54 protein-coding genes (2 of these 54 only partly in view) are annotated in these 56,455 nt (G+C 60.3%); 29 read left to right on the forward strand and 25 right to left on the reverse strand.

From position 1 onward, the window contains the following. On the forward strand, positions 1 to 54 hold the 3' portion of the coding sequence (locus tag GKA01_RS00760; RefSeq protein WP_146858244.1) for a YXWGXW repeat-containing protein. It extends 219 nt beyond the left edge of the window; 54 of the gene's 273 nt are visible here — the last part of the coding sequence; the start codon falls outside the window, past its left edge; it ends in the stop codon at positions 52 to 54. A gap of 36 nt (positions 55 to 90) precedes the next feature. Here the strand turns inward: GKA01_RS00760 and xth are convergent, their stop codons facing one another. Both xth and GKA01_RS00770 read right to left on the reverse strand, forming a co-directional pair. Further along, positions 91 to 867, reverse strand: a complete 777-nt coding sequence (gene xth, locus GKA01_RS00765; RefSeq protein ID WP_146858246.1) for an exodeoxyribonuclease III — start codon at positions 865 to 867, stop codon at positions 91 to 93. A gap of 4 nt (positions 868 to 871) precedes the next feature. Further along, positions 872 to 1,216, reverse strand: coding sequence for a HesB/IscA family protein (locus GKA01_RS00770; RefSeq protein WP_146858248.1), 345 nt, complete (start codon positions 1,214 to 1,216; stop codon positions 872 to 874). 189 nt (positions 1,217 to 1,405) lie between these two features. Between GKA01_RS00770 and GKA01_RS00775 the strand changes: the two genes are divergently transcribed. The 10 genes from GKA01_RS00775 to GKA01_RS00820 all read left to right on the forward strand — a co-directional run bounded on the left by GKA01_RS00775 (position 1,406) and on the right by GKA01_RS00820 (position 11,247). Further along, positions 1,406 to 2,581 (forward strand): deoxyguanosinetriphosphate triphosphohydrolase, encoded by a 1,176-nt coding sequence (locus tag GKA01_RS00775; protein WP_146858250.1) that lies wholly within the window; start codon positions 1,406 to 1,408, stop codon positions 2,579 to 2,581. A gap of 43 nt (positions 2,582 to 2,624) precedes the next feature. After that, a complete protein-coding gene (gene argS, locus GKA01_RS00780) occupies positions 2,625 to 4,433 on the forward strand; it encodes an arginine--tRNA ligase (RefSeq protein WP_146858252.1) in 1,809 nt (602 codons plus the stop codon). Next, entirely contained in the window at positions 4,430 to 5,587 is a 1,158-nt protein-coding gene (locus GKA01_RS00785) for an SPOR domain-containing protein (protein WP_146858254.1), read from the forward strand. Before argS ends, GKA01_RS00785 begins: the two co-directional genes overlap by 4 nt. 10 nt (positions 5,588 to 5,597) lie before the next feature. Next, entirely contained in the window at positions 5,598 to 6,359 is a 762-nt protein-coding gene (locus GKA01_RS00790; RefSeq protein ID WP_146858256.1) for a segregation and condensation protein A, read from the forward strand. Then, positions 6,338 to 6,946 carry an SMC-Scp complex subunit ScpB gene (gene scpB, locus GKA01_RS00795; protein ID WP_146858258.1) on the forward strand — a complete coding sequence of 203 codons (609 nt, stop codon included), beginning with the start codon at positions 6,338 to 6,340 and terminating at the stop codon, positions 6,944 to 6,946. The genes GKA01_RS00790 and scpB overlap by 22 nt, the downstream gene beginning before the upstream one ends. Before the next feature lie 9 nt (positions 6,947 to 6,955). Then, a complete protein-coding gene (gene tatB / locus GKA01_RS00800) occupies positions 6,956 to 7,561 on the forward strand; it encodes a Sec-independent protein translocase protein TatB (protein ID WP_146858260.1) in 606 nt (201 codons plus the stop codon). Beyond that, a complete protein-coding gene (tatC, locus tag GKA01_RS00805; RefSeq protein ID WP_062033683.1) occupies positions 7,558 to 8,343 on the forward strand; it encodes a twin-arginine translocase subunit TatC in 786 nt (261 codons plus the stop codon). The genes tatB and tatC overlap by 4 nt, the downstream gene beginning before the upstream one ends. A gap of 26 nt (positions 8,344 to 8,369) precedes the next feature. Then, entirely contained in the window at positions 8,370 to 9,632 is a 1,263-nt protein-coding gene (serS, locus tag GKA01_RS00810; RefSeq protein ID WP_146858262.1) for a serine--tRNA ligase, read from the forward strand. 12 nt (positions 9,633 to 9,644) lie between these two features. Further along, on the forward strand, positions 9,645 to 10,385 hold the full coding sequence (locus tag GKA01_RS00815) for an META domain-containing protein (RefSeq protein WP_146858264.1): 741 nt from the start codon (positions 9,645 to 9,647) through the stop codon (positions 10,383 to 10,385). A gap of 265 nt (positions 10,386 to 10,650) precedes the next feature. After that, a complete protein-coding gene (locus tag GKA01_RS00820; RefSeq protein WP_146858266.1) occupies positions 10,651 to 11,247 on the forward strand; it encodes a helix-turn-helix domain-containing protein in 597 nt (198 codons plus the stop codon). Positions 11,248 to 11,304: 57 nt separating this feature from the next. Here GKA01_RS00820 and GKA01_RS00825 read toward each other — a convergent pair whose 3' ends face one another. Further along, the gene (locus GKA01_RS00825) at positions 11,305 to 13,791 is read right to left on the reverse strand and encodes a helicase-related protein (protein WP_194265775.1); all 2,487 of its coding nucleotides are present in this window, start codon (positions 13,789 to 13,791) and stop codon (positions 11,305 to 11,307) included. A gap of 135 nt (positions 13,792 to 13,926) precedes the next feature. Here GKA01_RS00825 and GKA01_RS00830 point away from each other — a divergent pair, with 135 nt between their 5' ends. From GKA01_RS00830 to GKA01_RS00840, 3 genes are all read left to right on the forward strand, one after another. Next, on the forward strand, positions 13,927 to 14,814 hold the full coding sequence (locus GKA01_RS00830) for a ferredoxin--NADP reductase (RefSeq protein ID WP_146858268.1): 888 nt from the start codon (positions 13,927 to 13,929) through the stop codon (positions 14,812 to 14,814). A 28-nt stretch (positions 14,815 to 14,842) separates the two neighbouring features. After that, positions 14,843 to 16,237 (forward strand): glutathione-disulfide reductase, encoded by a 1,395-nt coding sequence (gorA, locus tag GKA01_RS00835; protein WP_194265774.1) that lies wholly within the window; start codon positions 14,843 to 14,845, stop codon positions 16,235 to 16,237. Between the two features lie 80 nt (positions 16,238 to 16,317). Then, positions 16,318 to 18,357 carry an FUSC family protein gene (locus GKA01_RS00840; protein WP_146858270.1) on the forward strand — a complete coding sequence of 680 codons (2,040 nt, stop codon included), beginning with the start codon at positions 16,318 to 16,320 and terminating at the stop codon, positions 18,355 to 18,357. Positions 18,358 to 18,364: 7 nt separating this feature from the next. Here GKA01_RS00840 and GKA01_RS00845 read toward each other — a convergent pair whose 3' ends face one another. Together GKA01_RS00845 and GKA01_RS00850 are read right to left on the reverse strand one after the other, a co-directional pair. Beyond that, on the reverse strand, positions 18,365 to 19,189 hold the full coding sequence (locus tag GKA01_RS00845; RefSeq protein ID WP_146858272.1) for an alpha/beta fold hydrolase: 825 nt from the start codon (positions 19,187 to 19,189) through the stop codon (positions 18,365 to 18,367). Positions 19,190 to 19,255: 66 nt separating this feature from the next. Continuing rightward, positions 19,256 to 19,675 carry a hypothetical protein gene (locus GKA01_RS00850; protein ID WP_194265773.1) on the reverse strand — a complete coding sequence of 140 codons (420 nt, stop codon included), beginning with the start codon at positions 19,673 to 19,675 and terminating at the stop codon, positions 19,256 to 19,258. Positions 19,676 to 19,892: 217 nt separating this feature from the next. Here GKA01_RS00850 and alkB point away from each other — a divergent pair, with 217 nt between their 5' ends. The 5 genes from alkB (at position 19,893) to gltX (ending at position 25,080) form a co-directional block, all read left to right on the forward strand. Then, positions 19,893 to 20,546, forward strand: a complete 654-nt coding sequence (gene alkB / locus GKA01_RS00855) for a DNA oxidative demethylase AlkB (protein WP_146858601.1) — start codon at positions 19,893 to 19,895, stop codon at positions 20,544 to 20,546. Between the two features lie 47 nt (positions 20,547 to 20,593). Beyond that, positions 20,594 to 21,982 (forward strand): class II 3-deoxy-7-phosphoheptulonate synthase, encoded by a 1,389-nt coding sequence (locus tag GKA01_RS00860; protein WP_146858603.1) that lies wholly within the window; start codon positions 20,594 to 20,596, stop codon positions 21,980 to 21,982. Beyond that, positions 21,982 to 23,184 carry a nicotinate phosphoribosyltransferase gene (locus tag GKA01_RS00865; RefSeq protein WP_146858277.1) on the forward strand — a complete coding sequence of 401 codons (1,203 nt, stop codon included), beginning with the start codon at positions 21,982 to 21,984 and terminating at the stop codon, positions 23,182 to 23,184. Before GKA01_RS00860 ends, GKA01_RS00865 begins: the two co-directional genes overlap by 1 nt. Then, positions 23,181 to 23,645 (forward strand): hypothetical protein, encoded by a 465-nt coding sequence (locus GKA01_RS00870; RefSeq protein ID WP_146858279.1) that lies wholly within the window; start codon positions 23,181 to 23,183, stop codon positions 23,643 to 23,645. Before GKA01_RS00865 ends, GKA01_RS00870 begins: the two co-directional genes overlap by 4 nt. A 100-nt stretch (positions 23,646 to 23,745) precedes the next feature. Next, complete coding sequence (gene gltX, locus GKA01_RS00875; RefSeq protein ID WP_146858281.1) at positions 23,746 to 25,080, forward strand: glutamate--tRNA ligase; 1,335 nt, start codon at positions 23,746 to 23,748, stop codon at positions 25,078 to 25,080. A gap of 49 nt (positions 25,081 to 25,129) precedes the next feature. On the opposite strand, the gene GKA01_RS00880 is transcribed toward gltX, so the two are convergent. From GKA01_RS00880 to cysS, 4 genes are read right to left on the reverse strand one after another with little or no spacing between them, the layout of a single operon-like run. Beyond that, positions 25,130 to 26,014 carry an aldose 1-epimerase family protein gene (locus GKA01_RS00880; RefSeq protein WP_146858283.1) on the reverse strand — a complete coding sequence of 295 codons (885 nt, stop codon included), beginning with the start codon at positions 26,012 to 26,014 and terminating at the stop codon, positions 25,130 to 25,132. Continuing rightward, a complete protein-coding gene (locus GKA01_RS00885; RefSeq protein WP_146858285.1) occupies positions 25,983 to 27,008 on the reverse strand; it encodes an ion channel in 1,026 nt (341 codons plus the stop codon). The genes GKA01_RS00880 and GKA01_RS00885 overlap by 32 nt, the downstream gene beginning before the upstream one ends. A gap of 4 nt (positions 27,009 to 27,012) precedes the next feature. Continuing rightward, positions 27,013 to 27,789: an RNA methyltransferase gene (locus tag GKA01_RS00890; protein WP_099285569.1), complete on the reverse strand. Its 777-nt coding sequence runs from the start codon at positions 27,787 to 27,789 to the stop codon at positions 27,013 to 27,015. Positions 27,790 to 27,791: 2 nt separating this feature from the next. Next, positions 27,792 to 29,150, reverse strand: a complete 1,359-nt coding sequence (gene cysS / locus GKA01_RS00895) for a cysteine--tRNA ligase (protein ID WP_146858287.1) — start codon at positions 29,148 to 29,150, stop codon at positions 27,792 to 27,794. 85 nt (positions 29,151 to 29,235) lie between these two features. On the opposite strand from cysS, the gene GKA01_RS00900 reads away from it, so the two are divergent. Beyond that, positions 29,236 to 30,630: an MATE family efflux transporter gene (locus GKA01_RS00900; RefSeq protein WP_146858289.1), complete on the forward strand. Its 1,395-nt coding sequence runs from the start codon at positions 29,236 to 29,238 to the stop codon at positions 30,628 to 30,630. A 39-nt stretch (positions 30,631 to 30,669) separates the two neighbouring features. Here the strand turns inward: GKA01_RS00900 and GKA01_RS00905 are convergent, their stop codons facing one another. Then, entirely contained in the window at positions 30,670 to 31,140 is a 471-nt protein-coding gene (locus GKA01_RS00905; protein WP_146858291.1) for a BON domain-containing protein, read from the reverse strand. A gap of 411 nt (positions 31,141 to 31,551) precedes the next feature. Here GKA01_RS00905 and rpsD point away from each other — a divergent pair, with 411 nt between their 5' ends. Next, positions 31,552 to 32,169 (forward strand): 30S ribosomal protein S4, encoded by a 618-nt coding sequence (gene rpsD / locus GKA01_RS00910; RefSeq protein WP_141349825.1) that lies wholly within the window; start codon positions 31,552 to 31,554, stop codon positions 32,167 to 32,169. 131 nt (positions 32,170 to 32,300) lie between these two features. Next, entirely contained in the window at positions 32,301 to 32,669 is a 369-nt protein-coding gene (locus tag GKA01_RS00915) for a hypothetical protein (RefSeq protein ID WP_228119725.1), read from the forward strand. A gap of 178 nt (positions 32,670 to 32,847) precedes the next feature. On the opposite strand, the gene GKA01_RS13555 is transcribed toward GKA01_RS00915, so the two are convergent. Beyond that, positions 32,848 to 33,045, reverse strand: a complete 198-nt coding sequence (locus GKA01_RS13555; RefSeq protein ID WP_167506292.1) for a hypothetical protein — start codon at positions 33,043 to 33,045, stop codon at positions 32,848 to 32,850. A gap of 156 nt (positions 33,046 to 33,201) precedes the next feature. Here GKA01_RS13555 and GKA01_RS00925 point away from each other — a divergent pair, with 156 nt between their 5' ends. Next, positions 33,202 to 34,749, forward strand: a complete 1,548-nt coding sequence (locus GKA01_RS00925) for a peptide chain release factor 3 (protein ID WP_146858294.1) — start codon at positions 33,202 to 33,204, stop codon at positions 34,747 to 34,749. Positions 34,750 to 34,785: 36 nt separating this feature from the next. On the opposite strand, the gene mtnK is transcribed toward GKA01_RS00925, so the two are convergent. From mtnK to aroB, 8 genes are all read right to left on the reverse strand, one after another. After that, the gene (gene mtnK, locus GKA01_RS00930; RefSeq protein ID WP_146858296.1) at positions 34,786 to 35,973 is read right to left on the reverse strand and encodes an S-methyl-5-thioribose kinase; all 1,188 of its coding nucleotides are present in this window, start codon (positions 35,971 to 35,973) and stop codon (positions 34,786 to 34,788) included. Continuing rightward, positions 35,970 to 36,677: an NUDIX hydrolase gene (locus GKA01_RS00935; RefSeq protein WP_146858298.1), complete on the reverse strand. Its 708-nt coding sequence runs from the start codon at positions 36,675 to 36,677 to the stop codon at positions 35,970 to 35,972. The genes mtnK and GKA01_RS00935 overlap by 4 nt, the downstream gene beginning before the upstream one ends. Before the next feature lie 73 nt (positions 36,678 to 36,750). Further along, positions 36,751 to 37,593, reverse strand: coding sequence for an exonuclease/endonuclease/phosphatase family protein (locus GKA01_RS00940; RefSeq protein WP_146858300.1), 843 nt, complete (start codon positions 37,591 to 37,593; stop codon positions 36,751 to 36,753). Positions 37,594 to 37,610: 17 nt separating this feature from the next. Further along, positions 37,611 to 38,294, reverse strand: a complete 684-nt coding sequence (locus tag GKA01_RS00945; protein WP_146858605.1) for a carbonic anhydrase — start codon at positions 38,292 to 38,294, stop codon at positions 37,611 to 37,613. 116 nt (positions 38,295 to 38,410) lie between these two features. Further along, complete coding sequence (gene alaS / locus GKA01_RS00950; protein ID WP_146858302.1) at positions 38,411 to 41,050, reverse strand: alanine--tRNA ligase; 2,640 nt, start codon at positions 41,048 to 41,050, stop codon at positions 38,411 to 38,413. Positions 41,051 to 41,131: 81 nt separating this feature from the next. Beyond that, on the reverse strand, positions 41,132 to 41,686 hold the full coding sequence (locus GKA01_RS00955; protein ID WP_146858304.1) for a GtrA family protein: 555 nt from the start codon (positions 41,684 to 41,686) through the stop codon (positions 41,132 to 41,134). A 169-nt stretch (positions 41,687 to 41,855) separates the two neighbouring features. Then, positions 41,856 to 42,986 (reverse strand): OmpA family protein, encoded by a 1,131-nt coding sequence (locus tag GKA01_RS00960; protein WP_146858306.1) that lies wholly within the window; start codon positions 42,984 to 42,986, stop codon positions 41,856 to 41,858. A 316-nt stretch (positions 42,987 to 43,302) separates the two neighbouring features. After that, a complete protein-coding gene (aroB, locus tag GKA01_RS00965) occupies positions 43,303 to 44,994 on the reverse strand; it encodes a 3-dehydroquinate synthase (RefSeq protein WP_146858308.1) in 1,692 nt (563 codons plus the stop codon). 61 nt (positions 44,995 to 45,055) lie between these two features. On the opposite strand from aroB, the gene GKA01_RS00970 reads away from it, so the two are divergent. From GKA01_RS00970 to GKA01_RS00980, 3 genes are read left to right on the forward strand one after another with little or no spacing between them, the layout of a single operon-like run. Continuing rightward, positions 45,056 to 45,466 (forward strand): hypothetical protein, encoded by a 411-nt coding sequence (locus tag GKA01_RS00970; RefSeq protein WP_146858310.1) that lies wholly within the window; start codon positions 45,056 to 45,058, stop codon positions 45,464 to 45,466. 10 nt (positions 45,467 to 45,476) lie between these two features. Next, a complete protein-coding gene (locus GKA01_RS00975; protein ID WP_146858312.1) occupies positions 45,477 to 46,415 on the forward strand; it encodes a tyrosine recombinase in 939 nt (312 codons plus the stop codon). A gap of 59 nt (positions 46,416 to 46,474) precedes the next feature. Then, entirely contained in the window at positions 46,475 to 47,449 is a 975-nt protein-coding gene (locus tag GKA01_RS00980) for an acetyl-CoA carboxylase carboxyltransferase subunit alpha (RefSeq protein WP_146858314.1), read from the forward strand. Positions 47,450 to 47,494: 45 nt separating this feature from the next. Here the strand turns inward: GKA01_RS00980 and GKA01_RS00985 are convergent, their stop codons facing one another. Then, positions 47,495 to 48,265: a competence/damage-inducible protein A gene (locus tag GKA01_RS00985; RefSeq protein WP_146858316.1), complete on the reverse strand. Its 771-nt coding sequence runs from the start codon at positions 48,263 to 48,265 to the stop codon at positions 47,495 to 47,497. Positions 48,266 to 48,379: 114 nt separating this feature from the next. On the opposite strand from GKA01_RS00985, the gene GKA01_RS00990 reads away from it, so the two are divergent. Further along, on the forward strand, positions 48,380 to 49,294 hold the full coding sequence (locus GKA01_RS00990; RefSeq protein ID WP_146858318.1) for an SMP-30/gluconolactonase/LRE family protein: 915 nt from the start codon (positions 48,380 to 48,382) through the stop codon (positions 49,292 to 49,294). A gap of 55 nt (positions 49,295 to 49,349) precedes the next feature. On the opposite strand, the gene GKA01_RS00995 is transcribed toward GKA01_RS00990, so the two are convergent. Next, positions 49,350 to 50,357, reverse strand: coding sequence for a bifunctional GNAT family N-acetyltransferase/(deoxy)nucleoside triphosphate pyrophosphohydrolase (locus GKA01_RS00995; protein ID WP_146858607.1), 1,008 nt, complete (start codon positions 50,355 to 50,357; stop codon positions 49,350 to 49,352). 1 nt (position 50,358) lies between these two features. Next, a complete protein-coding gene (locus GKA01_RS01000) occupies positions 50,359 to 51,519 on the reverse strand; it encodes an aromatic ring-hydroxylating oxygenase subunit alpha (RefSeq protein ID WP_228119719.1) in 1,161 nt (386 codons plus the stop codon). A 266-nt stretch (positions 51,520 to 51,785) separates the two neighbouring features. Between GKA01_RS01000 and GKA01_RS01005 the strand changes: the two genes are divergently transcribed. Next, a complete protein-coding gene (locus tag GKA01_RS01005; protein WP_146858320.1) occupies positions 51,786 to 54,188 on the forward strand; it encodes a TonB-dependent receptor in 2,403 nt (800 codons plus the stop codon). A 45-nt stretch (positions 54,189 to 54,233) separates the two neighbouring features. On the opposite strand, the gene GKA01_RS01010 is transcribed toward GKA01_RS01005, so the two are convergent. From GKA01_RS01010 to GKA01_RS01020, 3 genes are read right to left on the reverse strand one after another with little or no spacing between them, the layout of a single operon-like run. Next, positions 54,234 to 54,698, reverse strand: coding sequence for a hypothetical protein (locus GKA01_RS01010; RefSeq protein WP_146858322.1), 465 nt, complete (start codon positions 54,696 to 54,698; stop codon positions 54,234 to 54,236). Between the two features lie 10 nt (positions 54,699 to 54,708). Next, positions 54,709 to 55,281, reverse strand: coding sequence for a hypothetical protein (locus tag GKA01_RS01015; RefSeq protein WP_146858324.1), 573 nt, complete (start codon positions 55,279 to 55,281; stop codon positions 54,709 to 54,711). A 14-nt stretch (positions 55,282 to 55,295) separates the two neighbouring features. Further along, positions 55,296 to 56,165 (reverse strand): ATP-binding protein, encoded by an 870-nt coding sequence (locus GKA01_RS01020; protein WP_146858326.1) that lies wholly within the window; start codon positions 56,163 to 56,165, stop codon positions 55,296 to 55,298. A 130-nt stretch (positions 56,166 to 56,295) separates the two neighbouring features. On the opposite strand from GKA01_RS01020, the gene yajC reads away from it, so the two are divergent. After that, positions 56,296 to 56,455 carry the 5' end (the start) of a preprotein translocase subunit YajC gene (gene yajC / locus GKA01_RS01025; protein ID WP_146858611.1) on the forward strand. It continues 185 nt past the right edge of the window, so 160 of the gene's 345 nt are visible here — the first part of the coding sequence; it begins with the start codon at positions 56,296 to 56,298; its stop codon lies off the right edge, out of view.

Genomic DNA, 56,455 nt, shown 5'->3' on the forward strand with positions numbered 1-56,455 from the left:
TATCGGTGGCAGCCGGGCCATCTGAGCCGAAAACCCAATCTGCGACATGCATGAGGGGATGCAAGGGGAACGGCGTGTTCCCTTGCATGTTCAGACTGTAACGAGAACTGGGACGTGATCGGAGGCCTTTTCCTTTGCCCGCTCGTCCCGATCGATCACGAAAGCTGTCAGGCGTTCGGCCATACGAGGCGACAGAAGTGCATGATCGATCCTCAGGCCCGAATTTCGCTGGAACGCCGCCGCCTGATAATCCCAGAACGTGTAATGCCGGCCTGCAGGGTAGAGCGTGCGCAGGGCATCCGTCAGCCCTATCCATTTTAACTTGCGGAATGCTGCGCGCGTTTCAGGGCGTACCAGTGCGTCGTTGGGTGACAGCGCGCCGGGCGCGAGATCTTCGTCCGTCGGGCAGACATTGAAGTCCCCGATGAACGCAAACGGTTTCTCCGCCTCCAGCAGAACACGCGCCCGTTCCGCTAAAGCGTCGAAAAACGCCAGTTTGGTCGCGTAACCGTCCTCACCGCCGGAATTACCGTTGGGCAGATACAGATTGCCGATCGTGATGCCATCGAGTTCCGCCTCGATATAACGGGCAGACGGATGATCGAAGCCCGGAAGCGTATGGTGCGTCACCGTGAAGGGGCGGCGTCCAATCAGGGCCACGCCGTTATAGGCTTTCTGACCAGAGGTCGCGACATGCAGCCCGGCTTCTGCGAACATGACCGGAAACTGGCTGTCCTCGCATTTGATTTCCTGAAGGCACAGCAGATCGCAGTCCGGATGGCGTTCCAGCCAGTCCTGAACGTGATGGGCGCGGGCGCGGATGGAGTTGATGTTCCAGCTTGCGAAGGTGAACGGCGTCGTGGTCATCGGATCAGGCCAGCGAGAAGCTGGTGCCGCAGCCGCATGATGAAGCTGCATTCGGGTTCGTGACCGTGAAATGCGCGCCCATCAGCTTGTCCACGAATTCCAGTTCCGCGTTTTCCAGCAGGTCGAGGCTGGTTGTATCCACAAATACGCGAGCGCCGTCACGCTCGATGACGACATCATCCGCGGCCTGATCGCGCTCCAGTTTGAACTGGTACTGAAACCCGTTGCATCCTCCGGCCAGAACCGCCACGCGCAGCGCCAGCCCCTCAGGTTTTGGCTGGGCTGCGATGATCTCCTTGATGCGGGCGGCCGCACTAGCGGAAACGCTGAAAGGCACGGTGTCGGACATGGGTTCTGGTTCCCGGACTCTTCTGAAAAGACAACTGCGGTCCTGATTATATGGTCAGAGCACCCCCCAGAGCAAAGGGGAGGGCGGGAGGGTCGTGCTTGCGCAGGCACAATGCTGGCGTAGAATGATCCCGTGGGCCGCCTAAAACAGCGCTCTCTCGGCTCGACGGCTCACGCAGGACACGTCTTGATGGTAGCGATCTACGCGGTACAGGATTCTGGCTCCCCTACGGATCTCAGGGGCCGACTCTACCCCGAGGTGGAAAGCCCGGTCCGCTCGCCCTGGCAGCGGGACCGTGACCGCGTGCTGCATTCTGCGGGGTTCCGGACCCTGCAATACAAGACACAGGTCTTCATCAACCACGAAGGCGATTTTTTCCGTACCCGCCTGACGCATTCGCTCGAAGTCGCGCAGATCGCCCGCTCCATCGCCCGCAATCTGGACCTCAACGAGGATCTGACCGAAACCGTAGCGCTTGCCCATGATCTCGGTCACACGCCGTTCGGCCATGCCGGGGAAGACGCCCTCGCACTTGCGATGAAGGACTGGGGTGGCTTCGATCACAACACTCAGTCCCTGCGGCTCGTGACCGCGCTCGAAGCCCGGTACCACGCTTTCGATGGCCTTAACCTGACATGGGAAGCGCTGGAGGGCCTCGCCAAACATAACGGCCCGGTCAAACGCCCGACGCCCTATTTTGCGGAATACGACGCAAAACATCATCTGGACCTGCAAAGCCACGCCTCGGCCGAAGCGCAGGTCGCGGCCATGTCAGATGATATCGCCTATCACGGCCACGATCTCGATGACGGTTTGCGCGCCGGGCTGCTGTCTTTTGAGGATATCGAAGACCTGCCACTGGTCGGAGACGCCCTGCGCCGCTCCCGCGAGATGGAGCGCCTGATAGGGCGTGAGGCGTCCGATCAGGCCCAGCGCGTGCGGCATGAAACCATCCGCGTCGTCATCAACCAGCTTGCCACGGACCTTACGGACCAGACACGCCGGAACCTCGAAGCACTCAACCCGCAATCGGCTGACGATATCCGCCATGCCGGTTATCCCGTGGTGGCGTTCAGTCCGGAAATGCGGGAGGCTAACAAGGCCATCCGCAAGTTCCTCTATGCCCGCATGTACCGGCATTGGCGCGTCAACCGTATGGCGCGGAAAGCCAAGATCGCGGTGCGGGAAATCTTCGACATCCTGTCCGAAGATCCCGGTCTTCTGCCCGATCCGCTGCGGGGCCGAGCGAAAGCCGCCGATGACGTACAGCGCAGGCGTCTGGTGGCCGATTATATTGCCGGAATGACCGATCGTTTCGCGATGGAAGAACATCGACGGTTGACGGACCTCTCCGTGCTGGGCTGATAGAGCCTCTGATTTGAAGACGCGTTACAGGAATCGAGCTGAAATGGCCGCTGACACCACGACCCCTACGACTGACTGTCTCTTTGCCCGCACCCGGGTTCAGGTGTGCGACGCTCTGCGATCGGTCGTCCCCGGCCTGCCGGAAGAGGTGGTGCAGCGCGTCGATCTGACCCCTACCCGTGATCCGTCCCACGGTGATATGGCGACAAACGCCGCCATGCTGGCCGCCAAGCCCGCACGCCGCAAACCTGCTGATATTGCTGCCGAACTGGTCGCGAAACTCTCCGAACTTCCGGGGATCGCGAAGGCCGAAGCCGCCGGTCCGGGCTTTGTAAACCTGACGCTCAAGCCCGAGGTCCTTCAGGGCGTGGCCGTTTCCGTTCTCAAGGCGGGTGACCGCTACGGCCGTTCGACGATGGGGCAGGGGACGCGCGTGAACGTGGAATACGTCTCCGCCAACCCGACCGGCCCGATGCATGTCGGTCACTGTCGCGGCGCGGTGGTCGGTGACGCGCTGGCAAACCTGCTCGAAGCCGCAGGCAGTCCGGTGACGCGCGAATATTACATCAACGACGCCGGAACGCAGGTCGTCGCCCTGACCTGGGCCACCTACTGGCGCTATCTTCAGGCCATCGGCACGGAGATTTCCGCAGACGAATTCGGTGGCCTGACCCCGAACGGCCTGCAATATCAGGGCGAGTACCTGATCCCTGTTGCACAAAGCATTGCTGAAAAGCACGGTCGTGCGCTCGCCAATGCCGAAGGTGGCCCCGCTGACCCGTCCGTCTGGTTCGAGATTGTGCGCCGTGAAGCGTTGACGCAGATGATGGCTGCTATCCGCGAAGATCTGGAAGCGCTCGGCATTTCGCACGAAGTCTTCGCGAGTGAAGCCGAGACTCTGGCCAGCGGTCGCGTGGATGCCGCGATTGCCACGCTCGACAGCAAAGGCCTGCTCTATGAAGGCGTGCTGGAGCCGCCCAAGGGCAAGATGCCGGAAGACTGGGAGGCCCGTCCGCAGACGCTCTTCCGCTCCACCGAATTTGGTGACGATCAGGATCGTGCGCTCCGTAAGTCCGACGGCACCAATACCTATTTTGCCAACGACATCGGCTATCACGCCCAGAAGGCCGAAAATGCCGACGTCCTGATCGACGTCCTCGGCGCCGATCATGGCGGCTACGTTTCCCGCATGCGCGCCGCTATTTCCGCTCTGACGGATGGCAAGACCGGCTTTGAAGTCGTGATGTGCCAGATCGTTCGCGTCGTGAAGAACGGCGAGCCGGTGAAGATGTCCAAACGTGCCGGCACGTTCGTGACCCTGCGCGACCTGCTCGACGAAGTGGGCCGTGATGCTGTGCGCTTCACGATGCTGACCCGCAAGGCCGACGCGCAGATGGAGTTCGACCTGGATGCCGTTGTCGCCCAGACGCGCGACAATCCGGTGTTCTACGTCCAGTACGCTCATGCCCGCTGCCGGTCGGTCCTGCGTTCGGCCGAGACGATGTTTGGTGCAGAGTCCGTGACGCCCGAAGCTCTGTGCGAAACCGATCTGTCCAACCTGTCTTCGGACGTCGAACTGGCCGTTCTGCGTCGTCTGGCGGCTTTCCCGCGCAGTGTTGAAGCCGCTGCGACGGCCCGGGAGCCGCACCGGATCGCGACCTATTGCATTGATCTGGCCTCCGATTTTCATGCCCTCTGGAACCGGGGCCGCGAAGACACCACCCTGCGCTTCCTGCATGAGAACGACCGCGCAACCAGCCTCGCCAAGCTGGCGCTGGTCTCGGCGATTGCAGGAACGCTGCGCTGTGCCCTCACCATTCTCGGCGTCGTGCCGGTAGAGGAAATGCGATGAGTCCGGAAAACGATCAGGATCGCAACCGCCCCGATCCCGGCGACTATGCCCAGTTGCCGAAACAGCCTCCGGGCCCGGGAGCACGTCCGCAGCAGCGTTTCGACCGTGAACGGTTAAGCAACGATTACGATGACGAACCCGCACCCCGCCGTCGCCCGGCGGCATCTGCAAATGCTGCGGGTGCGGGACGTTTAACGTCCCTGCTGGGGAGTGATCCTGCAACGCGCAAGCTGGTTGGGGGGGCGGCCGGCATCGGCGTCGTGTTGCTGCTGGCCGTTGGAGGGTGGTCGCTTATGGGCAGCCATCATGGCGGAATTCCCATTATCGGTCCGCCGCCGGGGCCGGTGAAGGATCGTCCCGCCGATCCGGGCGGAATGCAGATCATGGGTGGGGATGACGGTGACACCGATATGACAGGCAATGGTGAGGCCCATCTTGCCCCAGGACCGGAACAGCCCGATACGAAGGCGTTGGCCCGTCAGTACGGCGTCCCACCCGGGACACCTGGGCAGGCAGCATCAGATGCCTCCAGAACGGATGCGTCGACAACAGGTGCCGTAACGGCGGACAAGGCTGTCCAGACCCAGACGCCAGCAGGAGCGGACCAGGCAGGTCAACCGGAAGCTTCTGTTGCTCCTGAGCCAACGGTTCCCGCCGGTACCGGACAGTCGTCTTCGGATACGGCATCGCCTGCGGCCGTTCCGGAAAAACCGCAGGATCAGGCGGCGCCTCCCACCGAGCCTTCAAAGCCAGTCTCAAAAGAGGCGCCGAAGAAGGAGGAGGTCCCCGCCCGTCATGTGACGCGTCCGGCTGAAAAGCCGCTGCCCGCGCCGGTTCCGCCGCCTGAGAATGTCGGGCTGCCGAAAGCTGCTGCTACCGCCATGCCGAAGGCCGAGGCGTCGGGCACCGGTTCGCATGAAGTGCAGCTTGGTGCGCTCGACAGTGAGGCTGCGGCCCGCAAGGAATGGGACAGTCTGCGTCATCAGGCTCCGGGCCTGTTCGCGGGTCATACGCCTCTGTTCGAAAAGACCACACGAGGCGATCACACATTTGTGCGTTTGCGGGTCGGCGGTTTTGCGGATCTGAAAGCGGCGCGGGCTTATTGTGTGAAGCTGCACGCGCAGTCCGTCGCCTGTACGCCAGCTCAGTTCTGAGTGCTGGCGTTTGAGCGAGACACTGCATCTGACGCTTGACGGGTTTGAGGGGCCACTCGATCTGCTCCTCGATCTGGCCCGCAGGCAGAAGGTGGATCTGGCGAAAATCTCCATTCTGCAACTCGTGGAGCAGTATCTGGCCGTCGTAGACAAGGCCCGTGCGGAAGCGCGGAGCCTCCGGCTGGAACTGGCGGCGGACTGGCTTGTCATGGCGGCCTGGCTTGCCTGGCTGAAATCCAAACTTCTCCTGCCTGCCGAGAATGAAGACCCCGACGCTGAAGATGCGATTGAGCTTCTTCAGGAACGCCTCATCGAACTTGAACGGATGCGCGCTGCAGCCCAGTGGCTGGCCGAACAACCCCGCCTGGGTCTGGATGTCTTCCGGCGCGGGCTGGGTGAAGATCATACAGAAATCGACCGCTCCGGTCTGCGTGTGGACACGCCCGCGCTGATCACGGCCTATTTGTCCGCTCGACGTCGAACAGGGCGCAGGCGCGTCTATGCGCCGCGCGCCCGTCGTTACTGGAGCGTGCAGGATGCGCTTTCGCGTCTCAAACGCCTTCTGGGAACCGACACGGTAGCAGGATGGCACACATTGACGTCCCTGTTGCCGGGCGCTGACGAACTGGACGATGAGGAGGGCCCTTACGGGCGTAACGCGGCTCTCGCGGGGACGCTTCTGGCGGGGCTGGAAATGGCGAAAGGAGGAGCGCTCGAACTCCGCCAGCCTGAGGCCTTTGGTGAAATTGAATGGCGGGCAGCCGCATCATGACTCTTTCCTCCTTACTCGACCGGGCCCGTCTTCTGGTGGAGGCGCTCGTTTTCGCCAGCCCTGAACCCGTAAAGTCCGCTGCGATTGCCGAGCTTCTGAAAGCACAGTCGGTCAATGTTCCGGTGGAGGATGCCCTTCAGGCCGTGCAGGAGCGTTATCGCGATCATGCCATTGAAATGGTTCTGGTGGCGGGTGGCTGGCAGTTCCGCACCCGTTCGGAATTCGCCTCTGCCCTGACGAAAGTCGTAGAAAAGCCCCGCCGCCTCAGTCGTGGTGCGATGGAGACGCTGGCTATCATCGCCTATCACCAGCCCTGCACCCGGGCGGAAATCGAGGCCATCCGTGGCGTGTCGCTCGGGCAACCCATTCTTGATGCCCTTCTGGAAGACAGCCTGATTGCTCCCAAAGGTCGTAAGGACGTGCCGGGGCGTCCCGTATTATGGGGCACTACGGCCGGTTTTCTGGAAAGTTTTGGCCTGCCGGATCTCGGGGCTCTGCCTCGCCGGGAAGACTTCCTGCTGGATCGCGCGCCTACGGAAGTAGAAGAGGATGTTTCGGCCGTAGGCGTAACGGAGCAGACAGGCTAGGAATGACGCATGTTTGACTTCAGTTTCTCGGAAATCGCGCTGTTCGTGATGGTGGCGATGGTCTTCATCCGCCCGAAAGACCTGCCGGTTGCCATCCGTACCCTGTCCAACGGGCTGAAGGCAATGCGGCGCATGGCCTCGGAATTTCAGTCCCATGTGGACGAGATGGTTCGCGAAGCCGATCTCTCCGAAGCGCGGGACCAGTTCCGGGACCTGAAGAATTTCAATCTGCGCGACCGCGTGACCAAAGCGATCGACGGAGACAACACCATCCGCCGCAGTTTGGACCTAGACACATCCGCCAGGGCGTCGGCGGCTGCACTGCCAAAGGTCCCGGCTGCTCCGCCGCTTCCGCCGCCACCCTCCCTGACCGATCTGGAAACGGTGCCCTACAATGCTCGTCCACAGTTCGAACCGGCAGTTGATACCCCGACGCAGACAGACAGCTTTCCAAACGACGATGTGATGGAGGCGCCCTCCATTCTGCCGCCCAGCACGGCACGGCGGCTCCAGCATGAGCGCCCCCGTTGGCGCGCGCCTGATATCCTGCCGCCTGTCCGGGCCATCCATGCCGGTCGGCGCATCCCCATCGCGAGCGGAAAGGACGGGGAATGACCGACACTGACAGCATCAACGACACGCCGATGCCGCTCCTCGAACATCTCGTGGAACTGCGCAAACGGCTGATCTGGTCGATCGTGACCTTCGTGATCGCCTTTGCCATCTGCTATCATTTTTCGGGCGAGATTTACCGTTTTCTGGCGGCCCCGCTCGGCAACATCATGCGCAAGAACGGCGAGCAGCCGCATCTGATCTACACCGCGCTGTATGAGGCTTTCTTCACCTATATCCGCGTGGCTGTTTTCGGCGCGACCTGCCTGTCTTTTCCCATGATCGCCATCCAGGCCTGGATTTTCATCGCGCCCGGCCTGTATCGCAGCGAGAAACGCGCGTTTGCGCCGTTCCTGATCGCCACGCCCATCATGTTCCTAATTGGCGCGGCACTCGCTTATTATGTCGTGTTTCCTTACGCGTGGCAGTTCTTCCTGTCCTTCCAGACGCCGCAGAACACTGATGGCGGCATGCAGATCGAACTTCAGGCCAAGGTCTCGGAATATCTGACGCTGGTTACGAAAATGATCCTCGCTTTCGGGGTCTGTTTCGAATTGCCCGTCATTCTGACGCTGCTGGTCCGGGTGGGGCTGCTGAGCGTGGCGCAACTCAAGCGTTTCCGCCGCTATGCCGTTGTCGCATCGTTTGCCGTTGCGGCCGTTATTGCGCCGCCAGATGCGATTACGATGCTGAGCCTCGCCATTCCCCTCGTCGCACTGTACGAAGTATCCATTCTGACGGCCCGGTTCGTGGAACCGAAACCGATGGCCGCTGACGAAGACTGAAGACATACCTGCCGGAGCCCTGAACCATGCATGACCTGAAAGCCCTGCGCGCCGACCCGGCCGCTTTTGACGCTGCTCTCGCACGTCGGGGCCTGTCACCCGTGGGGCAGCAGCTCGTCAGCGAAGACGAAGAGCGCCGCGCTGCTCTGGCCGCGCTTCAGGACGCACAGGCCGCCCGCAAGACGATCGCCAAGGAAATCGGCCTGCTTAAGCGGCAGAAGCTCGACACCTCTGAGATTGAAGCAAAGGCCGTGGCCCTGCGTGACCAGATCGCAGGTCTGGAAGAGTGTGCGAATACGATCCAGACCCGCATCGATAATGTGCTTAAAGCCCTGCCAAACCGTCTTGATGCCTCTGTCCCGGACGGCAAGAACGAAGACGACAACGTGATCGTCCATGTCCGAGGCGAAAAGCGCGAGCTGGCTTTCGAGCCGAAACAGCATTTCGAGCTTGGCGAAGCGCTTGGTCTGATGGATTTTCCGACCGCGGCCAAACTGTCCGGCACGCGGTTTGTGGTCCTGCGTGGCGCACTTGCCCGTCTGGAGCGTGCTCTGGGTCAGTTCATGCTCGACACCCACACGTCCGAGTTCGGCTACAGTGAAACCAGCGTGCCGCTTCTGGTCAATGACGACGCCATGTATGGCACGGACAAGCTGCCCAAATTCGCCGAGGACTCGTTCCGTACCGAAGACGGCCGCTGGCTGATCCCGACCGCCGAAGTCCCGCTCACGGCGTCCGTCATGGGCGATATTCTGCCCGCTGACTCCCTGCCGATCCGCATGACTGCGCTCTCGCAGTGCTTCCGCTCCGAAGCTGGCTCCGCCGGGCGTGACGTGCGTGGCATGCTGCGCCAGCACCAGTTCACGAAATGCGAACTGGTCTCGGTCGTGCGGCCGGAAGACAGCGAGGCCGAGCATGAGCGCATGACGCAGGCTGCTGAGACGGTTCTGGAGCGTCTCGGCATCACGTTTCGTCGGATGCTACTCTGCGCGGGCGATACGGGGTTTGGTGCTGCCAAGACGTTCGATCTGGAAGCCTGGCTGCCGGGGCAGAAGGCATGGCGCGAAATTTCCTCGTGCTCCAACACGCGCGATTTTCAGGCGCGCCGGATGAATGCGCGCTATCGTGCGGAAAATGGACCGGCCTTCGTCAATACGCTCAACGGGTCTGGTCTTGCTGTCGGCCGGACGATGATCGCGGTCATGGAAACCTATCAGAACGAAGACGGCAGCATCGATATCCCCGAGGTTCTGCGCCCCTACATGGGTGGGCTGAACCGCATCGGTTGAGGGCTGTCAGGCATGATCACGATCCGTCGCTTTGTTCTGACCCTGCTCATGACGGGCTCTGTCCTGCCTGTTGGCAATGTCTGGGCCGAAAACATGCACATTCTGCATGGTCAGGCTCTGTATCACGAGCGAATGGCTCTGCCGCCGGGGGCGATGCTCAATGTGTGGATCGAGGATACGGCAGCAGCGCATGGCGCACCTCTGGTTGTTGCCGAACAGCGTGAAGAGATCCAGCGCGCTGTTCCCATTTCTTATTCGCTGACATATCCCCCGCTTCCCGCGGGAGGGCATTACACGCTCAATGCGGAGATCACCGTAGAGGGGCGCAGACTTTTTGCGACGTCGAATGAGGGAGTGCCTTTGGATCATCCCGCGCTCGTGCTTCATCGCGTGGCTGGGTCAGCGGTCCGTGTGCCTTATGGCACGTGGGGCATTCAGAGCTTGGGAGACCGGCACTTCGAAAATTCTGCTGATGCCCCGGGCCTGACATTGCAGCAGGATGGGACTGTGTATGGTTCTGACGGGTGCAACCGCCTCATGGGGCATTTCAGGATTGAAGGTCAGAACCTCCATTTCCTGCCCTTCGCCATGACGCGTCGGGCCTGCCTGCCACCTCTGATGCTTCAGGAGCAGCTCATCAGCAGATACCTCCCGACCGTGACGTCATGGTCGCGTGAGGGAGAAAACCGTCTGGAGCTTCGCGCCGGCGCATCTGGCGAGACGATGCTTCTTGTCCCGCGCGACACACTATAAAAACCACTTTTTGGGGCGGGGTTTTTAAAATATTCTGCCCGTTGGATGATTTTCAGACGTAGGGAATACTTTTTGGAAGGGTGGGGGGGGTATCATGCCCCTTCCCACGAGCCGGAGAAGGGGACTAGTCTGATGCGGTTGTCGCTGTCTTTCAAAAGTAGATTGAGCAGACAAAACCTCTCTCAACGTAATGGGAGATCTCTGACCGGCAGAGAGTTTTGTTGCATGGCGGTGTGCGCCACTGTTAGCAGGCCGGAGGCTTAATATGAAAAAAACAATATCCCTTGGGCTGGGTCAGAAGTGGAAGGCCGCCCGTCCGGGAAAAGCCGGCGAGGTCCGGGAAATTATTACCCTTGGAGCTGGTGGTGTAGGCTTCAGGGTGGAGGGCCAAACACTGACTCCAGCGCACGTGTCCGAAACGGCGTTCAGGGTATGGATCACAGAAACGGAGGCTAGATTGACCAGAAACGCCATTCCCTCCGCGCAGCTCTCTCCAGGGCTCGAACTGGGACGCCGGATCCGGCTCCTGCGGGAAATGATAGGGCTGAGTCAGCAGCAGCTTGCCGAAAAAGTCGGGATTTCGCGCTCGGCTGTTGCGTTCTGGGAAACGGGGCGGTCCGGCCATGTCGGCAAGCATCTGGGCAGTCTGGCGCAGGTTCTTGGCGTCGAGCCGGAAGTCCTGCTGACCGGAATGGCTTACAAGGCCATTCAGGAAACCCTGACGCCTGATGAAAACACGATGCTGACCCTTTACCGGCAGCTCGATCCGCTCATCAAGCTGCAGGCCCAGAAATGGATTGAGCGACGCGTGCGCAGCAAACAGCCGGAGCCGCACACGAAAGAACGCTCCAAGAGCGCCTGAGCTTATCGTGGCCGAGGGGTTTTGATTCTCTCGGTCCGCTCCTTCCCCATCGGGCTGCTAGGAAGAACGTCGACGCCCACCAGCAGGGCGTTTGCCCGTTTTGGCGGGGAAGGGTCGTCCACCGCTTTTTCTCGGGCCGGAATAAGGTCGCCGATCTGAGGTACCGCGTCCGTTGTGGTTTCCAGAACGCTGCTGTTTCTGGCTTTCGCGCATCCGGCTCTGCGTCCGCAAGACCTGTTCGATCCAGTCATTGAGAATGGACGTGTTGATTTCCGCGTCCTGACGCGCCGGATAGGCGTCCGGAAAGCGCAGAGCGAGCCAGCGCCAGGCCACCAGCCGCTTGTGGCGTTTCTCGGCACGCTCCAGTTCTTCGCGTCCAGCCTGTTCCGGATGCGGCAGACGACCCGTACCCGGCGGCGGTACCGGTCGTCCCGCGGCATGGTCGGCCGCCCACTGGACAAGGCGCTGGATCCCGTTGTCCCGCTCGTCGATCGGGCACATGGCATAGGTCCAACGTGTCGAAAGATCGAGATTTTCCACGCCTTCCAAAGCGGCTGCGATTTCCAGCGCCTGTTCCATGTCGGCGAGACGATAGTTCGGGTCATCCGCACGCAGAACGGCATGTTTGATGCGCGTCAGAACGCCATAAAGACTGTCGCTGGCAATTTCTTCGGCAACGGCCCGGACGATATCCGAATCCGGCTGAACCAGCGGGCGGAGTTCCGTGACGACTTCAGGTGGCGCACTCAGCATCTTCTTGACGAAGGTCGGGCTGCCCGCTCCCGCCAGCACGCAGACAAGTCCGTTTTCATGCTTGCCGTAACGCCCCGCGCGCCCGCCGATTTGCTTGACCTCCTGCGAGACCAGATCGCGCGTTTGGCGTCCGTCGAACTTGCGCAGCGCACTGAACACCACGCGCCGGATGGAGAGGTTCAGCCCCATGCCGATGGCATCCGTCGCAATGAGGATATCGGCCTCGCCATTGTTGAACCGGGCCGCTTCCGCACGACGGACTTCCGGGCTCAGAGCGCCGTAGACGACAGCCACGCGGCGTCCACGCGCCATGAGCTCGGCGCGCAGATCCAGAACTTCTCGGCGCGAAAAGGCGATAACGGCGTCGCTGGGCTTCAGTTCATCGAGATGCAGCGTCTCACCTGCCTTGAGCGGGCTTTTGCGTTCGAGATGGATCTCATCCACCGGATCATCGCAAAGTTCGGCAATGCGCTTGACCAGCGGGATGCAGTCCGGCGCACCGAGGATGAAGACATGCCGTGCCGGGACACCCATGATGGCAGCCGTCCAGGCAGCACCACGGTCCGGATCGGCGAGCATCTGGGCTTCGTCGATGATGGCCACATCCACAGGATTGTGGAACGGACACATCTCGACCGTCGCCGCCAGATGGCGCGCGCCCGGCATTTCGATCCGCTCCTCGCCCGTGGACAAGGATGCCGGAACGCCGCGTGAGAGCAGGGACTCGCGGAATTCATGGGCGAGCAGGCGCAAGGGCGCGAGTGCCAGCCCGCTCTCGGCATTCGCCAGAGCATTGAGGGCAGTATAGGACTTGCCGGAGTTCGTCGGCCCGGTCACGAGCGTGATGCGCCGTTTCAGCGCACGCGCGGTGCGGAAATGGGCCGCAAACCGGTCCAGCGCCGCGACACGGGCAATGGCGGCATTGCCCGCCTTGTTGCCCAGATCCAGAACTTCCGGCCGGTCTTTCGTTCCGCTGCGCCACTGCGGCAGGAACGTCCGAAGCCGTTTGAGCTCAATGGGATCGAAAAAGAACAGCTCGATTCCGTCCGGTCGCGTTTCGCGGCGTGCAACGGGAATGCGGTTTTCCGCAACCCAGCGCAGGGCCTCGCGGCGTGAGCAGTGCAGAACACCGGGCAGATCATCGAAGCTGACGAGTCCCTCTTCCCACTGTCGCAGGCGTTCAAGCTCGCGCGCCCTGCGTTCTTCGGCACGGGCCTGAATGTCGGCCTGTTCGCGGGCGCGACGTTCTTCTGCAATCCGCAGGTCGTCCTCAAAGCCCAGATCGACGCTGCCGAAGGCGCTGGCAATGCTTTGTGAAAGCTTTTCAAGCTGGCCGCTCGACAGGATCAGCCCGGTGTCGGCGAGATCGGCGCGGACATCCTCCAGCACGGCACGCGGAGAATCACCCATCTCCTGCCAGCGCGTCATCAGGACATCGTCCAGTGTCCGGCGCAGGGCAGGCATGTCGGCGCGCGGGTCATGGGTGCGGGCCGCTGCGTCCTGCGTGTCGGCTTTACTTACCCAGACTTCACCGGCCCTGCGGCACAGATTCATGAGCTGGGATGCCCAGGTCTTGCGGCGCACAACGCACAGCGCCTCGATCAGCCCGTCATGGGACAGGCTCGCCTCCGGACCTTCAAGCCGGCGCGCAACCTGACGCAGCAGGGCAGGGCGTTCGCGCGACGTGATGTCGAGCGAAGTTCCGAATTCGGCCTCGGCCCGCGCAAGGGCGCGTTCGGCCGGAGAGAGTGTGTCGGAGAGAGGGGCGTCCGGCATGGAGTCGTCTGTCATAAGAGTCTTGTGCGTCATTCCGGCATGCGCTTCAACGCGGATGGGTTTCCCGAGCGGTGACGATTGGGCTAAAAGACCCGACCCTTATCAGGTCCGAGACCTGTTATCCGTTCCGCACCGGAGACAGAACCAGACATGTCTACCCCGATTTTTGCCGCCCCCACCCCCGAGATCGACGAGCCCATCACCGGCTTGGTGCCGTTCGAAGGTCATCCGAAGCAGTATCGTCTTGCCGAACCGAGCAAGGAATACGCGCATCTGTATCCGGCCAAGGTGCTGACGGTCCACCACTGGACGGACCGCCTGTTCAGCTTCACCACAACGCGTGATCCGGGCCTGCGCTTCGAGAACGGTCAGTTCGCAATGATTGGCATTGAAGTCGAGGGCAAGCCGCTCCTGCGCGCCTATTCAATCGCGTCCGCGAACTACGAAGACCACATGGAGTTCCTCTCCATCGCTGTTCCCGATGGTCCGCTGACCTCGCGTCTGCGCCATGTGAAGGTCGGCGATACAGTTCTGATCGGCCGCAAGCCGGTTGGCACGCTGCTGCTCGACAACCTCAAGCCGGGCCGCAACCTGTATTTCCTGTCCACAGGCACAGGTCTGGCACCGTTCATGAGCCTCATCAAGGACCCCGAGGCCTATGAGCGCTATGAGAATGTGATCCTCAGCCACACCGTCCGCATTTCGGGCGAGCTGGCCTATGAGAACCACATCCGCCACGAACTGCCGGAGCACGAATTCCTTGGCGAGTACGTGAAGGACAAGCTGCGTTACTACCCGGCTGTGACTCGCGAAGACTATGCCGTGACCGATCGCATCACCAAGCTGATCGAAACGGGCAAGATCTTCGAGGATCTGGGCATCGACAAGCTCGATCCCGAGCATGACCGCGTCATGATCTGTGGCTCGCCGGAAATGTTGGCTGACACCGAAGCTCTGCTGGAGCGTATGGGTTTTGAGGAAGGCAATATGAGCACGCAGGGTTCGTATGTCGTCGAGAAGGCCTTCGCCGAGCGCTGAGGTCTCAAACAGGGTACGAAAGGCCGGAATGATGCAGGATTTTGATCTGTTCGTTATTGGTGCCGGATCGGGCGGTGTGCGCTGCGCGCGTATCGCCGCCCAGAACGGAGCGCGCGTCGCAATTGCGGAGCGCCGTCACTGGGGCGGAACCTGCGTCAATCTGGGCTGTGTTCCCAAGAAATTGATGGTCTATGCGGCTGATTATGGCCGCGAGATTGCCGATGCCCCGTCTTATGGATGGGATGTCGAACCGGTCGCGCATGACTGGTCCACGCTGATCAGCGCCAAGGACCGCGAGATCGAGCGCCTCAACCGCATCTATGTCTCGATGCTGGAAAAGGCCGGTGTGACGCTGTTTACGGGCAATGCCAGCTTCGTGGATGCCCATACCGTAGAAATTGGACCGTCCGAACTCGCGCCGGATGCGTCCGTCCAGCGTGTCCGGGCGAAGAATATCGTGATTGCCACGGGCTCCACGCCTACGCGTCTGGATATTCCCGGAGCGGAACATGTCATCGTCTCGGACGATGCGTTCCATCTGACGGACCGTCCAGAACGCGTTGCCGTGATTGGCAGTGGGTATATTGGCGTTGAGTTCGCGGGTATTTTCGCAGGGCTTGGTTCCACGGTTGATCTGGTCTTCCGGCAGCCCCATCCCCTACGCGGCTTTGACGACGAACTGCGCGTCCATCTGTCCGAACTGCTGCCACTAAACGGCATCAAGGCGCATCCCGGTCGCTCTCCGGAGCGGATCGAAAAGGTTGCGGATGGCTATCGTCTACATCTTGAAGGCGGGCACGTCATCGAGACGGATTGCGTGTTCATGGCGACGGGCCGTCATCCCAATTTGGCGCCACTGAAGCTCGACAATGCGGGCGTGGCCACACGCGATGGCCGTATTCCCGCCAAGCCTGACGATGCGACGACGAACGTGCCGGGCATCTACGCCATCGGTGACGTGACGGATGCCTACAATCTTACGCCCACGGCCATTGCCGAAGGTCACATTCTGGCCGAGCGCCTGTTTGGCGAGCCGGGTCGCGAATGGTCCTTTGCCACGACGCCCAAGGCCGTATTCTTCTCCCAGCCGCTCGCTACGGTCGGCCTGACCGAAGAGGAAGCTGTGCAGAAGTATGATGTGGACATCTACACGTCCAGCTTTACGCCGATGCGCCAGACGCTTTCAGGCCGCAAGGGCAAGACCCTGATGAAGCTCGTTGTGGACGCAAAGAGCCAGGCCGTGCTGGGTGCGCATATGATCGGCTCGGATGCGCCGGAAATCATTCAAGGCCTCGCCATTGCGATTACGGCAAAGCTGACGAAGCGGGATTTCGATCGTACGATCGGCCTGCATCCCACCAGCGCGGAAGAATTCGTGACCATGCGCAACGCCACCCGTCACGTTCCCCGAAAAGTAGGCTGACACATCATGACGGCGCGTAACGGTCTCACGGAGGCCCGGCAGTCGGGCCGTCACATATTTTCTGAAGGTCCGCTTCGGGCATGAATTTTGGCTGGCTGTTTGCCCCGTCCATTACGTCCGTCATGTTTGCCCTCCGCACCACGATTGCAGCGCTTCTGGCGCTGGCGATCGCGCTGTGGATGGAGCTTGGTGAGCCGCAATGGGCCGCCATGACCGTCTGGATCGTCGCCCAGAATTCACGCGGCGAAAGTATTTCCAAAGGACGCTGGCGTCTGGTCGGCACCGTCATCGGGATGGTGATGGCCATCGTTCTGATGGCGGCGTTTCCGCAATATCCCTGGTTGTTTCTCCCGGCTCTGGCGCTCTGGGTGGGGCTCTGCGCGGGGCTTGCCACCCTGACGCATAATTTCCGCGGCTACGCGCTCGTGCTGGCGGGCTATACCTGTACGATTATCGCGCTGGGTGCGGTGAAGGAGCCGGACCACGTTTTCAACATCGCCATGGCCCGCGGGACGTATATTTTCCTCGGCGTAATCTGCGAGACAGCCATGGGTATGATCGCCCTGCCTAACGTCGCGGGACGGGCACGTGAAGAATTGCGCAAGCGTCTTCAGGCCATTCTCACCCGCGCCATTCCAACCCTCACGGACGTCCTGCGCCAAAAAACAGGCGCGACCGATGAGCTGTCCGCGTTACTGGGATCTCTTCAGGCTTCCAGCGACCAGATTGAATTCAGCCGGATCGAGATCCGCAGCGAAGGCAACGAGGTCGAGCACGCCTATGTCACGCTGGGCCTCGTGGCCCGCGTCCTGTCGCGCGGGCTTGGCCTGCGGACCCGCATGACGGCGGTGTCCCATCAGCCTGAGGCGCTTAAGCCTTTCCTTGAGGAAATGGCGTCGGCTCTGGATGGAATGCCCGAGCGTCTGGTTACGGATCGTCGGGGGATCGCGGCTCTGGTTCAGTCCGAAGCTCTGCTGGCGGAATGCCGTGGACGTATGCAGACGATCCTGCCCCGGGACGACGAAGATTCGCTCAATGAAGGCATCATCCTGACGGGCGTCGAGGTCATGCTCTCTGATCTCTGCGAGACGCTGCGCTCCTATCGCGCCAGCGTCGATGGCGCTCCGGTGTCCGAACGTCATCGCCTGACCCGCAATCCGGACTGGCGCGCCTCGATGCGCAATGGTGTGCGCACGACCGTGGCCCTGCTGTTCGGCGCCTATGTGTGGGAAGTGACTGCCTGGCCGCAGGGGAGCGTGTTCCTGACCTTCATCGCGGTCGTTTGCGCCCGCTTCGCCACCTTTGAGAATACCGTTCTGCTGAGTGCAGCCTTCTTTTACGGCGCAGTAGCCGCGGCTGTGGCCAGTGTCATTCCGGTTTTCATCGTTATGCCTGTGACGGCCAATTATCCATTCTTCTGTCTTGTGGCAGGCTTCTTCATGATGCTGGGTGGTCTCGCGGCCCGCAACCCGTCCACAGCCGTGATGGCGGCATCCTATGGCACCTTCTTCCCATTCCTGCTGGGCATGGACAACCAGGGACGCATCAACGAACTCGGCTGGTTTAACACAACGATCGCGCTGCTTCTCGGCCTTGGAGCGGGTGTGGTGATCTTCCGGGCCGTTCTGCCGTTCACGCCCGCACGGGCAGGGGAGGTCTTGCGCTACCAGCTCAAGCGTAGTTTGCGACGGCTCGCGTTGCCCGGCGTGATTATGGACGAGTATGTCTGGATTAACGAGGGTACGCAGAGCATGGAGCGCGCGGTGCGCTTTGCGGGTTCGCTCTCCAGTGACCGGGCGGAGGCCATGCTGCGCGGAACGCTGTCTGTACTCACCGTAGGGCGAAACGTCCTGATGCTGCGCAAGCTAGCCCAGCATGGAAGTCTGCCTGATACGGCGGTCATGGCGGTGGATGGAATGGTCCGTAACCTGCTCCGTCGCAAGCTGCCTCTGACACATACCAGCGCGACGATCGACCCTACGCTGGACGAACTTTATGCGCTTGAGCGGCAGTCACAGGACCCTTCGATCCGCCACGATCTGGTTCTGGCCATCGGCTCCCTGCTGATCGTGCGGACGGAAATGCCGGTCAGCAGGGCCTTTCTCAAGGGCGCGTTCTGACGCTCCCTCAGCGAGCAGCAAGGAAGCGCAGCAGATCCTCATTCACCCGCTCGGCATGGGTCAGGAAAAGCCCGTGCGGTGCACCTTCATAGGAAATCCACGTGGCGCCCGGAATGGCCGCCGCTGCCTTTTCGCCAGCGATTTCGGACGGGACGGCAGAGTCGGCCGTGCCGTGGATAACGAGTGTCGGCACGGTGAATGCCTGAAGATCGGCACGGAAGTCGGTCGTGCCCCAGGCGTCGACGCAATCCAGCGTTGCCATCGGGCTCGCCATTGATGCCAGAAGAAAGGACCAGTCTAGCGCACCCTGACTGACCGGATGGTGCATGAGGCTGACGCCGTAGAATTCGGGAATGAACTCTTTCAGGAAGCCAAAACGGTCCTGCCGGATTTTCTGCTTGATGCCGTCAAAGACGGAAATATCGACCCCCTTGGGGTTGTCGGATGTTTTGAGCAGGAAAGGCACTACCGAGGACAGCAGCACGGTCTTGGAAATGCGCGACCGGCCATGGCGGCTCAGATAACGCGCGACTTCACCACCGCCCATCGAGAAGCCGACCAGTGTGGCATCCCACAGGTCAAGCTGTTCGAGAATGACGGCCAGATCGTCCGCCAGCGTATCGTAATCGTAGCAGTTGATCGGATGACCGGAGAGGCCGAAGCCACGGCGGTCATACGTGATGACGCGGTAACCCGCCTCCACCAGTGCCAGTGTCTGCTTTTCCCACATATCCCCGGTGAGGGGCCATCCATGGATCAGGACGACAGGTTTGCCTGCGCCCATGTCCTTGACGTGAAGGCTCGTGCCATCAGTGGCTGTGATATACGGCATGGTTCTGATCCTCGAAGGAATTCATACGAGGATCAGAACTTGTCGCCGGGGATTTGGTTGCGTGCCTTACCAGCCGTTTCCACGCGGGGCGACGTAACCATTGCCGGTGGCGTCGCCAAGCTGGCCGGACTGCGTGTTGTTGCTGCCCTGATAGGACGAACCGAACTTGGACAGATTGGCGCCTGTTACGGAATCGCGCTCAATACCGGCTTCGTGATCCGGATCAGGGCCATGTTCGAAATCATTGGACGGCGTGTCGGAATAACCCGGAGGGGGCTTGCGGTGACCACGCGCCCGGAAATGCTCACCGCCAGTCGTGGCCTGAGACTGGGCATTGGTCTGACCCTGAGCTTGCCCCGGCTGCGCAGACAGTGTCGTGCCGGCTGCGTAAGGCTGGCCGAAAGACGCGGTCTGGGCCTGTGCCGCCCCTCCCAGCAGAGCGGTCGCCAGCAGGGCATGGCAGAAGAAACGGGAAGAGGACAACATGCGATCCGGTCCTTGGCCGATCATGACAACGAAGCTGCTTTCTGGAGTGTGACGGCATCAGGGTCCGACATTCCGGCAAAACAGCGCATAAGACTATAATCGGCCTGCTTTCTGCCGGGTTCAAGACTTCTTTTCGGGTGTAAGAAGACATCGACATACCCATATCGTCCGATATGACCAGATCAAGATGGATTTCCCGTATCGCGGAGTCAGGATGATGGACGACCTTCTGGCTCCGCTCCGACCAAGAACCGTTCTGGCGGAAGGGGCGGTATGGCTGCCCGGATATGCGCTGTCGCAGACTCACACTCTTCACAACGCTATTGCGGAGATCCACAAACAGGCACCTTTCCGCCATTTCCAGACACGTATGGGACGGATGTCTGTGGCCATGACGTCCTGCGGGAAGTGCGGCTGGGTCGCGGATATGGCGGGATATCGGTATGCCCTGAGCGATCCCGGGACCGGCAATTCATGGCCTGCAATGCCTGACGCACTTCGTCATCTTGCTGTGCAGGCCGCGATGGAAGCGGGATATGCTAATTTTCAGCCGGTCTCCTGCCTCATCAACCGCTATGCTCCGGGTGCGAAGATGGGCCTGCATCAGGATCGCGATGAGGGAGAGACAGAAGCACCAGTCGTGTCGGTTTCCCTCGGCCTGCCGGCACGGTTTTCGTTTGGCGGCCTGACTCGCAGCGCGCCGAAACGCGTCATCGAACTTCTGGACGGTGACGTGGTGGTCTGGGGTGGTCCGTCACGCTTTGCTTGGCACGGTGTTTCGTCCGTTCGTGAAACATTCCATCCGCAGACAGGAGCCATGCGATACAATCTGACGTTTCGCGCTATCAACGGCTCCCGTTTTCGGCCATAACCAGCCCCCCGCAACTCCTGCATTCACATCCTTCCGGAGGGCATTTGATGCACCCCTCGAGCCAGACCCCGACGTCCACCAACACGATGTCCTGGTCTCCTGCAAGCTGGCGTTCCCGTCCCATCGTCCAGGCTCCATCCTATACGGATGAAGCGGCGCTTGCTGCTGTCGAAGCTCGTCTGCATCGATATCCACCGCTGGTTTTTGCGGGGGAGGCCCGCCGTCTCAAGACACGTCTGGCCGCTGCGTCACGTGGTGAAGCCTTCGTCCTTCAGGGCGGTGCCTGTGCCGAGAGTTTCGACGAATTCACCGCCGACATCGTGCGCGACACGTTCCGCGTCCTGCTCCAGATGGCAGTCGTGCTGACATTCGCCGCCAAGGTGCCGGTCGTGAAGATCGGGCGTATGGCCGGACAGTACGCCAAGCCGCGTTCGTCCAATACCGAGACGATCGATGGTGTGACACTGCCGTGCTACCGCGGTGACATCATCAATGGCCCGGAATTCACGCCCGAAGCCCGTATTCCCGATCCGCGTCGTATGGAGACCGGCTATTTCCAGTCCGCCGGCGTGATGAACCTGCTTCGTGCTTTCGCGCATGGCGGATATGCGAACCTGCATCAGGTCCATAGCTGGAATCTGGGCTTTGTGGAGCGTTCCCCCCTCGCTGCGCGCTATCAGGATCTGGCCCATCGCATCGACGAGACGCTGTCCTTTCTGCGTGCCTGCGGCTTCGATGGTTCGGCTTCGCAGATCGACGAGACGGAGTTCTACACGTCTCACGAAGCCCTGCTTCTGCCGTACGAACAGGCCCTGACCCGTGTAGACAGCACAAGTGGCGCCCATTACGGGTGCTCGGCGCATTTTCTGTGGATTGGCGACCGTACCCGTCAGCCGGATGGCGCGCATGTCGAGTTCCTGCGCGGTGTGCAGAACCCGATCGGCATCAAGGTCGGCCCGACCACGACGGTCACGGATCTCGAAAAGCTGCTCGAAATCCTGAACCCGCAGGACGAGGCCGGTCGCATCACGCTGATTTCCCGTATGGGTAAGGAGAAGGTGCGCGAGCATCTGCCGCCGCTGCTCGATGCTGTGAACCGCACGGGCCGCACCGTGACCTGGCTGTGCGATCCGATGCATGGCAACACCACGACTACGGCCAGCAAGATCAAGACTCGTTCTTTCGACAATATCCTTGGTGAAGTGCTTGGCTTCTTCGACGTGTTCGAGGCTGCGGGCCGTCGTCCGGGCGGAATCCATCTTGAAATGACGGGTCAGGATGTCACGGAATGTATTGGCGGTGCGCAGTGTCTGACCGAAGACGATCTGGCGGGTCGCTATGAAACATTCTGTGATCCGCGTCTTAATGCGGAACAGTCCCTTGAAATGGCCTTCCTTCTTGCTCAGGAATTGACGGGACGAGCAGGAAAGAAATAATGACGGCTTCCGATCCCCAGAACACTCCACAGGCCGCGCTCCGGCGCGCGCTTGGCACTCTCGGCCCTTTGGACGAGACAACCATCGAAGCGCGGACGGACGCTTATTTCGGGCGAACGCGTCACATTGTGGAGCATTTCGGGGATTCCCGCGTCACCTATGCGGTGTTCATCCGCCGCCCGGTGATCGCGGCCTGTGGTCTGGTTACACAGTGGCTGAAAAACGTGGCCGAAGCGCAGGGCTTCGACATTGAATGCCGGGAAATGTACGCCGAAGGCGAGTGGGTCGGGGCGGGCGAACCGCTCCTGTACCTTACCGGAAGCTTCACCCGGCTGGCCCCGCTTGAGACGCTGGTGCTCCAGCGGATCGGCTCCACCTGCGTCGCCGCGCATAACGCTTATCAGATGGCCATGGCCCTCCCGACCATCCCGTTTCTTGCCATGGACGCCCGACACTGCGCGGGTTTCGAAATGCAGGAACAGATGGCCTATGCCGCAGGTGTCGGCTCTCGTGCTGCACAGAAGGAGGGGGCTCGCGGTTTTGTTGGGAATGCCAATGACGCCACGGCCGGCTTCTTCGGCCTGGATGCCGGTCTGGGCACCATGCCTCATGCCCTGATCGGCTATGCAGGCTCCACGCTGCGCGCGGCGGAGATGTATGATGAGGTCTATCCGAACGATCCGCTGACGGTTCTGGTGGATTACTTCGGGCAGGAAATCACGGATGCGCTCGCCGTGTGCCGCCGTTTTCCCGAGCGCGCAGCAAAGGGCCATCTGAGTGTCCGTCTGGACACGCATGGCGGTCGCTTCCTTGAAGGACTGGACCCCCAGACCTCATATGGTGTGCTTGAGCGTCACACACCCGGCACCATCCGCCGCTACCGTTCCGATCAGGAACTGCGCGATCTGGTGGGGACAGGTGTGTCGGCGGCGGCCATCTGGCGGATGCGTGAAGCTCTGGACCACGCCGGTTTTCATCATGTGAAAATCGTCGCGTCTTCGGGATTCAACGTCGCCAAATGTTCGACGATGCGGGACGCTCATGCCCCGATCGACGTGATCGGCAGCGGGTCCTTCATTCCCGACCGCTGGTCTGAAACCTATGCAACGGCTGATATCGTGGCCTATGACGGACAGCCCCGTGTCAAACTCGGACGCGAGTTCCTGCTCCAGAAAGTCCGGGACAGTCAGGAGACCAAATGACCGACGATACGATTGATCCTGTCGAAGGTGCCCCCGAAAACGGCGCTCAGACTGGTTCGTGGAGCGTGCGCATCATCGACCTGTCCGGCGCATCGGCCGGCGAGGACGATACGGTGGAAGTCGTGAAAGACTTCATCGATCTGATGCATGCCAACGCTTATGCCCGCGCTTATGTCCGTGACAGCATCGAGCGCTGTCGCACGCCGGGCGCGAGCAGTAAGGAAGTTCTCGAAAACTGGTTCGCGTTCGGTGAGAATGCCGAGGTCGTGGACGCTGGCGAAGACGGCTGGAAGTCCTCCACGGAACTTGAAGACTTCGCAGCCAGCCGCGCCACCCCAATGGAGCGGGACTGGCGCGCTATCGATCCGCGTCGCCTCGTCGATGACGAGGAAATCGCCGGTCCGCCGGACGATGAAGACGACGAGGATGACGAAAACCGTCACGAAGTGATCCGTCACTGAATATGCGGTGCAGGGAAGGGGGCATGGTCTTCTTTCCTCACACGGCCCTTCGTCAAAACCCGCTCTGGAAACACGGCGCATCATGCGGCATTAAGGCGTCATGAAACTGCGCTTCGCTCCGTCTCCGACCGGTTACCTGCATGTTGGCAATGCGCGCCTTGCCGTCGCCAACTTCCTTTTCGCACGCCATAACGGCGCCAAGTTCCTGCTGCGGATCGACGATACCGATACCAGCCGGGGCAAGCCCGAATATGAAGAGGCAATCGGCAAGGACCTGTCCTGGCTGGGGTTGAAATGGGACGAGTACGTCCGCCAGTCCGAACGGCTGGACCGCTATGCCGAAGTCATCGAAAAGCTGAAGGCAACAGGCCGTCTCTATCCGTGCTTTGAGACGGAATACGAGCTGAACGCCAAGCGTGAAGCCCGTATCCGTGCTGGTAAGGCACCGATCTATGACCGTGCGATGCTCAAGCTCACAGCTGATCAGCGCGCGCGCGCCGAGGCCAATGGCAAGACGCCGCACTGGCGTTTTCGCCTCAGCGACGGCAGCCGTAAGTGGAACGACCTCGTCATGGACGAGTGCTCGGTCAAGCTGACGGCCATTTCCGATCCGGTTCTGGTGCGTGGTGACGGCACGATCCTCTACACTCTGGCCTCTGTGATCGATGATCTGGATCTGGGCATCACGCATATCGTGCGTGGTGAAGATCATGTGACCAACACCGGCGTGCAGATCGACATTGCCGAAGCTCTGGGTGCGAAGCCCAATCGCTTCACTTTCGCGCATCTACCGCTGTTGCTGGATTCCGATGGCGGGAAGCTGTCGAAGCGGTTCGACTCGCTCGCGCTGAAATCTTTGCGTCAGGACGGGCTGGAGCCGATGTCGATCGTCTCCTATCTCGCACGCGTGGGCTCCTCGGATGATCCGCAGGTCATGACGATGGATGAGGCCATTGCGGCTTATGACATCTCGCATGTCTCCAAGTCGGCCGCGCGGTTCGACATGACGCAGCTTCTCGCCCTGAACCGTCGCGCGCTGCACAGCCTGCCGTTCGAGGCTGCAAAGGCGCATCTTCCGCCAGAAGCTGACGAGACGTTTTGGAATGCGGTCCGTGGAAACGTGGACCTCTCCGCCGAGATCCCGCATTGGTGGGACGTGGTGCATGGCACGATCGTCCCGCCCTCACAGCCCGAAGACCGCGCGTTCCTTCAACAGGCCCTCGACACCCTTCCCGCCGAGCCGTGGGGCGAGGACACCTGGAAGGACTGGGCCAATACGCTCAAGGAGGCTTCGGGCCGCAAGGGGCGCACCCTGTTCATGCCACTGCGTCTGGCTCTCACGGGTGAAGACGCAGGTCCGGAACTGCACGTCCTGCTCGGCCTGATGGGGCGCGAGCGGACGGTGTCCCGCCTGAGGGATGCCATTCAGGCCTGATCCTGTTGCCCCGTCGCGCGTTTCAAGAAGCACGACGGGGTTGATCTTTTCAGATCGCCTTGACGGACCAGAACGCCGCCCAGCTCTCGCCTGGCTTTAGATGCAGAAGGCCGGGTTTCTGTGAAAAGTCTCCCTTGAAGCCGGCTGGCGTCGCATAGCCATGCCAGGGTTCAATACACAGGAAATCCGCGCCCGGTTTTGTCCACAGGCCAAGCTCTTTAAAGCCGCCCCAGACAAACCGGAGACCTGTTCCGTCCGACCCGACCATGTCGACGGACCGGCTTTCGGGTTTCTCCATGATGAGAGCGTCTTTTTCAAAAAGCTTATCTGTCAGCGCAAGGACGTTGTCCCGGAGCGGCGTATGCTGTTTTTCCGGCAGAAGCAGGCCGTCGGCGCCAATACGCCGAACCGGCAGCGGCTCGTCATATTCAAAGACCAGCCTATAGGTGTCTTTGGCGACACCCTCCTTCAGCGGCCAGCGAAACGCCGGGTGCGCGCCGAGGGAGGCATGGAGCGTGCTGGTGCGGTCCGGATTATGCAGATGATACGAGACGCGCAGGGTGTTGTTCTCGATCAGATAGACCATTCGCAGCCGGAAGGCGGACGGGAAGAACGCACGGCTCTTGGCGTCGTCCATCAGTTCCAGCGTGCAGCCTTCGGGGGTTCGCGCAATCCAGCGAAAGACTCGATCCCGCGCGAAGCCGTGCTGTTTCAGCCGGACGGGGATGCCATCGAGCGTGATCTCGTAATCGGGGAGTTTGCCGATGATCGGGAACAGAACTGGAGAGTGTTTTGGCCAGACGGCTCCTGCATTCCAGAGCAGATCTTCGTCCCCGCTTCGCAGGGCGATCAGTTCGGCGCCACTATTTCTGACCGAAGCCTTTAGTTGGCCAGTTCCGAAATTATGTGTGTCCTCCGTCACGGGATTCGTCATGGGATGTCTCCTGTTCTGGTGCCATGGGCAGATCGCCCGGCTCGGTGGTATGGAAACGACGGAAATCGACCTCCACCCGGCCATCCGGACGATTCTGGATCATATCTGAAAAACGGTAGCCGTGTTTCACATGTCCGATCTCATAAGCATGACGGGCGAATATGGTTTGGGATGAGATTTCGTCGGTGCCATCCATCGTGATGATGATTTCTGCATTCTGGTCGATCAGCGTCTCCGCTTTCAGTCCGTAAAGCGGGCTCTGGGTGTCGATCAGATGGGTCGCATTGAGGCTGATACGGAAAATCGGCATGTGGGACTGTACGAGCGTGAGTCGGTCGAAACGCCGGACCAGACGCCCATGTTCGTCCGGCATCAGGCGCGTGAGAGTCATCTCGATATTGGCGGACAGGATCAGGGTGCGGCGCTGGTTGGCGATGCGTATCGTGAGCGTGGGGACAACGTCGTCATAGGAAACGACCGCGACATGACTGAACAGTACGCGAGCGCGGGGGCGCGAAAAGCGGGCGAAGACCAGCCCTGTAGCGAGCGCGTTCAGCATCATGCCTGCCAGCACTTCAAAAGAGACGATCGTATTCGTCAGGCGTCCGACTGGAGCCATGGTGCCGTAGCCCACGGTTGAAATGGTTTGAACGCTAAAGAAAATATCGTCGAGAAAATCGCCGTTGGGCACGCCGCTCACACTGTGCGGAATGACGTAATACATCAGTGCAAAGGCGATGTTGATGACCAGATACAGCCCGATCGAGGCCCAGAAGAACATGAACCAGCTCATGGTCATCAGGGTGTGGTAGAGGTCTCCAAGAGAAGCGGAATCCAGGCCCGTGCGGATGATGTCGCGGCGACCGTTCTCTTCAAGAACATGTGCCCGGATCCTGTTGACCGTCTCAACGACGGTGGGATGTCCGTCCTGTGCTTCTGGCGCCCCCGGATCAGGTCGGGCTTGCATCCGTTTCCGGTGGCGCCAGTGGATCATGGGGTCAGCTCCTGTTCCTGCGGGCGCTGCTCAGTTCGCTGACAACGCCGTGAAGGGTGCGAAGCTCCTGTTCCGTTACTTCGCCTCTGGTGAAGAAATGACGCAGGTTTCGCACCATGCCGGGGCGTTTCTGCTCGTTTCGAAGGAAATTGGTTTCGTCCAGATCGCGGATGAGGTGGGACATGAAATTCTCCATCTCCCCCTTCGTTGCCACATGCGTCTCATTGGTCATGAGCTCGCGCGGTGGCGTCATATCCTCGGTCAGGAACCACTCATAGGCCATGATGAGTACGGCCTGTGCGAGGTTCAGCGACATGAATTTCGGATTGAGCGGGTAGCGGACCAGCGTATCGGCGCGGGCCATATCCTCGTTATCCAGTCCGGCACGCTCGGGCCCGAACAGGATGCCGGTGCGCAGGCCACGAGTGGAGGCGACACGCAGTTCGGCGGCGGCACCTCGCGCAGTCATGACCGGCTTGACCACATGGCGCGGACGCGGGCACGTCGCGAAAATGCGGTGCAGGTCGGCCACGGCATCGTCCACCGTCTCGAACACCTGAGCCGCGTCCAAGATCCGGTCCGCGCCCGACGACGCATACCAGGCGCGTTCCTGCGGCCAGCCGTCGCGCGGGGCCACGATCCGCAGATGGAACAGGCCACCATTCGCCATGGCGCGCGCCGTCGTACCGATATTCTCGGCAAGTTGCGGGCGTACCAGAATCACAACTGGATCAAAATCTCCAAGGGGGCCGATATCTGCCCCGCCGTCACGTCCGGTCATGGTTACGCCTTCCGCCAGGTTGTGCCACCGGGGCCATCTTCAAGGGTGATACCATCGGCAGCAAGCTGCGCGCGGATGGCATCGGCTCGGGCGAAATCGCGGGATTTGCGGGCTGCAAGACGCTCTTCGATCAGGGTTTCGACCGCACTTGCGTCTACGCCGGACTGGAACCACTCGGCGGGCGTCATATTGAACAGACCCAGCATTTTTCCGGCGGCCAGCAGGCTTGAGGCCGCGTCCTGATTGCCCTGCATGGCGGCATCCGCCAGCGGATGAAGAGCGGCAATGGCCAGCGGCGTGTTCAGATCGTCGCATAGCGCATCCATGACCGCTGCCGGAACAGCAGCACCCGGCTGGGCATCGCCGCGCTCAAGCGCCCGGTACAGCCGGTCCAGAACCCGACGGGCTTCCTCCAGTTTGTCCCAGCTGAAATCCAGCGTGGAGCGGTACTGCGCGCCCAGATAGAGCAGGCGCAGCGGTTCTGCGGGGGAGCGGTCCAGCACTTCGCGGATCGTGAAGAAATTGCCGAGCGATTTCGACATTTTTTCGCCGTTCGACAGCAGCATCCCGTTATGGACCCAGTGCGTGGCGAATTTGCCATGCGGATGGCAGCACATGGACTGCGCACGTTCGTTTTCATGATGCGGAAACAGCAGATCGTCGCCACCACCATGAATGTCAAAGCTCTCGCCCAGATAACGGTGTGACATAGCCGAGCATTCGATATGCCAGCCCGGCCGTCCGCGCCCATAGGGGCTGTCCCAGCCCGGCAGATCCGGCTCGGAGGGCTTCCACAGCACGAAATCGCCAGGATCGCGTTTGTAGGGCGCGACCTCAACACGCGCACCCGCGATCATGTCATCGAGCGAGCGTCCGGACAGCGCGCCATAGGACGGGAAACTGCGCACCGCAAACAGCACATGCCCTTCGGCTTCATAAGCATGTCCGGCTTCGATCAGCTGCGCGATCATCTCCAGCATATCGTCGATATGATGAGTGGCGCGGGGCTCGATATCGGGCGGCAGAATGAAGAGTGACGCGAGATCTTCATGAAAGGCCTGCGTCGTCCGTTCGGTCAGGGCGGAAATGTCCTCCCCGTTTTCCTTCGCGCGCGCGTTGATCTTGTCGTCCACGTCGGTGACGTTGCGGACGTAAGTGACGCGCGGATACAGCGTCCGCAGCAGGCGAATGAGGATATCCGCGCACATCATGGCGCGCAGGTTGCCCAGATGCGCGCGGTCATAGACGGTCGGTCCGCAGAAATAGACGCGCACATTCTCAGGGTCGAGGGGCGTGAACGGTCGCTTTTCGCGAAGATGGGTATCGTGCAGGCGGAGCACGTGTGCAGCAGGATCGGCCATACGCCGATCAATGCGCCAGCCTTGGTTCAGGTGCAACAGGCTTTGTTACTCTTGTCGGCAGGTTTGACGCCTGTATTAGGAGGGCATGAGCAGCACCTTTTCCAGCACGTCGTCGTCCGATCCCACAAGCCCGCGTGGTCATGCGCTGACGCTCGTGCGGATTGCGCTGCCGCTGGCCCTGTCACAGCTCTCCGAAATGGCGATGGGTGTTACGGATACGGTCCTGCTCGGCGGTCTCGGCGTGACGGAACTTGCCATTGGCGGTCTGTCGAGCACGTTCTTCTTCACGACGATGGTGACGTTTCAGGCTATTCTCGGTGGAGCAGGGGTACTGCTGTCGCATGGCCGTGGAGCGCAGGAATATGGCCACACGTCCCATGACGGGCGCAGCGTCATGAGTGCGACGCTCATGCTCGCCATCGCGGTCTTTATTCCCTGTGCCCTGCTGTTGGCGTTTTCGAAAACGATCTTCGGAGCCATCGGTGAACCGGCAGAGGTTGTCACGCATGGCAGCCGCTTCATTGATATTCTGCTGTTGTCTCTGCTGCCCGATCTGGCGGTGATCGGGGTTCTGCGTGTGGCGCTGCCCGCACTGGGGGCCGAGACGCTCCTGCTGTGGATCATGCCAGCCATGGCGATCTGTAACGGGCTGACCAATGCGGCGCTGATCCACGGCTGGGCCGGGCTTCCGGCGATGGGCCTGTATGGCTCCGCAACCGCCACGACGCTGACCGGCTGGGTCGTCAGCTTTGGTCTGTTCGGCCTCTGCCTGACCCATGAACGTATCCGGACCGTGCTGAAACCCGCACCAGTGCAATGGGCCGTCGTGAAGGAACTTCTGAAACTCGGCGGCCCGATGATGATGGGGGCGGCGGCGGAAATCCTGATGTTCCAGATCACCAGTCTGCGCGCCGGTGAGTTGGGAACGCATAGTCTAGCCGCACACCAGGTCGCGCTGAATGTCAGTTCGCTGCTGTTCATGGTGTGTCTGGCGATCGGGCAGGCCACGAATGTGCGCGTGGCCTACTGGCGCGGTGCGGGGCGTATGGAGCAGAGCCGCCGGGCTGCCATGACCGGTACCAGTATCGTTCTGATGTGGAGCCTCGCCACATCTTCGCTGCTGCTGATCTGGCCGGAAAAGATCCTGCCGCTGTATTTTTCGAATCGCGCGCCCGATCCCGAGACCACGGCACTCGTGGTCATCCTCTTAAGGACAGCCGGGCTGTACCAGATCGTGGATGGTCTGCAATGCGTGTTCAGCGGCGCGCTGCGGGGCTGCGGGGACGCTATCACACCCATGCTGATCGCCGTGGCGAGCTATGGTCTGATTGGTCTGGTTTTCGGAGGCTGGCTGGCTTTCCACCAGCACGTCGGCGTAGAGGGTCTGTGGATCGGCATGGCGCTGGCGCTGGCGGTGACGAGCGTGGCCTTCGGCATCAGGCTGGTGCGGGTGATGCGCCGGCCCGTTGCCATTTCATGACGTCTGCAGGGCTCCTGCGCGAAGAGCCCTGCGCACGGATCAGTCTTCCGTCGGCAGGCGGATGGTCTGGCCCGGATAGATGTCGTCCTTGGATTTGACGAGCGGCGTGTTCGCATCCAGCAGTTCGTCGCCGGTCACGTCCTGCGGCAGTTTTTCGGCCACTTCGTCCAGCGTTTTGCTAGTCTTGATTTCAAGGAATTCGGGTTCAGGTGTTCCCGCCGGCACGGCAATTTCAGCCTCAACCGCAGAGACGCCCGCGACATTGCCTGCCGCAAGGATCATCTGATCGCGTTCCTTGGCGCTCTCCGCCTTGCCGCGCAGATAGATCGTACGGTCGTCGATGACCAGATGGGACATATGCATCTGGGCAAGGCCGAATCTCTTGAAAGCACGCTTGATGACGCTCTCGCCGGGCTTGGGGGGCAGGGGCGCGTCAAGGGACTGGACCAGTCCTTCGAGGGAGCCTTCGCCGATACGACCGGCCTTGGGATTGAAGCGATAGATTTTCATACAGGGAACTCGAAAAAGCGTGTTGCTTCCCTCCTGAAACCGGCTTTCGCAAAAGCGGGAGGAAAGTTCAGGAGTGTTAGCGCAACCGGACGGAAAGTGGTTGCGCATTTTCCGCGCTTCCACTGCAAGAAAATGACGGGGCTTGCAAGCGTGTTGTGCTCGGCTCTGGAACAGGTCAAAGACGGATTGAGGCAGGTTTTGATTGACCGCATCCCGAGACTCCTGTAGGCGCGACGGCACAGCCGGAAACGTGGACGGACCGGCCGGACCATCAGCGCGGGATTCTGCATCCCGCCGGACCGGCATCTGGGTGCGCGCCCGCTCTTTCCAATCCGGGAAAGGGCCTACCGGCACAACAAAACGGACTGCCATGCAGCATGGGGCGGTTCTGATGAGTACAGGGGTCAACCCATGTCAAAGCGTCTTGAGAGCAAGTACAAGATTAACCGTCGCCTCGGCGTCAACCTGTGGGGCCGTGCCAAGTCCCCGGTCAACCGTCGCGAATACGGCCCCGGCCAGCACGGTCAGCGTCGCAAGCAGAAGCCGTCCGACTTCTCCATCCAGCTGATGGCCAAGCAGAAGCTCAAGGGCTACTACGGCAACATCAGCGAGAAGCAGTTCCGCAAGTATTATGACGAAGCCGTCCGTCGCAAGGGCGATACGTCCGAGAACCTGATCGGTCTGCTCGAGCGTCGTCTGGACGCCGTTGTGTACCGTCTGAAGTTCGCGATCACGCCGTTCGCTTCGCGTCAGTTCGTCAGCCATGGTCACGTGACGGTTAACGGCAAGAAGGTGAACATCCCCTCCTACCTCGTGAAGGAAGGCGACGTCATCGAAGTTCGTGACTCCTCCAAGCAGCTCGCCATCGTGCTTGATGCTGTGCAGACGGGTGAGCGCGACACGCCGGAATACGTCGAGGTCGATCACCGCCAGATGAAGGGCACGTTCCTGCGGACCCCCGTTCTGTCCGACGTACCGTACCCGGTGCAGATGGAACCGAACCTGGTCGTCGAGTTCTACTCCCGCTGATCCTGTTCCGGGCTATGCGCCCGGTTCGGAATGCGATCGGAAAAGCCGGATGGGTTCTCCCATCCGGCTTTTTTGTTGGCGGTCTCTGCGCTTCTTCATTACGTTGCCGATGCCAGATCGGGAGCAGAGTGATGCGAAGGAGCTGTTTCTTTCTTCTGGGGACGGCAACGCTGCTTTCCTGCGCCCAGGCGCGGGGGATCAACACGTTTGTATCCTCGCTATCGCACGCTACAGGGCCCGGTCGCGTTTATACCCAGATGTCTGGCGCGACGCCCTCCGGTGCCGATGGTTATGTTGACGCCCCACAGGCGAGAGCCATGGTACCTCCGCCTCTGCGACTGACCGGGGCAGGGAAAGTCATGAGCGTTCTGCACAGCCTGTTTCCGAGTGGAGACGCCAATCCCCCGCTCCACGATCCGGTATCAGGGAGCGCTATCGACAAATTCGGTGAGGCCTATGCGGTCTCCGGGCCGATGGGGACAGGAATAGCGCCTCATTAGGGAAGCGCGCCGGTTGGAGATGTATCTATTCGTTTCGAAATGATACATTAGGTTTCACCCTGATGGAGTGACCCGTCCCAATGCGTCTTGCGCTTCTCGCTGTTCTTTTCTGGACTGCCATGCTGTCGCGTGCTGATGCCAAGGGGATCAACACCTTTGTGGCTCCGGATATGCACTATCATCCGCCACCGCCGGGACCGCTTCCACGACGCTGCCCCGACGGCACGATTGTCATTCCGCGGCGGCGCTGCCACATCAAATCACCCGTCAGGGGCGGACAGGGGCAGGCAATGCGGTGGATAGCGTGACAGGCTTCATCCGGCGCCTGACCTCGCATGATCTGGGGTTCCGCTGGTAAGCCAGATAGCCCGCTCATGCCTTTAATCCCTTGACGTTCCTGGTCCCGTTCTCCAGATTGCGCCTCCCAACGGAAAAGCATCTTCCCGCTGTCCTCTGTCGCTTTCGGGCGCGGTGTCTGACACGGACATTGTGAAGGCACCAGTCCCGGATTCCTGTTGTCATCGGAGGCATCATGTCAGAGGCGCTGAGCGCTGAAATCGGCCGTGAAATCGCTCGTCGGCGCACGTTCGCAATCATTTCCCATCCGGATGCCGGTAAAACGACACTGACCGAGCGCATTCTGCGTGCGGGTGGTGCCATCCAGATGGCAGGCAATGTCCGTGCGAAGGGCGAGCGGCGGCGGACCAAATCCGACTGGATGGGCATTGAGCGCGATCGTGGCATTTCCGTCGTGACGTCCGTCATGACTTTCGAATATGGCGACTGCATTTTCAATCTGCTCGACACTCCGGGCCATGAAGACTTCTCCGAAGATACCTACCGAACGCTGACGGCCGTGGACTGCGCAGTCATGGTGATCGATGCCGCCAAGGGGATCGAGGACCGGACGCGAAAGCTGTTCGAAATCTGCCGTCTGCGCGACATTCCCATCGTCACTTTCATCAACAAGATGGACCGTGAGGCACAGGACTGTTTCGCGCTGCTCGACGAGATCGCCAATACGCTGGCCCTAGATACGTCCCCGGCCACCTGGCCGATCGGGCGTGCGGCGAAGTTCATCGGCACTTACGACCTGCGTACGCAGGAAGTGCATACAAAGGAACCTGTCGGCGAGGACGATCCCCGTATCATTCAGATGCGCGAGGAAGTTGAACTGGCCGAGGCCGCACTTCCGGCATTTGAGCGTGAGTCCTTTGATGCCGGCCATCTGTCTCCTGTTTTCTTCGGCTCGGCCATGAAGGAAATCGGGGTGACGGATCTGCTGGATGCGCTTGTCGCTTATGGTCCGGCTCCGCGTGCCCAGCAGTCCGAGACGCGGGATGTCAAAGCCAATGAGGATCAGGTCACGGCACTTGTCTTCAAGATTCAGGCCAACATGGATCCCAACCATCGCGACCGTATGGCCTTTGCCCGTGTCTGTTCGGGACGCCTGACGCGGGGGATGCGTCTGAAGCATGTCCGTACCGGCAAACAGTTCGCCCTGCACACACCGCAGTTCTTTTTCGCCCGTGACCGTCAGCTCGCGGAAGAGGCCTTTGGTGGAGATGTTGTCGGGATTCCGAACCATGGCACATTGCGGATCGGCGATACGCTGAGTGAGAGCGAGGACCTGCGCTTCACGGGCGTGCCACACTTCGCACCTGAAATTCTGCGCCGTGTGCGTCTCGATGATGCGATGAAAGCCAAGAAGCTGCGTCAGGCGCTCGTGGAACTGGCGGAGGAGGGTGTGGTCCAGCTTTTCCGTCCGCAGGATGGTCTTTCACCCATCGTGGGCGTCGTCGGGACCCTCCAGCTTGACGTGCTTCAGTCCCGGCTTCAGGGCGAATACGGGGTGGCGATCGGCTTTGAAAGCACGCCGTATACGCTGGCCCGCTGGATTACGGGCGATCGCAGCAAGATCGAAGCCTTCCAGGATCTCAACAGGTCGGCCATGGCGGATGATCTGGATGGAGATCCCGTTTTTCTTGCGACATCGTCTTTCATGATGCGCCGCACCATTGAGATGAATCCCGACCTCGCATTCCACGACATCAAGCAGATCGGCATGTCCGCTCCCTGATCAGACACCCCGCTCCCGACAGGGAGCGGGGTTTTTTTACAGTCCCATCAGGGAGAGAACGTCGTTGAAGGACTGGAGTGAAGGGCCTTCCACAATCAGCGTCTGACCGATCTGAAGAGCTTTCTGTCGGGCCAGAAGCCGATCATCGTGCGTCGCGCACAGGGTGTAATCCGAAACCTGCGCAAACCCGACAGTCCGGCGGATCATCTCCAGTCCGCAGAATCCTGCCGTGTCACGCAGGATATCATTGAGAAACGATCCGATCAGGTCACCACGGCTTCCCACGGCGGAAAGTGCCCAGAGATCACCTCCACCCTGCGCGAGGGACGCACGCAGTTCGTTCGAGAAACTGTTCCAGAATGCCTGCATCTCATGTCGGATCATCGTCGTTTTGTGGGGGGCGGCGCAGAGATGCAGCGCCAGATTGCCCAGATAGAGCCCGCAGTCGAACCCGATCGGCCCCATGGTTGCGAATTCTCCATCAATCACACGAACATCCGACCCATCCAGCATGATGGATCCCGTGTGCAGATCTCCATGAAGTAGCGCTTGGCGGACGCTAAGAAAGCGCCCCTGCAAGCGACCTACGGCATTATGCAGGTTTCTGTCCGTCTGAAGTCTCCGAACGTCTCCCCGCAGGCCCGCTTCCGGTTCGGGATTGCGCTCGCAGATGCGATAGGGATCTGTCATCACCAGATCGACCGTGATGCGTGTCAGAGCCGTATTTCCGGAGAACTGTTCGAGCAGCCGCGCGCCGGTTTCGAAGGGCTGGCCGACCCATCCGGTGGCCTGAACGGTGCGGGCGACATAGGTTCCGATCACGGCAGAAAAACCGGGGAGGGCGCGATCCGCAATGAGGGCGGAACGGAGAACCTCATGGTTCGTCAGGCATTCCATCACAATCAGGAAGAGACCTGCATCATAGGCATACAGCTCCGGCATGAGGCCCGTCACCGCCGGCGCGACCGTTCGCATATAGCGTGACTCATATAGAGCGCGTTCCAGTGGCATGGGCCAGTCGGGTGCCACGCGCACATGAGGGAGCGCCTGCTTGCAGCACACTGCACCCTGAGTGCCTTGAACCAGAAAAACCGTATTGAGATTGCCGTCGCTCACCTCGCGGATTGCCCAGTCGGCGGCTTCTCCACCCAGCCGGTCTGTCAGTTCAGGCTGTTGCGCAAGCCATGTCCGCAGGGCGACGGTATCCAGAATGCGATAGGTCATGAATGCTGCTCCAGCATCGCACGCAGTGTGGGAACAAGAGGGGTCGGGGTGCCGCTGCTGCCACCTGTAGCCGGAAGCAGCTTCAGCGCCTGATATTCCGCATTTCCCAGACGATGACAGCGCTCCTGCAACGTCGCGAAGTCCATGGCGATCCTGACGTTCATGCCGATATCCACAATATGTGTCTCAGGGTGTTCGCAGGCCAGCAGGCACTCTCCCACATGACACTCCTTAGAACTGATACCGAGTTCTTCCTCGCACTCGGCACGCAGCTGGGCGGCAAGATCGATATCGCCTTCTCCGTTCCGGCTTTCCACATTGCCTGCGGGGGCGCCCTGCCAGTATCCAGGCAGATAAATCGAAGTCTCTGAGCGCTGCCCGATGACAATCCCGTCCGCCGTATGAAGCAGCCCGACGACCGCCAGCGGGCGAAGTATTTTCGGTCCATAAAGGCCAGGTTCGCGCATCTGTGCCAGAACGCGCCGGTATTCCGACCAGTGTCCGGTGATCGTATCGGCCTCGACCCTGTCTGCACAGAAAACGCGCCCGTTATAAAGCGTGGGGTGATCTTTCAGGGCGTTCTGCCAGTGCAGAGCAATCCGTGTTTCGATCTCTGGCGACAGGTTCGGCAAAGAGTGTTCCGCCCTCACCACGACAGAGGGAGCCAGAGGCGTCACGCACCAGTCTGATGGGGAAGAAAACATGGGAGGCTTTCTGAAAGCGGCTGGGAAACGGGCCTCTTTCATGAACCGGAATATCTGGGCAGGCAATGTGCCTTCAGGGCATGTCGAGTTGGATTGAAACCGGACAGTGATCCGAAAGTCCATCAGGTCTGGTGTCGTTCTGATAGATCATGACACGCAGGCTGTCAGGTCTGAGCCATTGACGGGCCGCGTTTCCCAGTAGGATGTGATCGATAAAATATTCTCCACCCCAGCATGGGCTGGCCATACCCGCGGTTGTCAGTGTGACGGGGGTGTCGGCTTCGATCTGCTGCATGACAGGGTCATGCAATGTCAGTCGCCGGTTGAAATCGCCCAGAACAGCATACGCTTCCCCCTCGTCCTGCCGTTCAAGCATCCAGTCCTTAACGATACGGATCTGCTGATACAGCGTTGGGCAGGAATGTTGACGCTGACTGAGCGGCTGGTCCCAACAGCCCGTTTTGAGATGCACTACCAGAAGACGCAGTTTTGATGGACCGTCGCTTATGGTGACATCCAGGCCACCGCGTAACTGATGAGGAGCCTGAGGAGCTGCAACATTCAGGGCGGAAAGTTCTTCGTTGACGGTCACCTGCAGATCCCGACGGACAGCTACGCCGACCCGCTGGACGACATTATCCGGAGTCAGGATGATCTGATAGGTTCGGGAACTGAAAACACGGGAAGCGGCGATCGGGCCGTCCACTTCCTCGAAAGCCACGACATCGGAATCCAGATGTCGGGCATAGTCCGCAAGTTTTGAGAAATTACGGTTCTCTCCTCCCGGAACATCGTCTGGCAATGCCGGGTCCCCCGAGGGACGCAACGTGAGCCAGTCCATATTCCAGGTCGAGAGTTTGAGCGTTCGCGCGCAGGCGATGTCCATGCTGCCGATCAACAGAAGACCGGCTAGCATGGAGGTGGGAAGTTTCCTCAGGCGGCCTCGCCTTCGGTGACGCCCATCTCGTCAAGGACGCTCTCCACGGTGCGTGTCTTGCGGGTTCCCTCATCCAGGATAAGGATTTCACCCTTGGGAATGTCGTAGAACCAGCCCTGCAACTTCAGCTCACCCTGTGCCAGCGCCCGGACAACGGTCGGATGGGTACGAAGATGCACGAGCTGGAGGAGCACGTTGTATTCCGCAAGCGAGCGGATGTCTTCCGGCCCGGCATCTTCTGCCTTGAGATCGCCCAGAGCAGCCCGTGCGGCCTCACCATGACGCATCCAGCTCTTGACCGTTGGCAGGTTATCCAGCTTCGGCGAGTTGAGATCCATCAGTGCGCCCATGGCGCCACAGTTGGAGTGACCGCAGATGATGACGTTCTTCACCTTGAGCGCGCCAACCGCATATTCGATCGCGGAAGACACACCGCCCAGCATTTCGCCATAGGCCGGGACGATATTCCCCACATTGCGGACGATGAAGAGTTCGCCAGGCTCCGTCTGGGTAATCAGGCTCGGGCTGATCCGGCTGTCAGCGCATGTGATGAACAGCGTGGAGGGGGACTGGCTGGAAGCCAGGCTTTCGAACAGTTCCGCACTTTCGGGATAGACGTCCGTTTCAAACTTGCGGACACCGCCCAGCAGCTTCGCCAGAGTATCACGACCACAGGCCATGGTGTTCTCCTTCATCTTGAACTACCGGGCAGTTAGAAGGCTTTGTCAGGGCAGGTAAAGCATGATTCCGGTTGCCCCACGCTTTGTTACGGCCCTGACATACCATGACGCGTTTCTTACGCCTTTGCGAGTTCTGTCCTGATCATTGCGAAAACTGCCTCTGCGTCCGGATTCGGACCGCCAGCCTGAGCCATGTCCGGCCGTCCGCCGCCACCCTTGCCTCCCATGAGCGCTGAGGCTTCACGTACCAACTTCACCGCGTCGAGACGTTCCGTCAGGTCTCTGGTCACGGCAATCACGATACTGCCGCGGCCATCTGCGTTCGATATCAGGGCCACGACACCTGAGCCGATCTGCTGGGAAATGCTCTCGGCAAGTCCCTTGAGCTCCTTGGGGCTGACATCTCCCAGATCACGCGCCGAGAGCGTAATGCCGTTGATGTTCTCGGTGGCACTGGTGCCTTCGCCGGTGGCGAGCTTGCGCTGAAGATCGGAAATCTGCGCTGTAAGCGACTTGCGCTCGTCCAGCAGGGCCGCAACACGGGCTGCGGCGTCAGATACGGGAACCTTGAGCAGGTCCGCGATCTGCTTCAGACGGCTTTCGGTTTCCAGTGCCAGAGCTTCCGCCGCAAGACCGCAGACGGCTTCGATCCGCCGGACGCCCGCAGAGACGCCACTTTCCGAGACAATGCGGAACGGACCGATCTCCCCGACGCGCCCGACATGCGTGCCACCACAGAGCTCGATCGAGTATGCCTTGCGCTCGTCGTCTCCCGAGCCCATCGAGACGACCCGGACCTCATCGCCGTATTTTTCACCGAAGAGCGCCATGGCGCCTTCCGCAACGGCTTCTTCCTGCGTCATCAGGCGCGTCTGGACCGGGGCATTCTCGCGGATGCGGGCATTGACTTCGGCTTCGACCGCAGCGAGCTCTTCATCCGTCAGCGGGCGCGGCTGGCTGATATCAAAGCGCAGACGCTCCGGCGCATTCAGGCTGCCCTTCTGTGTGACATGGGTTCCGATCTGGCGACGGAGTGCCTCATGCAGAAGATGCGTTGCGGAATGATGGCCGCGGACGGCCGTGCGACGTGCATGGTCGATTTCGGCATTGACCGCCATTCCGGGCTTCAGCGTCCCTTCGACGACCTTGCCGTAATGGACGATCAGATCGCCGTTGCGCTTCTGGGTATCCGTAATCTCGACGCGAACGCCAGGTGCGGCAAGCGTTCCATGATCTCCAACCTGGCCGCCACTCTCGCCATAGAAGGGCGTCTGGTTCAGCAGGATCGCGACCGTATCGTCCCCAGCCGGTGCGGCGGCGAGTTCGTCGTTGCCACGGAAAATGCCCTGAACGACCGCATCAGCCTTTTCAGAGACATAGCCAAGGAACTCGCTCGGACCATGACGGTCGCGGGCGTCGAACCATACGGTCTCGGCAGCCGTATCGCCGGATCCGACCCAGGCTGCCCGTGCGCGTTTGCGCTGTTCGGACATGGCCGCATCAAAACCGGCCTCATCGACGGTACGGCCCTTTTCACGAAGGGCGTCCTGCGTCAGGTCCAGAGGAAAGCCGAACGTATCATAGAGCTTGAACGCCACCTCCCCGGGAAGCGCTTCCGTGTCGCCCAGGCGGTCCAGTTCGTCGGACAGCAGTGTCAGCCCACGCTCCAGAAGCGCCGTAAAACGCTCCTCTTCACCCTTCATTGTCTGGGCAATCAGGGGCTGGTGCTGGACGAGTTCCGGATAGGCGGTCCCCATCTGCTGGATCAGTGTCGGCAGCAGGCGATAGAAAACCGGCTCCTTGGCACCCATCATGTGGAGATGACGCATGGCACGGCGCATGATGCGGCGCAGGACGTAGCCACGACCTTCCTTGGACGGCAGAACACCGTCAGCAATCAGGAATGCTGTGGAGCGCAGATGGTCGGCGACCACGCGATGGCTCGCCTTGAACGGACCATCGGCATCCTGATGCATGACATCGGCTGACGCTTCGATGAGGGCGCGCATCGTGTCGGTATCGTAGTTGTCGCGTTTGCCCTGCATGATCGCAGCAAAACGCTCCAGACCCATGCCCGTGTCGATCGACGGGCGGGGCAGGGCATCACGCGATCCATCCGGTTGATCGAGGAACTGCATAAACACGAGGTTCCAGATCTCTACGAACCGGTCACCGTCTTCGTCAGCACTTCCGGGAGGGCCGCCGAACACACTGTCACCGTGGTCATAGAAAATTTCCGAACAGGGCCCACAGGGGCCCGTGTCGCCCATCCGCCAGAAATTGTCGGACGTACCGATGCGGATAATTCGGTCATCAGACAGACCGGCGATCTTCTTCCATAGACCGGCTGCATCCTCGTCTTCCGCATAAACAGTAGCGAGTAGTTTCTCTTTCGGTAGCCCGAAATCGCGGGTCAGTAGTGTCCATGCAAATTCAATGGCTTCGGGCTTGAAATAATCACCGAAACTGAAATTGCCCATCATTTCGAAGAATGTGTGATGGCGTGCCGTATACCCGACATTGTCGAGGTCATTATGCTTGCCGCCTGCGCGGACGACCTTCTGCGCCGTAGTGGCACGGGAATAAGGACGGGTTTCCTGACCGGTGAAGACGTTCTTGAACGGCACCATGCCAGCATTGGTGAACAGCAGTGTCGGGTCGTTCTGCGGCACGAGGGACGCCGAGGGAACGATGCGGTGGCCCTGAGCCCCGAAGTATTCGAGAAAGGCCGATCTGATATCGTTGGTGCTGGTCATGATGAGAGAGCGTCAGTTCCGGGAAAACAGGGAATAATCTGCCTGTCCTAGACTATTGTCGTCGCCTTGGAAATGCAGCCATCAGTCATGGCGGTTATGTCTGTCGTCCTGAAGTCCGCAGAGGTCAGGGGACGGCTCTGGTGCACTCAGTCCGGCAGCTGGGATTTCTACCGCCATCTGAACCAGTTCAAGCGGTGTCTCAGGGGTGTGTGCCCGGAAAACAAGCCTTCGTGAAAGATTGAAATTGGCGACCATACCGCATAACGCTCCCGCAGCGAGCGCCAGCCCCGGATGATGTGTGGTCAGAGGAACGGTGGCATAGAGTAGAAAAACCATTCCGCGATTCAGTAGAAAGCCGAAAGAATTGGCCAGCAGGAACCGGAGCCATTGCAGGATCATATGCTGGTTTTCGGCTGCCGAGAGCCTGAAGGTCCAGAAGCGGTTCAGGCACCAGTTACCTGTTGCCGCAACGAAATAGGCAACCAGTGTTGCGGCGATCAGCCCGATCGGAGTGCGCAGCAGAGAGACGGTGCCCCAGTCCACTAGAAAACCAAGAGCGCCAACGGTTCCGAAACGTAGGAACTGATCAATGATTTCCGGTCGGCTGCGCGGATAGAAAATACGGCTGCGTCGCAAGGATCACGGTCTCCGGGATGTCGGAAGGGGTCGCTGTAACGTGTGAGTGAAGGCATCCGCAAGAAAAAATAAATGTTTCTTTTCGGATGGCAGGCAAAGAAAAAGGCGTCCCAAAGGACGCCTTTCTCAAAACCGGAACTCGAAGATCCGGCGTCAGATCAGGTCTGAATTACTTCAGGATGATCTCGACGCGACGGTTCTGCGGCTCGCGGGTGTTCGGGCCGGTCGGAACCAGCGGCTTGGACTCGCCGTAGCCGTGGATGTCGATGGCGGCAGCCGGGACGCCGTCACGGATCAGTTCAGCCTTCACGCTGGAAGCGCGACGGTTGGAAAGACCCAAGTTGTACTTCTCGCCGCGGGGACCCGGGTGAGCAGCAGAGTTATCCGTGTAGCCGTTGACTTCGATACGCGTCGTCTGGACGTGCGTGGAAGCCTGGGCAGCCTGGGCAACGATTTCACGGGCGCGGCCCGTCAGGTCAGACTTGTCCCAGTCGAAGAACACGAGATACGTGCGGGCCGGGGTCGGAGCGGGCGGAACAACGACCGGAGCCGGCGGCGGCGGCGGGGGAGCCGTGTCGAAGGCATAGCGCAGGCCCAGGATGAACTGGTGCGAGAAGCGCTGATCGAAGTTCACGTTACCCGTGCGACGACCGGACTTGCCGTAATACGTGCCGCTGTAAGGGCCGTCAGCAAAGGTCTGGCCAATGAAGCGGTATTCAGTCGTGACAGCCAGGCCCGGAACATTCGGGATGTCGTAAGCTGCACCGACGATGCCCTGATAGGCGAAGCTGCCCTGCGTGCCACCCAGGCGGGCCGTCGAACGGCTGTTCGTGAATTGCGTATCGGTCGGGTTGTAGTGCTGCCAGAGGTAGCCTGCACCAACACCAACGAACGGCGTGACAGGAACGTTCAGGCCAAAGTTCGCCAGATCGATGTCATACAGAACATTGACGAGACCACCATAAGCCTGATCGGAACCACGGGTGGAACCCGGGCTTGCCGTGTGGGCGAGGTGATTGATCTGGGAGTAGTTGTACACGCCTTCAACTTCGAGGCGCAGGCCGTTGCCGAAGCCCCAACCGAACGAACCGAAGCCTGTGAAACCGTCATGGTGACGGTACTGGGCGCGGACGCCATCATTGGCGCCCTGAGCGGACGGGGAGAAGTGGGCATGCTGGTTCTGGACCAGGTTGTAACCACCGCCGATGTTGACGTAGGGGCCGGTGATCGTGCTGGCCATGGCAAGCGACGGTGCGGCGACCATCGACGTCATGGCAAGGAGTGCCGTGCGGAGACGCATGTTTTCGTCCTCTTAGTGACTAACGTTCGAGCCGTTGGAAAATGGTTTCGCCAACGGACCCAGCGCGATGCATAAGCGCATATAGAACCCAGAGTTCCCCGCGACAAAGCCAGTCGGGGGCTTCCTGCTCTACTCGGGGAAGGGGAGTGACATAAAAACCACAATCCGTTTCGCCCGCTTTACGATCTACGCCTCGCGTCTATGTTGCCTTAGCTCAAGGTTCCAGCGGAGGCCAGATCTTACGGAACGATGCAGCTATGCAAAAAATAAGGTAAAACAGTCAGTTAGGTGCGACGTGACGGAATTTTAACATTCGTTACGCGTTACAGCCCTCTCGCAGGAGTAAATGTCGCACGGTTTCCGTGTCAATTTCGCGGGTCGTGAAAGCCTTTCCAATTCCGTGGAGGAGAACGAAAGCAACCTTGCCATCCTGCATTTTCTTGTCCCGAGTCATGTGGCTCAGAAGTTTTCCTGCTGAAAACGACTCCCGGAACCAGTCAAAACTGACAGGCATGTCCAGTTCCCTCAGATGGCGATCAAGCCGGCGCAGGTCGTCCATGGGGGCGTAACCAAGCTCTACCGACAGCGCCATGGCTAGATGAAGGCCGATGGAGACAGCCTCGCCATGCAGAAGACGGCCGTCGTAACCGAGTTCCGCTTCAAGAGCGTGCCCGAAAGTATGTCCGAGATTGAGCAGGGCGCGACCGCCGACTGCTGCATTCTCCTTTTCGTCCGCTGCAACGACTGCGGCCTTGAACGCACAGGCGCGGCGTACGGCTTCCGCCATGGCTGCAGGATCACCGTCCAGAACGTCCCTGCCGTGCATTTCACACCAGGCAAAGAGTTCAGGGTCGGAAATAAGCCCTGATTTGACAATCTCGGCATAGCCGGCAACGCGCTGGCGACGTGGCAGGGTGGCAAGAGCCGAACTGTCCGCCAGAACGGCAACAGGCTGATGAAATGCGCCGATCAGGTTTTTGCCTGCGGTTGCGTTAATACCTGTCTTTCCGCCGACGCTGCTGTCCACCTGGGATAGGAGAGTTGTCGGGATTTGCACAAAGGGGACGCCCCGTAACGCGGTTGCCGCGACGAATCCTGCAAGATCACCGACGACCCCGCCTCCCAGGGCAACAACCGTTGTCTTGCGTTCGATTCCCGTGGACAGGAGTCGGTTCATGACATCCCCGTAGCAGGCAAGAGATTTGCTCTCCTCTCCGCCGGAAACCGAGATCACGTCCGCCCTGATCCCCGTTTCTTCAAAGGCTGTCAGAAGCCGGGGCAGGTGCAGTTCAGCGACGGTATCATCGGTAATGACCACTACGCGTTTCTGCGGCAGATGAGGGGCGAGCCATGCGCCTGCACGGGATATCAGATCCGGTCCGATCAGCACGTCGTAACTGTGATGGCTGAGGGAGACATGCACTGTCTCAGGTCTGCGGTATTCGCCCAGAACTTCCCGGACACGTTGCACGCCATGTTCCACGGTTTCATCTCCACAATCGATAATGATGTCTGCCTCTGCGTAGATGGGGTAACGCAGCCCCACCAGCCGCTCCAGAACCTCCTCCGGGCGTCCCTGCGCCAGAAGCGGACGACCCGTCCGTCCTGCAACCCGTTTCACCAGAACACTGACAGGTGCGCGGAGCCAGATCGAGACGGCATGGCAGCGGACCAGCCGTCGGGTCTGCGCATCCATCCAGGCGCCTCCTCCCGTCGCGAGAATACAGGGCGGACCATCAAGGAGGCGCTGGATGACACGTCGTTCGCCGTCCCGGAACGAGGCCTCGCCATGGCGTGCAAAAATCTCGGGAATCGAGCATCCTGCGGCCCGTTCGATTTCTGCGTCAGCATCCACGAAGGGAAGGCCGCAGATCTGCGCAAGCCGTCTTCCAATGGTGGTTTTGCCTGCTCCCATCATCCCGATGAGGACAATCGTCCGGGACGGTATGCCATCAGGCGAGAAAAAGGGTTGCGACACGGGAGAAGCGGGGGAGGGGAGGCGTGACATGCCCAGCTACCTATCATAGGAGAGGGAACACGTCCTGCCCTCACTTCGAGACCTTTTCGACATGGCCAATATCGATCGTTCCTTCTCCCGCCTCCCGATGATCGGTGGGATTGTCGTCGTCCTGCTGGTTCTTGGTGTGGGAGGTGCTTTCCTGCGGCTGGGCATGACAGCGACTCCTCCGGCACAGACCATGGTCCACAAGGATCTGTCGGCCTCGGCCTTTGCTCCGCCCGCTGCTCCCCAGGCCGCCCTTCCAGCCATGCCTCCCGTGCCGGCAACTGCGCCAGGCGCCCTGATGCCAACTCCGGCTGCTACTCCGGCGTCTTCCACGGCGGTTGCTTCGGCGCCAGTTGCATCCGCTCCGGTCCCCCCTCCGGCACTCACCCCCTCGACGCCGCTTCCCACAATGCCTGTTCCCAAAGCAGCGCCGGCCCAGCCAATGCCGAGCGCCGCACCGGCTCCTGTTCACTGACCAATCCATAATGGAGTCTGTCCACGGCCCCGCGGGAGATAGCCGGCATGTCGAGGCGTTCCTTGAGATGCTGGCCGCTGAACGCGGGGCCGCTCTTAAGACACGGCAGGCCTACGCATCCGACCTTGCGGATTTCGCCGCTCATTGCGCGCCCCTTCCGATTGTGCAGGCACAGGGGGCACAGGTCCGCTCCTATCTTACGAGCCTCTCCCGCGCCGGTCTTGCGGCGCGTACAGCAGCCCGTCGCCTTTCGTGCCTGCGGCAGTTCTACCGCTTTCTGATGCTCGAATCGGTGCGTGAGGACGATCCTACGGAACGGCAGCAGGCTCCGAAAATCACCTCCTCTTTGCCCAGACCCCTGGACGAGAGCGAGATCCGGAGTCTGCTGGAGACAGGAACGCGCGGTCATGAGAACGAGCGGCGGGACATCGTATCGAGAGCCGCGCTCGAGCTGCTCTACACAACAGGTCTGCGTATTTCCGAACTTCTGGCATTGCCCGCGACATGCGTTCATGTCCGGGGCCCGATGCTTCTGGTGCGTGGAAAAGGGGGGCGGGAACGTCTGGTCCCTCTGTCGCAGAGCGCACGCGATGCCGCCGACCAGCTAGTTCATTATGACCGGGACCTTGGCAGCCCATGGCTCTTTCCCGGGCGTAACCCTCAAAAAGCGCTGACCCGGCAGGGCTTCGACAAGATCCTGCTGGCCTGCGCGCTGAAAGCCGGGCTGGATCCGGAACGCGTCAGCCCGCATGTCCTGCGTCATTCTTTCGCAAGCCATCTTCTGGCGCATGGTGCCGATCTGCGGGCGCTCCAGATGCTGCTGGGCCATGCTGATATCGCGACGACGCAGATCTACACGCAGGTCATGTCGGAGCGCCTGCGACAGGCTGTGAGCGCGCATCATCCCCTTGCCCGCACAGGCCCGGGGATGCTCTTGGAAGAGCGATAGGATCATTCCGCCCGCGCGGGGACTGTTTCCCGACGCATAGCCGTGCTATCGGGCAGGCCATGCGCCAATTCCTAGATTTCGAGAAGTCGGTCGCCGAACTCGAGACCAAGATCGACGAACTCCGCCAGATGGGCAGCCAGGGCAAGGACTCCGGCACCAGCGGCATCAATATCGATGACGAGATTGCCCGTCTGTCCGAGAAGGCCGACAAGCAGCTTCGCTCGACCTACGCCAAGCTGACGCCGCTGCAGAAAGTGCAGGTGGCCCGTCACGCCCAGCGCCCCAAGGCTCTGGACTACGTACGTCTGCTGACGACGGATTATACGCCGCTCGCTGGCGATCGGTCTTTTGGTGACGACGACGCCATGATCGGCGGTCTGGCACGTTTTCGTGGCCAGCCGGTCGTTGTGATCGGAACGGAACGTGGCCACGATACCGAAACGCGTCTCAAGCATAATTTCGGCATGGCCCGTCCCGAAGGCTATCGCAAGGCCCAGCGCCTGATGGAGATGGCCGGACGGTTCGGACTTCCGGTCCTGAGTTTTGTGGACACTGCCGGCGCCTGGCCGGGAATCGATGCGGAAGCGCGGGGACAGGCTCAGGCCATCGCCAAGTCGATCGATGTCTGCCTCAAGGCCCCTGTGCCTCTGATCGTTACGGTCATCGGTGAGGGCGGTTCGGGTGGCGCCATTGCCATCGGCGCGGGTGATCGCATCCTGATGCTCGAACATTCGATCTATTCCGTGATCTCGCCAGAGGCCGCGGCTTCCATTCTGTGGCGTGATCCGAAGCTTGCCCCTGCGGCGGCTGAAGCTCTCAAGCTGACCGCGCAGGACCTGCAATCTCTTGGTGTGATCGACCGGATCGTGTCTGAACCGGTGGGAGGCGCCCAGCGCGAGCCTGACGAGGCTGTCCGCTCTGTGGGCGATGCGATCGCCGAGGAACTGGCTTCCCTCGTCGATCTTACAGGGCCGGCCCTGATCCAGAAGCGCCGGGACAAGTTCCTCTCTATGACCCGGACCCCGCTTCACTGAAACGGGACCTGAAAGCCGCTGCTTCACCGCAGCGGCTTTCTTGTTTCAGGCCCCCTGTCTGTGGGGCGGTTCTCCAGACAGGGGTTCGCGACCATGCGCCATGATGAGATCGTGAATCGCTAGCGCTGCTTTTTCCACGATTCCGGCATCATATCCTTTGGCGACAAGCGCCACGCCGCCTGAGCCTTCCGGAAGATGGTAAGGGTAGGACCCCAGATCGATTGTCGGGAAGGTTTCCTGCAACGTCGCAAGATCGGATGCGAAATCGCCCTCCTTGAGGCCCACTGCGTGCCAGCTTGCGGACACGAGTGGCGCACCCTTCTCCAGTTGCGGGACCAGCCAGGCTACCATCGAGGCAAAGATGGCTGGCACTCCGGCCATGACGTGAACGTTGCCGATGCTGAAGCCCGGTGCGACGGACACGGTGTTGAGAATCGGCGTGGCACCTTCCGGTAGATAGGCCATCCGCTGACGCGCCGTGTTGAACCGTTCTTTTCCCAGCGCGGCTTCAAGGAGGCTGAAACTTTCTTCATGTCGGACCAGAGGCGCCCCCATTGCGGTGGCTACGCACTCGGCAGTGATATCGTCATGTGTCGGCCCGATTCCTCCGGATGTGAAAACGAGGTCGAAGGCTGCGCTGCATTCGCGGACGGTTCGAATGATCCACTCATCGATGTCGGGAATGACCCGAACTTCCATGAGCCGGATACCCTGCGCGTTCAGCGCCTGCGCCAGAACGCGCGTATTGGCATCTTGCGTGCGTCCTGAAAGGATCTCATTGCCAATGACAAGAAAACAGGCTGTTTTTTGAAGCATCTGTCCGCTCCTGATAGTCTTCCGTTCAGAACGTAACGGGTCGTCCCGCGTTGTCGAGAACAAACCCGCATCTGACTCATGCTTTGCCGATCTTCGGCTTCATCAGGAGAAACCATGACCAGCCTCCCGCTTCACCAGCCCGACTGTGTTCTCGATCTGCGTGCCACGCTGGGGGAAGGGCCGGTCTGGATCTCCGCCGAAGATGCGCTTTATTTTGTCGATATCGTGGAGGCAAAGATCCATCGCTTCCATCCCGTGACGCGCGAGCACAGGACATGGAGTGCGCCTGACCGGGTTGCTTTCCTCCTGCCTGTCGCAGACGGCACATTTCTTGCCGGAATGCCTGACGGGCTGCGGCGCTTTGATCCGCGAACCGGTCATTTTTCCGATCATACAACTGTCGAGGCGACGAAGCCGGGCAATCGCCTCAATGACGGCTGCGTTGACCCGCACGGGCGGATCTGGTTCGGAACCATGGACGATGGTGAAGAACTCCCTGCCGGTTCGATTTACCGGATCGTGCATGACGGGGACGGCCTTCAGATCACGCATCATGATGAAGGCTACACGGTTTCGAACGGTCCTGCTGTTTCTCCCTGCGGAAAGATTCTCTATGTCTGTGACAGCCCGGAGCAGACGATTTACGCCTTTGATATCCAGTCTGATGGCGAGCTTGCGAACGAGCGCATTTTTGCTCGTCTTCAACACGGCTATCCCGATGGCATCGTAACTGACAGCGAGGGTACCGTCTGGTGTGGAACATGGGGCGGTGGTCGCGTAGCCCGCTTCCGACCGGACGGTACGGAACTCCCGCCGGTTCCCATGCCGGTGACGAACGTCACTAAAGTGGCTTTTGGCGGAGAGGATCTGAAGACTGTTTTCGTGACGACGGCCCGCAAGGGACTCGATGCTGAAACGCTGGCCAAGGAACCACAGGCTGGTTCCCTTTTCGCGTTCCGGACCGATGTCGCGGGCGCCTCTCAGCATGTTTTTCGGCTAAACGGGGGAAAGCTGAACAAGGGAGCATGAAGCTCCGTGATCACTTACTGCCCCGTGATCTTTTTCAACGCGGCACGCTTCTGGTCTAACCGAGAAGTTCCTGCAGAAGCGGGATGAGTGGCAGGTCCGGGTCTGGCATGGGGTAGCGCTCCAGATCGGTTGCGGCGACCCACTCCAAGGCCTGCCCCTCCCGTGGCGTCGGAACGCCTCGCCAGCGCCGCACGACATAAAGCGGCATCAGCAGATGAAACGGACCGGCATTTTCGCTGACGAATGTGAAGGGTGCCAGACAGGCACCTGCCAGATCGATGCCAAGCTCTTCGCGCATTTCACGAATAAGCGCCTGTTCTGGTGTCTCGTCGCGTTCCACTTTCCCGCCCGGGAATTCCCAGAGGCCGGCAAGGCGTTTTCCTTCCGGTCGTCTGGCCAGGAGGATGCGACCCTGTCCATCCAGAAGCGCGGCCGCGACGACGAGAAGAGTCCGTGGCTTCGGCGCCGGTGCCACGCTCGCCGGAGCTGGCGGGACAGAGGGGCTTTCGGTGACAGGATCATCCTGAGCGCCTGCCAGAAAGGCAGCCCGTCCCAGCTCGTACAGATCGACCGCGCAGTCCTGTCCGCGGGAGACGAACCGACGGCTTGACGTGCCGGTTTTGTGGAATCCGAGTTTTCTGAGGACCGCAGCGGAAGCAGGATTATCCTGGGCTGCCGTTGCGGTCAGCTTCTCCAGCTTCAGGACCGTCAGACCCCATTCGACAATCCGCTGGGCAGCCTGTGTCGTAAGTCCCTGTCCCCATACGGCAGGCGCAAGCCAGTATCCGATGGAACCGGATCGCCGGTCATCGGACAGGACGAGGCCGACGGCACCCAAAAGCGCATCGTCGCGCGTGATGGCGAAATGATGGGCCTGTCCCTGGGCGCTGTCGCGGCGCGTGGACTCGATCCACTCCGTCGCCAGTTCCCTCGGATAGGGAAAAGGCAGCCGGCTGAGCATCCGGACGACGCTCCAGTCATTGACCAGACGATGAATGGCCGGTGCGTCCTCCGGCTGCAGGGGGCGCAGAACCAGTGCCCCTGCCTTGAGTTCTGGTGTCATGTCAGGGAACGGAAGCCTCGGTTTTGCCATCCGCGTTCATTGGCACTCCACACCGAAGCAGCAGCCGCCGGAGCATGTTGATGACCGGGAAGACCTCCTGGTTGTGGTCTCCGCCCAGTTCGTTCCATGCCGCCTGTTCCAGCTCCACGATATCCCGGTCCTCCTTGAAGATCCGTTCGGTGAATGCGACTAGGAACGGCCAGGCGATATCCAGAACCAGTTTCGCTTTCGGGCGCCGGATCGACAGAAGCCCGAACACGCGGCAGGTCTTTTCTTCCACGTCCTGGGGTACGTAAACGATCCACAGATTCATCACCGGCGGTTCGTCGCCGGTTGCGATACGCAGCGTCTGGTACGGATATTCCGTTCGGATCGTCATGACGTCTTTGTGGGCGTATTTTTCGCTCGCATCACGGCGCTCGCCGAAAATGAAGGTCTCGCCCCACGGCTGTTTGCCGCCGGTGCGCGCGAAGCTGTAGCGCGCCTCGACCAGCGCGGGCTCGTCCTTTCCGCCCAGAAAACGCGGTTTCATCTGGCCCATCTGCTTCATGTGCATAAACTGATGGTTCATATCCATCAGGTTTTCATGCATGAAACTGTAATGGCAGGCGACCCTTTCGCCGAAACGGCGCGTTTTGTATTCAGTGTTGCCGACGGAGGCCAGTTGCGGAAATGGCGTGCTTTCAGCCTTCGCCGGGTCACCGGGGAAAATGAAAATCAGACCGCCTTCTTCCCGACAGGGATAGGTGCGAACACCGTTCGGCAGCTTGCCTTTGCCCAGATACGGCACGTCGATGCAACGTCCCGACCGCCCGTAGGCCCATCCGTGATAGCAGCACTGGACAGCCTCGCCGCTGACTTTTCCAAGGCTGAGCGGTACCTGTCTGTGAGCGCAGCGATCCTCAAGTGCGAATACTGTACCATCCATCGGGCGTACGAGCGCGACAGGCTGTCCGGCATAACGGGTTCCAATAGTCTTGCCGCGCTTGAGTTCGTGTGACCAGGCGACCGGATACCAGTAATCTGGATTTGAACGGATGCGGCGCAGGTCGCCGGCTTTGCGGATCACGTCTTCTACCGGAGAGAACTCATCGATATTCGGGTCGATGACGTGGTCGGCGCCCTGCGTGGCGTCATAGGAGGCAGAGACAGTCTGCGACATGAGTATCCTGATCCGTGATGAAACCGCGAAATATTCAAATACATGGAGAACCTAACAGGCAAAGCCCCGGTTCAGGAAGGGATCAATCGCATCATTGTCAGGCGTCACCAGAACGCGTCTTTCCCGCAACATGCAGCAAAAAAACAACCATTCAGGTGTCATTGAAACATCATCTTGCATCACTGGCGCTTTTCCGTGCGGGCAGGCACGTTTAGGAGACCGCTTCCCAAAGATCATAAATCCCTTATTCCGGAGTTTCGGCCACGGTGCGAACCAGATCCCTGCTTCTTTCCTCGATCGCACTGTTTGCAGTCCGTCATTCGGCCTTCGCAGCTGAACCTCACGCCTCCCACGATCATACTACTCCCCGGAATGGAGCGCCTCAGGCCGTCGTGTCTGGCACGAAGGGGCGGAAAGCCGCTGCGCCGGAGCGTCACCGCACGACTGCACTTGAAGCTCACGCTACGGAAAGCGTTGCCGTAACCGGGCGGCAACTGACGGGCCGCGATGCCGAGCAGGCTGTCTCCAAAGCCATCATGCGCCAGTATGTTCCCGGTACCAGCGCTTATAAGATGCTGGACCGTACGCCGGGCGTGAGCTTTACGTCCACCGACCCGTTTGGAATCGACAGCTTCGGCGCCAATCTTTACGTGCGCGGGTTCTTTATGAACCAGATGGGCGTAACGGTGGATGGCGTGCCCCTGAACGACCAGACCTACCAGTCCGTCAGCGGGATGAGTCTCGCCTCAGCCATTATTCCCGACGACATTCAGTCCATGCGTATGTCGCAGGGCGCGGGTTCGGTCGAACTGCCCTCAACCAATACGCTGGGCGGGACGATCCAGATCGGCTCCTCGGACCCCGAGGACAAACGAGGCGGAAAGGTGAGCCAGTCTTTTGGCAGCTATGGTTCCTATCGGACCTATGTCCGTCTGGATTCAGGCAAACTCAATCCGACCGGCACGAAATTCTACACATCTTACGCCCGGACTGACGAAGGCATGTGGATGGGCAGTGGCGACCAGTTTATGCAGCAGGTCGATGCCAAGCTCGTCCAGCCGATCAACGAACGCAGCCGTATGTCGGCCTTCTTCAACTGGTCCAGTCTGGCTCAGTGGAATTATCCCGATACGTCCATCGGTATTCTGAAGAACCTCGGCTGGCGGACGCCGCATCTCTATCCGAATTATGCTCTGGCTTACGGCATCGCCAATGGCACGCGCCCCTATCCGGCGGGATATGACAGTGTTCCGGGCATCGATGGCTCCAATATTGCCATGTATGACGGCGGTCAGGCCGAAACCAATTATATGGGTGGGTTGCATTTCGACCTCGCCCTGACCGACCACCTGACCTGGAACACCACGCTCTACGGTCACAGCCAGACCGGCTATTACAGTTATACCGACAGCGATCCCGACGATCAGGTCGACGGTGGTGCGCCCCTGTCCGAAGAAGTCTGGCAGAACCGTCAGGAACGCTACGGCCTCGACACCAGTCTACGCTACAAATGGGGGCGCCATACGATCGAGGGTGGCGTCTGGTACGAGAACAACAACCAGCAGGCCGGTCTTTTCAACTACCGTCAGCCGATTCTGGGGCAGGGTGCGCCTCTCAAGGCCGTTGGTCCCTATGACGTCTATGGCCCCGCTTATCTGGAAGGTTACAACTTCCAGTGGACCACCAATGTCATGCAGTTCCACCTTCAGGACAGCATTCAGCTCGCCGAGGGCCTGACGCTGCATGCTGGTTTCAAGTCCATGACCGCCACCACGTCCGGCGGCGCGCAGTATAACAATGCCGACTGGACGGGGGCTGATGCCTTGCCGAACGGCTCCCTGACGGCCTCACAGGCTTTCCTGCCGCACGTCAATCTGGACTGGCATATCAACCGTCATCACGAGATCTATGTGGACGTGGCGGAAAACATGCGCGCCTACGAGGTCTCGGCCTATGGCGTGGCGAACTCGGTCTATTCCGTGCAGGATCAGGCGACGTTCGAAGCCCAGAAGAAGTCTCTCGAACCGTCAAAGGCGTGGGTCTATCTCGGTGGCTACCGCTATTCGTCGAAACTCCTTCAGGTTAATGCGACGGTCTATCACGCCAGCCTGATCCACCCGATCCTCGCCGCTGCCGTGGGCTCCCTGACCAATCCGGTCTCACAGGTGATCGATTTCGGCCATATTTCCATGACGGGCGCCAATGGTGACATCACCATCACCCCGATCAACGGTCTGAGCATCAGTAACAACCTGAGCTATAACAAGGGCACTTACGATCGGAACGTCGATACGGTCGGCGGTTATTACGCGCTCGCTGGCAAGAATATCGTCAATTACCCGGCCTGGATGTACAAAACTTCCATCGCCTATAGCTGGAAAGGCATGACCGCGCATTTCGATGCGAACTACTACAGCCGCCGCTATTACAGCTTCATGAACGACACATCGATTGGCGGGTACTGGCTGGCCAATGCAGGTGCGCAGTATCGTTTCGGTAAGCTCAGCGTTCTCAAGGACGTCACGGCGAGCTTCAACGTCTATAACCTGTTCAATACCAAATACATCTCCATGATGGGTGAGAACGACAACCCCGCCGTCGGTGATTACCAGTCCATGGAGCGTGGCGCCGTTCGCGAATTCTTCGGCACTGTGAGCGCGTCGTTCTGATCGAGGATAACGGCAGCGGGTGCTTCGTTCCGTCTGCCGTTTCCGTCAGGCAAAGGCGGATAAAGCCGCCGAGTCAGGGTCGTCTGCATTCCGGCCCGTCAGGCAGGCGCGGGCTGCGCTCACCACTCGCCTACCACGTGCCCCTGTGCGTCGGAACAACTGCCGCAGGACGAGCATGTTTTTCCATGCGTTCGTCGTCAGTATCATGAAAGCAATGCTGGATGCGGCTTCGATAAAGGACGTTACTTCAAAACTGGTCGCAAAGGTTAGAAAATCGGGAGCCATCCGCATGCTGGCGGCAAACCCCTCATGCCCCAGCAGCCATGTGGCACAGCCCACAAACAGAACAGTCACCAGCGCCAGCATTCCTACAGTGTGGGGAAACTCTCTCAACCATCGGTAAGGGCGTGTCACAAGCTGCTCACGGCAGATCCTGCCGATCGGCGTATCGGGTGCGGCATACGCCAGAAAAATTGCAGCAAACAGGCAGAAAAGTATCAGGGGTGCCATGAGCCTAACCTCAGTTCTCGCTATCCGAAGAATGATAGTCTTTTTGGGATAGTCGGTTCGCAAGCGTTTTCAGATCGGCAACGCCGAGTGTGGAGCGAAGACTGTCAGGCAGCAGCGTCGTGTTAAATGGCGCGCGCGTAGGGGCTTCCTCTTTCCCGGTTCCGGCGACAGTCCGGATTACAGTCTGCGTGCCGAAAATCTGTGGGTGCTGATTCTGCTGAAGGTAGCGATCCAGTGTCGCTGCCGCGATCCAGCGGGCCTGTGTGTACCCCTTTGCCAGAGCGGCCATGGCGAGGACATGCGCAAGCAGGTAATCATCCGGTTTCAGACCATGCTGCTGAATGAAGGCTGCTTCGTAATAGTCCAGCCCCGTCGTGACGGTATTCTGTTCCAGCATCCTGTGCAGTTCTGCGCGCCGTTTTGTGTCATTCGGGATCAGGGTTTTCCAATTGATCGGCTCCTGTTCCCGCTCTGCCTGATCGGTATCGAACATGGTCTTGAGGCGTGGATTGTCTCCGGCATGCGCCGTATTGATTGCGCAGAGCAGCAGGACCAGAAGTCCGAAGCCGTGGAATATCCTCATGATTTTGCTCGTCCTTACGGTTGCGGAATCCCCAGTTCGGCACTCAGATCACTGATGAACTGCGAGGCTACGCGACCTGAGCGGCTCCCGCGTGCCATGGCCCACTGAAGCGCCTTGCGCCGCAGTTCCTCGCGCGGAACCGGCAGCTTGTAATAAGCCGCATAGACTTCCACGATTGCCAGGTAGTCGTCCTGTGTTGCGCCATACAGGCCGATCCAGAGCCCGAAACGATCTGAAAGCGAGACCTTTTCCTCAATGGCTTCTGATGGATTAATCGCGCTGCCCGTCTCGTTCTCGATCATATCCCGCGGCATCAGGTGACGCCGGTTCGACGTCGCATAAATCAGGACGTTCTCGGGACGCCCGCCGATTCCGCCATCCAGTACGGATTTGAGCGACTTGTAGTCCGCATCCTGACTCTCGAATGACAGGTCATCGCAGAACAGGATGCAGCGACGCTGTGTGGTGCGCAGAACAGCCAGCAGTTTTGGCAGCGACGAAAGCTCGTCACGCTGGATCTCTATTAGGGCCAGCGTCCCGCCGCCCTTCGCTCGCTGTTCCGCGTTCACAGCCGCGACGGACGCCTTCACCAGCGAGGATTTGCCCATGCCGCGCGCGCCCCAGAGCATGACGTTGTTCGCGCTGAAGCCTTCCGCGAAATGTCGCGTGTTGGCCATGACCTGATCCATCTGCCGCTTGACGCCCTGAAGCAGCGATAGCGGCACACCCGAAACCTTCTCAACCGGCGTCAGTACGCCAAGCGCGGCCTGCCACAGGAAAGCGTCGTGTTGATGCAGGATATCAGCACTCGGCGGAGGCGGGCTCATGCGTTCGAGGCTGTCGGCGATGCGGCCAAGCAGATTCAGGAGGGCGGGGTCGGTCATGCAGGAAGGTCCGTCGCAGGGAGATGTCGCAGAGGAAGAAGGAAGGCTGTGGAAGACCGTCACGCTTGACGGGGTGTCAGCGGACGATATGGTCCCCGCCAGCTTCACTCAAGACCGGACCCTAATATCCATGAGCAGTCTGTTCATTTCTTCCGCCCAGGCCGCCGATGGCGGTGGGATCCTCTCGAACCCGCAGGTCCTTCAGTTCGCTCCGATGATCTTTATCTTCGTGGTGTTCTATTTCCTGCTGATCCGCCCCCAGCAGCAGCGCGCGCGCAAGCTACGTGACG

The organism is Gluconobacter kanchanaburiensis NBRC 103587, assembly GCF_007988905.1.
Taxonomy (GTDB): Bacteria; Pseudomonadota; Alphaproteobacteria; order Acetobacterales; family Acetobacteraceae; genus Gluconobacter; species Gluconobacter kanchanaburiensis.

Bases quoted from the DNA above. Each gene is read 5' to 3' on its own strand.
- xth (WP_146858246.1), bottom strand. From the start codon at position 867: ATGACCACGACGCCGTTCACCTTCGCAAGCTGGAACATCAACTCCATC.
- GKA01_RS00770 (WP_146858248.1), bottom strand. From the start codon at position 1,216: ATGTCCGACACCGTGCCTTTCAGCGTTTCCGCTAGTGCGGCCGCCCGC.
- GKA01_RS00775 (WP_146858250.1), top strand. From the start codon at position 1,406: ATGGTAGCGATCTACGCGGTACAGGATTCTGGCTCCCCTACGGATCTC.
- argS (WP_146858252.1), top strand. From the start codon at position 2,625: ATGGCCGCTGACACCACGACCCCTACGACTGACTGTCTCTTTGCCCGC.
- GKA01_RS00785 (WP_146858254.1), top strand. From the start codon at position 4,430: ATGAGTCCGGAAAACGATCAGGATCGCAACCGCCCCGATCCCGGCGAC.
- scpB (WP_146858258.1), top strand. From the start codon at position 6,338: ATGGCGGGCAGCCGCATCATGACTCTTTCCTCCTTACTCGACCGGGCC.
- tatB (WP_146858260.1), top strand. From the start codon at position 6,956: ATGTTTGACTTCAGTTTCTCGGAAATCGCGCTGTTCGTGATGGTGGCG.
- tatC (WP_062033683.1), top strand. From the start codon at position 7,558: ATGACCGACACTGACAGCATCAACGACACGCCGATGCCGCTCCTCGAA.
- serS (WP_146858262.1), top strand. From the start codon at position 8,370: ATGCATGACCTGAAAGCCCTGCGCGCCGACCCGGCCGCTTTTGACGCT.
- GKA01_RS00815 (WP_146858264.1), top strand. From the start codon at position 9,645: ATGATCACGATCCGTCGCTTTGTTCTGACCCTGCTCATGACGGGCTCT.
- GKA01_RS00820 (WP_146858266.1), top strand. From the start codon at position 10,651: ATGAAAAAAACAATATCCCTTGGGCTGGGTCAGAAGTGGAAGGCCGCC.
- GKA01_RS00825 (WP_194265775.1), bottom strand. From the start codon at position 13,791: ATGACAGACGACTCCATGCCGGACGCCCCTCTCTCCGACACACTCTCT.
- GKA01_RS00830 (WP_146858268.1), top strand. From the start codon at position 13,927: ATGTCTACCCCGATTTTTGCCGCCCCCACCCCCGAGATCGACGAGCCC.
- gorA (WP_194265774.1), top strand. From the start codon at position 14,843: ATGATGCAGGATTTTGATCTGTTCGTTATTGGTGCCGGATCGGGCGGT.
- GKA01_RS00840 (WP_146858270.1), top strand. From the start codon at position 16,318: ATGAATTTTGGCTGGCTGTTTGCCCCGTCCATTACGTCCGTCATGTTT.
- GKA01_RS00845 (WP_146858272.1), bottom strand. From the start codon at position 19,189: ATGCCGTATATCACAGCCACTGATGGCACGAGCCTTCACGTCAAGGAC.
- GKA01_RS00850 (WP_194265773.1), bottom strand. From the start codon at position 19,675: ATGTTGTCCTCTTCCCGTTTCTTCTGCCATGCCCTGCTGGCGACCGCT.
- alkB (WP_146858601.1), top strand. From the start codon at position 19,893: ATGGACGACCTTCTGGCTCCGCTCCGACCAAGAACCGTTCTGGCGGAA.
- GKA01_RS00860 (WP_146858603.1), top strand. From the start codon at position 20,594: ATGCACCCCTCGAGCCAGACCCCGACGTCCACCAACACGATGTCCTGG.
- GKA01_RS00865 (WP_146858277.1), top strand. From the start codon at position 21,982: ATGACGGCTTCCGATCCCCAGAACACTCCACAGGCCGCGCTCCGGCGC.
- GKA01_RS00870 (WP_146858279.1), top strand. From the start codon at position 23,181: ATGACCGACGATACGATTGATCCTGTCGAAGGTGCCCCCGAAAACGGC.
- gltX (WP_146858281.1), top strand. From the start codon at position 23,746: ATGAAACTGCGCTTCGCTCCGTCTCCGACCGGTTACCTGCATGTTGGC.
- GKA01_RS00880 (WP_146858283.1), bottom strand. From the start codon at position 26,014: ATGACGAATCCCGTGACGGAGGACACACATAATTTCGGAACTGGCCAA.
- GKA01_RS00885 (WP_146858285.1), bottom strand. From the start codon at position 27,008: ATGATCCACTGGCGCCACCGGAAACGGATGCAAGCCCGACCTGATCCG.
- GKA01_RS00890 (WP_099285569.1), bottom strand. From the start codon at position 27,789: ATGACCGGACGTGACGGCGGGGCAGATATCGGCCCCCTTGGAGATTTT.
- cysS (WP_146858287.1), bottom strand. From the start codon at position 29,150: ATGGCCGATCCTGCTGCACACGTGCTCCGCCTGCACGATACCCATCTT.
- GKA01_RS00900 (WP_146858289.1), top strand. From the start codon at position 29,236: ATGAGCAGCACCTTTTCCAGCACGTCGTCGTCCGATCCCACAAGCCCG.
- GKA01_RS00905 (WP_146858291.1), bottom strand. From the start codon at position 31,140: ATGAAAATCTATCGCTTCAATCCCAAGGCCGGTCGTATCGGCGAAGGC.
- rpsD (WP_141349825.1), top strand. From the start codon at position 31,552: ATGTCAAAGCGTCTTGAGAGCAAGTACAAGATTAACCGTCGCCTCGGC.
- GKA01_RS00915 (WP_228119725.1), top strand. From the start codon at position 32,301: ATGCGAAGGAGCTGTTTCTTTCTTCTGGGGACGGCAACGCTGCTTTCC.
- GKA01_RS13555 (WP_167506292.1), bottom strand. From the start codon at position 33,045: ATGAGCGGGCTATCTGGCTTACCAGCGGAACCCCAGATCATGCGAGGT.
- GKA01_RS00925 (WP_146858294.1), top strand. From the start codon at position 33,202: ATGTCAGAGGCGCTGAGCGCTGAAATCGGCCGTGAAATCGCTCGTCGG.
- mtnK (WP_146858296.1), bottom strand. From the start codon at position 35,973: ATGACCTATCGCATTCTGGATACCGTCGCCCTGCGGACATGGCTTGCG.
- GKA01_RS00935 (WP_146858298.1), bottom strand. From the start codon at position 36,677: ATGTTTTCTTCCCCATCAGACTGGTGCGTGACGCCTCTGGCTCCCTCT.
- GKA01_RS00940 (WP_146858300.1), bottom strand. From the start codon at position 37,593: ATGCTAGCCGGTCTTCTGTTGATCGGCAGCATGGACATCGCCTGCGCG.
- GKA01_RS00945 (WP_146858605.1), bottom strand. From the start codon at position 38,294: ATGGCCTGTGGTCGTGATACTCTGGCGAAGCTGCTGGGCGGTGTCCGC.
- alaS (WP_146858302.1), bottom strand. From the start codon at position 41,050: ATGACCAGCACCAACGATATCAGATCGGCCTTTCTCGAATACTTCGGG.
- GKA01_RS00960 (WP_146858306.1), bottom strand. From the start codon at position 42,986: ATGCGTCTCCGCACGGCACTCCTTGCCATGACGTCGATGGTCGCCGCA.
- aroB (WP_146858308.1), bottom strand. From the start codon at position 44,994: ATGTCACGCCTCCCCTCCCCCGCTTCTCCCGTGTCGCAACCCTTTTTC.
- GKA01_RS00970 (WP_146858310.1), top strand. From the start codon at position 45,056: ATGGCCAATATCGATCGTTCCTTCTCCCGCCTCCCGATGATCGGTGGG.
- GKA01_RS00975 (WP_146858312.1), top strand. From the start codon at position 45,477: ATGGAGTCTGTCCACGGCCCCGCGGGAGATAGCCGGCATGTCGAGGCG.
- GKA01_RS00980 (WP_146858314.1), top strand. From the start codon at position 46,475: ATGCGCCAATTCCTAGATTTCGAGAAGTCGGTCGCCGAACTCGAGACC.
- GKA01_RS00985 (WP_146858316.1), bottom strand. From the start codon at position 48,265: ATGCTTCAAAAAACAGCCTGTTTTCTTGTCATTGGCAATGAGATCCTT.
- GKA01_RS00990 (WP_146858318.1), top strand. From the start codon at position 48,380: ATGACCAGCCTCCCGCTTCACCAGCCCGACTGTGTTCTCGATCTGCGT.
- GKA01_RS00995 (WP_146858607.1), bottom strand. From the start codon at position 50,357: ATGACACCAGAACTCAAGGCAGGGGCACTGGTTCTGCGCCCCCTGCAG.
- GKA01_RS01000 (WP_228119719.1), bottom strand. From the start codon at position 51,519: ATGTCGCAGACTGTCTCTGCCTCCTATGACGCCACGCAGGGCGCCGAC.
- GKA01_RS01010 (WP_146858322.1), bottom strand. From the start codon at position 54,698: ATGGCACCCCTGATACTTTTCTGCCTGTTTGCTGCAATTTTTCTGGCG.
- GKA01_RS01015 (WP_146858324.1), bottom strand. From the start codon at position 55,281: ATGAGGATATTCCACGGCTTCGGACTTCTGGTCCTGCTGCTCTGCGCA.
- GKA01_RS01020 (WP_146858326.1), bottom strand. From the start codon at position 56,165: ATGACCGACCCCGCCCTCCTGAATCTGCTTGGCCGCATCGCCGACAGC.